The sequence below is a fragment of the Flagellimonas zhangzhouensis genome, assembly GCF_900102925.1.
In the GTDB taxonomy this organism is placed as follows: Bacteria; Bacteroidota; Bacteroidia; order Flavobacteriales; family Flavobacteriaceae; genus Flagellimonas; species Flagellimonas zhangzhouensis.
The window spans coordinates 115,344-173,014 of sequence record NZ_FNKI01000002.1 but is presented as its reverse complement, the minus strand read 5'-3'; the positions used below and the strand labels follow the sequence as shown (position 1 = coordinate 173,014).

General features: G+C 40.6%; 46 protein-coding genes (2 of these 46 cut by a window edge). 17 read left to right on the top strand and 29 right to left on the bottom strand.

What is annotated here, in order from left to right; all coding sequences use genetic code 11:
• From BLQ18_RS07525 to BLQ18_RS07515, 3 genes are all read left to right on the top strand, one after another.
• Positions 1-406: the final stretch of a DUF6340 family protein gene (locus tag BLQ18_RS07525; RefSeq protein ID WP_139150373.1), read on the top strand. Its footprint begins 599 nt before the window's first position; only the last 406 of its 1,005 coding nucleotides appear in the window; its start codon lies off the left edge, out of view; the stop codon is at positions 404-406.
• A 94-nt stretch (positions 407-500) separates the two neighbouring features.
• Positions 501-1,625 (top strand): helix-turn-helix domain-containing protein, encoded by a 1,125-nt coding sequence (locus BLQ18_RS07520; protein ID WP_090293848.1) that lies wholly within the window; start codon positions 501-503, stop codon positions 1,623-1,625.
• A gap of 64 nt (positions 1,626-1,689) precedes the next feature.
• Positions 1,690-3,090 carry a S41 family peptidase gene (locus BLQ18_RS07515; RefSeq protein ID WP_090293845.1) on the top strand — a complete coding sequence of 467 codons (1,401 nt, stop codon included), beginning with the start codon at positions 1,690-1,692 and terminating at the stop codon, positions 3,088-3,090.
• Positions 3,091-3,099: 9 nt separating this feature from the next.
• Here BLQ18_RS07515 and BLQ18_RS07510 read toward each other — a convergent pair whose 3' ends face one another.
• The gene (locus tag BLQ18_RS07510; RefSeq protein ID WP_090293843.1) at positions 3,100-3,867 is read right to left on the bottom strand and encodes a 3-keto-disaccharide hydrolase; all 768 of its coding nucleotides are present in this window, start codon (positions 3,865-3,867) and stop codon (positions 3,100-3,102) included.
• Between the two features lie 139 nt (positions 3,868-4,006).
• Between BLQ18_RS07510 and trxA the strand changes: the two genes are divergently transcribed.
• Positions 4,007-4,306, top strand: coding sequence for a thioredoxin (gene trxA, locus BLQ18_RS07505; protein ID WP_090293839.1), 300 nt, complete (start codon positions 4,007-4,009; stop codon positions 4,304-4,306).
• Between the two features lies 1 nt (position 4,307).
• Here trxA and BLQ18_RS07500 read toward each other — a convergent pair whose 3' ends face one another.
• On the bottom strand, positions 4,308-5,168 hold the full coding sequence (locus tag BLQ18_RS07500) for a universal stress protein (RefSeq protein WP_090293836.1): 861 nt from the start codon (positions 5,166-5,168) through the stop codon (positions 4,308-4,310).
• A 4-nt stretch (positions 5,169-5,172) separates the two neighbouring features.
• Positions 5,173-6,018: a universal stress protein gene (locus tag BLQ18_RS07495; RefSeq protein WP_090293833.1), complete on the bottom strand. Its 846-nt coding sequence runs from the start codon at positions 6,016-6,018 to the stop codon at positions 5,173-5,175.
• A gap of 265 nt (positions 6,019-6,283) precedes the next feature.
• On the opposite strand from BLQ18_RS07495, the gene BLQ18_RS07490 reads away from it, so the two are divergent.
• The 3 genes from BLQ18_RS07490 to BLQ18_RS07480 are packed head-to-tail and all read left to right on the top strand — an operon-like array spanning position 6,284 to position 11,755.
• On the top strand, positions 6,284-7,357 hold the full coding sequence (locus tag BLQ18_RS07490; RefSeq protein ID WP_090293830.1) for an efflux RND transporter periplasmic adaptor subunit: 1,074 nt from the start codon (positions 6,284-6,286) through the stop codon (positions 7,355-7,357).
• The gene (locus BLQ18_RS07485; protein WP_090293827.1) at positions 7,357-10,443 is read left to right on the top strand and encodes an efflux RND transporter permease subunit; all 3,087 of its coding nucleotides are present in this window, start codon (positions 7,357-7,359) and stop codon (positions 10,441-10,443) included. Before BLQ18_RS07490 ends, BLQ18_RS07485 begins: the two co-directional genes overlap by 1 nt.
• A gap of 1 nt (position 10,444) precedes the next feature.
• Positions 10,445-11,755 (top strand): TolC family protein, encoded by a 1,311-nt coding sequence (locus BLQ18_RS07480; protein ID WP_090293825.1) that lies wholly within the window; start codon positions 10,445-10,447, stop codon positions 11,753-11,755.
• A 48-nt stretch (positions 11,756-11,803) separates the two neighbouring features.
• Here BLQ18_RS07480 and BLQ18_RS07475 read toward each other — a convergent pair whose 3' ends face one another.
• From BLQ18_RS07475 to BLQ18_RS07395, 17 genes are all read right to left on the bottom strand, one after another.
• Positions 11,804-13,423 (bottom strand): sodium:solute symporter, encoded by a 1,620-nt coding sequence (locus BLQ18_RS07475; protein WP_090293824.1) that lies wholly within the window; start codon positions 13,421-13,423, stop codon positions 11,804-11,806.
• Positions 13,424-13,432: 9 nt separating this feature from the next.
• Positions 13,433-14,626, bottom strand: coding sequence for an aldose epimerase family protein (locus tag BLQ18_RS07470; RefSeq protein WP_090297409.1), 1,194 nt, complete (start codon positions 14,624-14,626; stop codon positions 13,433-13,435).
• A gap of 15 nt (positions 14,627-14,641) precedes the next feature.
• Positions 14,642-16,147, bottom strand: coding sequence for an L-arabinose isomerase (araA, locus tag BLQ18_RS07465; protein WP_090293823.1), 1,506 nt, complete (start codon positions 16,145-16,147; stop codon positions 14,642-14,644).
• 14 nt (positions 16,148-16,161) lie between these two features.
• The gene (locus BLQ18_RS07460) at positions 16,162-16,863 is read right to left on the bottom strand and encodes an L-ribulose-5-phosphate 4-epimerase (RefSeq protein ID WP_090293822.1); all 702 of its coding nucleotides are present in this window, start codon (positions 16,861-16,863) and stop codon (positions 16,162-16,164) included.
• A 3-nt stretch (positions 16,864-16,866) separates the two neighbouring features.
• Entirely contained in the window at positions 16,867-18,543 is a 1,677-nt protein-coding gene (locus tag BLQ18_RS07455) for a ribulokinase (protein ID WP_090293821.1), read from the bottom strand.
• A 20-nt stretch (positions 18,544-18,563) separates the two neighbouring features.
• Complete coding sequence (locus BLQ18_RS07450; RefSeq protein ID WP_090293820.1) at positions 18,564-20,498, bottom strand: glycoside hydrolase family 97 protein; 1,935 nt, start codon at positions 20,496-20,498, stop codon at positions 18,564-18,566.
• Positions 20,499-22,544, bottom strand: a complete 2,046-nt coding sequence (locus tag BLQ18_RS07445) for an alpha-L-arabinofuranosidase C-terminal domain-containing protein (RefSeq protein ID WP_245668085.1) — start codon at positions 22,542-22,544, stop codon at positions 20,499-20,501.
• A 20-nt stretch (positions 22,545-22,564) separates the two neighbouring features.
• Positions 22,565-23,512, bottom strand: a complete 948-nt coding sequence (locus tag BLQ18_RS07440; RefSeq protein ID WP_090293819.1) for a glycoside hydrolase family 43 protein — start codon at positions 23,510-23,512, stop codon at positions 22,565-22,567.
• A gap of 2 nt (positions 23,513-23,514) precedes the next feature.
• A complete protein-coding gene (locus BLQ18_RS07435) occupies positions 23,515-24,858 on the bottom strand; it encodes an MFS transporter (protein ID WP_090293818.1) in 1,344 nt (447 codons plus the stop codon).
• Between the two features lie 34 nt (positions 24,859-24,892).
• The gene (locus tag BLQ18_RS07430; protein ID WP_245668084.1) at positions 24,893-26,869 is read right to left on the bottom strand and encodes a glycoside hydrolase family 127 protein; all 1,977 of its coding nucleotides are present in this window, start codon (positions 26,867-26,869) and stop codon (positions 24,893-24,895) included.
• A gap of 33 nt (positions 26,870-26,902) precedes the next feature.
• On the bottom strand, positions 26,903-28,477 hold the full coding sequence (locus BLQ18_RS07425; RefSeq protein ID WP_090293817.1) for a glycoside hydrolase: 1,575 nt from the start codon (positions 28,475-28,477) through the stop codon (positions 26,903-26,905).
• Between the two features lie 11 nt (positions 28,478-28,488).
• Positions 28,489-29,472 (bottom strand): arabinan endo-1,5-alpha-L-arabinosidase, encoded by a 984-nt coding sequence (locus BLQ18_RS07420; RefSeq protein ID WP_313795020.1) that lies wholly within the window; start codon positions 29,470-29,472, stop codon positions 28,489-28,491.
• Positions 29,473-29,477: 5 nt separating this feature from the next.
• Entirely contained in the window at positions 29,478-30,470 is a 993-nt protein-coding gene (locus BLQ18_RS07415) for a glycoside hydrolase family 43 protein (protein ID WP_090293816.1), read from the bottom strand.
• Between the two features lie 4 nt (positions 30,471-30,474).
• On the bottom strand, positions 30,475-32,070 hold the full coding sequence (locus BLQ18_RS07410) for an arabinan endo-1,5-alpha-L-arabinosidase (RefSeq protein WP_245668083.1): 1,596 nt from the start codon (positions 32,068-32,070) through the stop codon (positions 30,475-30,477).
• A 46-nt stretch (positions 32,071-32,116) separates the two neighbouring features.
• Positions 32,117-33,661, bottom strand: coding sequence for an alpha-N-arabinofuranosidase (locus BLQ18_RS07405; RefSeq protein ID WP_090293814.1), 1,545 nt, complete (start codon positions 33,659-33,661; stop codon positions 32,117-32,119).
• 154 nt (positions 33,662-33,815) lie between these two features.
• Entirely contained in the window at positions 33,816-35,381 is a 1,566-nt protein-coding gene (locus tag BLQ18_RS07400) for a RagB/SusD family nutrient uptake outer membrane protein (protein WP_090293813.1), read from the bottom strand.
• A 20-nt stretch (positions 35,382-35,401) separates the two neighbouring features.
• The gene (locus BLQ18_RS07395; RefSeq protein WP_090293812.1) at positions 35,402-38,449 is read right to left on the bottom strand and encodes a SusC/RagA family TonB-linked outer membrane protein; all 3,048 of its coding nucleotides are present in this window, start codon (positions 38,447-38,449) and stop codon (positions 35,402-35,404) included.
• A gap of 177 nt (positions 38,450-38,626) precedes the next feature.
• Between BLQ18_RS07395 and BLQ18_RS07390 the strand changes: the two genes are divergently transcribed.
• Together BLQ18_RS07390 and BLQ18_RS07385 are read left to right on the top strand one after the other, a co-directional pair.
• Positions 38,627-39,364 carry an NUDIX hydrolase gene (locus BLQ18_RS07390; protein ID WP_417935102.1) on the top strand — a complete coding sequence of 246 codons (738 nt, stop codon included), beginning with the start codon at positions 38,627-38,629 and terminating at the stop codon, positions 39,362-39,364.
• A 101-nt stretch (positions 39,365-39,465) separates the two neighbouring features.
• The gene (locus BLQ18_RS07385) at positions 39,466-40,842 is read left to right on the top strand and encodes an exonuclease domain-containing protein (protein ID WP_090297393.1); all 1,377 of its coding nucleotides are present in this window, start codon (positions 39,466-39,468) and stop codon (positions 40,840-40,842) included.
• A gap of 52 nt (positions 40,843-40,894) precedes the next feature.
• Here BLQ18_RS07385 and aceA read toward each other — a convergent pair whose 3' ends face one another.
• A complete protein-coding gene (gene aceA, locus BLQ18_RS07380; protein WP_417935101.1) occupies positions 40,895-42,175 on the bottom strand; it encodes an isocitrate lyase in 1,281 nt (426 codons plus the stop codon).
• Between the two features lie 85 nt (positions 42,176-42,260).
• A complete protein-coding gene (gene aceB, locus BLQ18_RS07375) occupies positions 42,261-43,859 on the bottom strand; it encodes a malate synthase A (protein ID WP_090293810.1) in 1,599 nt (532 codons plus the stop codon).
• A 126-nt stretch (positions 43,860-43,985) separates the two neighbouring features.
• Between aceB and BLQ18_RS07370 the strand changes: the two genes are divergently transcribed.
• Together BLQ18_RS07370 and BLQ18_RS07365 are read left to right on the top strand one after the other, a co-directional pair.
• Complete coding sequence (locus BLQ18_RS07370) at positions 43,986-45,461, top strand: helix-turn-helix domain-containing protein (protein ID WP_090297390.1); 1,476 nt, start codon at positions 43,986-43,988, stop codon at positions 45,459-45,461.
• Positions 45,462-45,541: 80 nt separating this feature from the next.
• Positions 45,542-46,096: a hypothetical protein gene (locus BLQ18_RS07365; protein ID WP_090293809.1), complete on the top strand. Its 555-nt coding sequence runs from the start codon at positions 45,542-45,544 to the stop codon at positions 46,094-46,096.
• A 47-nt stretch (positions 46,097-46,143) separates the two neighbouring features.
• Here the strand turns inward: BLQ18_RS07365 and BLQ18_RS07360 are convergent, their stop codons facing one another.
• The 3 genes from BLQ18_RS07360 to BLQ18_RS07350 are packed head-to-tail and all read right to left on the bottom strand — an operon-like array spanning position 46,144 to position 49,518.
• Entirely contained in the window at positions 46,144-46,923 is a 780-nt protein-coding gene (locus BLQ18_RS07360; RefSeq protein ID WP_090293808.1) for an aldose 1-epimerase, read from the bottom strand.
• On the bottom strand, positions 46,923-48,221 hold the full coding sequence (locus BLQ18_RS07355; RefSeq protein WP_090293807.1) for a M20/M25/M40 family metallo-hydrolase: 1,299 nt from the start codon (positions 48,219-48,221) through the stop codon (positions 46,923-46,925). Before BLQ18_RS07355 ends, BLQ18_RS07360 begins: the two co-directional genes overlap by 1 nt.
• 55 nt (positions 48,222-48,276) lie before the next feature.
• Entirely contained in the window at positions 48,277-49,518 is a 1,242-nt protein-coding gene (locus BLQ18_RS07350) for an ABC transporter permease (protein WP_090293806.1), read from the bottom strand.
• 3 nt (positions 49,519-49,521) lie between these two features.
• Here BLQ18_RS07350 and BLQ18_RS07345 point away from each other — a divergent pair, with 3 nt between their 5' ends.
• Positions 49,522-50,742 (top strand): exo-beta-N-acetylmuramidase NamZ family protein, encoded by a 1,221-nt coding sequence (locus tag BLQ18_RS07345; protein ID WP_090293805.1) that lies wholly within the window; start codon positions 49,522-49,524, stop codon positions 50,740-50,742.
• 131 nt (positions 50,743-50,873) lie between these two features.
• Here BLQ18_RS07345 and BLQ18_RS07340 read toward each other — a convergent pair whose 3' ends face one another.
• Positions 50,874-51,704 (bottom strand): sterol desaturase family protein, encoded by an 831-nt coding sequence (locus BLQ18_RS07340; protein WP_090293804.1) that lies wholly within the window; start codon positions 51,702-51,704, stop codon positions 50,874-50,876.
• A gap of 22 nt (positions 51,705-51,726) precedes the next feature.
• Positions 51,727-52,221 carry a YkgJ family cysteine cluster protein gene (locus tag BLQ18_RS07335; RefSeq protein ID WP_090293803.1) on the bottom strand — a complete coding sequence of 165 codons (495 nt, stop codon included), beginning with the start codon at positions 52,219-52,221 and terminating at the stop codon, positions 51,727-51,729.
• 74 nt (positions 52,222-52,295) lie between these two features.
• Between BLQ18_RS07335 and BLQ18_RS07330 the strand changes: the two genes are divergently transcribed.
• Both BLQ18_RS07330 and BLQ18_RS07325 read left to right on the top strand, forming a co-directional pair.
• Positions 52,296-53,009, top strand: a complete 714-nt coding sequence (locus BLQ18_RS07330) for a class I SAM-dependent methyltransferase (protein ID WP_090293802.1) — start codon at positions 52,296-52,298, stop codon at positions 53,007-53,009.
• Positions 53,010-53,046: 37 nt separating this feature from the next.
• Positions 53,047-53,850 carry a hypothetical protein gene (locus BLQ18_RS07325; RefSeq protein WP_090293801.1) on the top strand — a complete coding sequence of 268 codons (804 nt, stop codon included), beginning with the start codon at positions 53,047-53,049 and terminating at the stop codon, positions 53,848-53,850.
• Between the two features lie 10 nt (positions 53,851-53,860).
• Here BLQ18_RS07325 and BLQ18_RS07320 read toward each other — a convergent pair whose 3' ends face one another.
• Positions 53,861-54,493, bottom strand: a complete 633-nt coding sequence (locus BLQ18_RS07320) for a 7-carboxy-7-deazaguanine synthase QueE (RefSeq protein WP_090293800.1) — start codon at positions 54,491-54,493, stop codon at positions 53,861-53,863.
• Between the two features lie 34 nt (positions 54,494-54,527).
• Positions 54,528-54,980 (bottom strand): Rid family detoxifying hydrolase, encoded by a 453-nt coding sequence (locus tag BLQ18_RS07315; protein WP_090293799.1) that lies wholly within the window; start codon positions 54,978-54,980, stop codon positions 54,528-54,530.
• A 56-nt stretch (positions 54,981-55,036) separates the two neighbouring features.
• Here BLQ18_RS07315 and BLQ18_RS07310 point away from each other — a divergent pair, with 56 nt between their 5' ends.
• The 3 genes in view from BLQ18_RS07310 to BLQ18_RS07300 are tightly spaced (at most 27 nt apart) and all read left to right on the top strand, a layout consistent with a single transcriptional unit that may run on beyond the window.
• Positions 55,037-56,548 carry a helicase HerA-like domain-containing protein gene (locus tag BLQ18_RS07310; RefSeq protein WP_090293798.1) on the top strand — a complete coding sequence of 504 codons (1,512 nt, stop codon included), beginning with the start codon at positions 55,037-55,039 and terminating at the stop codon, positions 56,546-56,548.
• A 7-nt stretch (positions 56,549-56,555) separates the two neighbouring features.
• Complete coding sequence (locus BLQ18_RS07305; RefSeq protein ID WP_090293797.1) at positions 56,556-57,086, top strand: hypothetical protein; 531 nt, start codon at positions 56,556-56,558, stop codon at positions 57,084-57,086.
• Between the two features lie 27 nt (positions 57,087-57,113).
• A protein-coding gene (locus BLQ18_RS07300) for an alpha/beta hydrolase (protein ID WP_090293796.1) crosses the window boundary here: on the top strand, positions 57,114-57,671 show its 5' portion. The gene runs 285 nt beyond the window's last position; only the first 558 of its 843 coding nucleotides appear in the window; it begins with the start codon at positions 57,114-57,116; the stop codon falls past the right edge of the window.

Sequence of the window (57,671 nt, the reverse complement as noted above, 5' to 3'; positions counted from 1 at the left end):
CGAAATAGATGTGCTTAGCAGTGCCATTCCTTTTTCCTCACTTTCAGAAGTTGCCTATTCATCAGGAATGGACTATGCCAGTAGATTTCTTCCAAGTTATTACAGAGTGCGTCGGGATATGTACAAAAAAGGAAAAGGACGGGATAAAAATGCATTTGATGCTGGTTGGAGACGCACCGAAGTGGCCAATTGGGATGATGCCATAGCTATTTGGACCGATATTGCGAATGACCGCTCCAGTAAGTCTGCAGGAAGGGCTGCGTACAATATTGCTGTTGCCCACGAAGTTTTAGGAGATACAGATATGGCCCTGCAATGGGCAAGAAAGTCTTACGAAGATTATGGCGACAAAATGGCTAGGGATTATGCCAAAGTTCTATTGAATCGCCAGCGTTTGGAATATTAATTGTTCCATCTCTTTTTCGAGAACACCTTTAACGAGTAGCCAAAATTTCTAAAGTAATCAACTTGCTTTGGAAATTGGCTAACTTCGTGTTTAAATGACTTCACCAAATCCGATTTTAACGACCATTATTTTCGTATTTGCAATCCAGGCAATCGTTTTGGGTATTTTGTTGTTCGTAAAAAAACCACGAAGTCAATCCAACATATTCTTGTCCCTCTTGATCTTCTTTTTTGCTTTGATGGCATTTAACATTGCACTCGTAAACGTGCTCAAGAGCTACGAAATGATGGATACCTTTAGGTACGTGCAGTTGGAACTGCTTTATGGGATTGGTCCTACTCTTTATTTTTATACCAAAAGCGTTACTGATAAAAACTTCGACTTTTCAAGAAAGAATTTACTCCATTTTTTACCTGTGCTGTTGGAGTTTCTTTTTTACCGCACTGCATTTTACAGGTTGGGCGCAGATGGTATGTACAAAACTCCTGTTCATCCCTACACAAAATTCTATTTGATAGAACAGTGGCTTGGCATTATATCAATCACCATCTATACAATTTTGGCATTACGGATTTTAATCAAATATCAAATTTGGTTGAAAGAGCACTATTCCAACATCGAATACAAAACATTACAATGGTTAAAAATACCGATCATTGTGTTCTCTGGATTTTGGATTGGCTGGAACCTATTGACTGAAATCGACCGATTTTTGTTTGATAAGAGTTTGAAGGAATCTTATTTTCTTCCCGCATTTGTAGGCTTGGCCGTGACAACTTACTGGATAGGATTTAAAAGCTATATGAATGCACAAACGGAAACCTCGGGCTATGCTACTAAAAGTTTAAAAACAGAAGAAAAACCACCTCAGCCTGAACTTGCCCAAAAAGTTAGGGCAGTTATGGAAGCTCAAAAGCCTTATTTGGACCCCGACCTCGATTTAACCAAACTTGCCGAACTCTTGGAGATGAATCCAAAACAACTTTCCCAAATCATTAACCGAAGCTTTTCAAAAAACTTTTACGAGTTTGTGAACGATTATCGAATTGAGGCTTTCAAAAAACGTTTGGTAGCACCCGAAAGTGAAAAACTAACCCTGCTTGGACAGGCTTTTGAATGTGGGTTCAAGTCAAAGTCAACCTTCAACGACGTATTTAAAAAATCGACAGGAAAAACACCCAGTGCCTACCTAAAGCAAATGAAAAATAGGTCCGAATAGACGCATTCGGTCGCCTCTAATTACCCTGAAACATAGTTTTGCAGCAAATTAAAATTGCTTTACTATGACCTCTAAAATTCAAAGGTTACCACAGTTTCTGTTCCTGTTTCTTTTTTCAATCACAGGGATATTTGCCCAAAATCAATTTTCAAAAAAGGAAGTACTGGATGATTTTTCATATTTAAAAAATGCACTCGAAGAAGCCCATTACAACCTTTATTTCTATACACCAAAATCCGAATTTGAATCCAATTATAACGCCGTTCGCAATCAAATTCAAAAAGACAGTTTTAACCTCTTAGAGACAATCACGCTTTTTCAAAAAGTAATTACAAAGGTAGATAACGGACATACTTTTATACCATTTCCTGGAAATTCTTATGGAAAATATGCCTATGCTGGTGGAACTCTTTTCCCCTTGGAAATAGCTTTTGAAAATGGAAAATCCTTGGTTCGAAAAAATTGGTCGAACAACCCAAGAATCAACCAAGGAAGTGAAATTATAAGCATCAACAATAATCCAATTGAAGAAATTCTGGAAAAAATGTACCCTCTTATTTCCGCCGAGCGAACTTATTTTAAAAAGGCTAAAATAGAGTTGACTTCGTTCCCTAGATTGTACTGGCAGGTATTTGGAGAGCAACAACAATTTGGTGTCGACATAAAGGAGAATGACAGTACCACATCATATACGCTATCCGCCATTAATTTGATTGATGATTATGAAATGAAGCGTGAGGAGGTTATTCAATCCCAAATGGAACTCAAAATAATAAATGATGTAGCGTACCTCAAACCTGGAGCATTTGGTGGGGATGAATCCAAGTTTCGTAAATTCATAGATTCTTCATTTGCCGTTATTAAAAATAAGCAGTTTAAAAACCTCATCATAGATTTAAGAAACAATCCAGGTGGGGATGACTCTTTTAGCGATTACTTGGTCTCTTATATTGCCGATAAACCTTTTAAATGGAACGCTAGTTTCAATCTAAAAACCAGTAAAATCCTGAAGGATCACGTTCGTAAACGGTACGACACCACACAGGTTTTTTGGAAGGAGGTACTATCACACAAAGACGGTGATATTTACGAATACCCCTTCGAAAACTATCAACCACAAAAAGAAAACCAAAGGTTTAACGGAAAAGTTTATGTGTTGGTCAATCGTCAATCTCATTCTCAGGCGACTTTAACAGCGGCACAAATTCAAGATTATGGATTTGGAACCATAGTTGGAGAAGAAACTGGGGAGTATGCATCGTTAATCGCCTCCATTTTCCAAATTGAATTACCCAACACCAAAATACCCGTTTATATTTCGAAAGGCCGCATAATAAGAGTTAACGGTAATGCAGAACCCAAGGGTGTTATTCCTGATATTTTGATCCAAGATCATTTATTGGATGAAAAAGATGAGATTATGGAAGGGCTTTTACAACGGCTGAACCGCAATCTGGAGCCCTAATAGGTTAATTTATAATTCCCTGATTTTAATATCCCTAAACCAAGTTTCAAAATACCAATATTGCAAAGCGATTTTACCTTCGGTCGCTTTTCCAAATTCGGGATATTTTTCAAAATGGGTCGCAGCAATTTGTTGTTTCCATTCTGGAGAATTAAAATCTTGCTCAGCCGTTAAAACCCCGTTCAAATAGAACTCCACTTTTCCATCTACCTGCTTAATTCTAGTTCGGTTCCATTCGCCACGTTTCATTTCTGCAGGGTTGGCTTGGGACTGAAAAACATACAAACACCCTGGATTTTTCTCCGCCACATTGATGTCCATATGGTCGGCATCCAAAATTTGATATTCTGGACCTGTCTGCCAAGCTGTCGGCACATCTTCCCGCTCTTGAACATTCATAAAAATACCGCTATTGCCTCGTGATGCAATTTTCCATTCCAAGGTCAATTCATAATTTTCATAGGGTTTATCAGTTAAAAGATCGCCAGCGGTCAAGGATTCATCATCGGCCACCGAATGGAGTTCTCCATTCTTCACTTCCCAGACCGATTCTCCATCTGGATTATTGTATACATGCCACCCATTCAAGGTTTCACCGTCAAAAAGAAGTTCCCACCCCTGTTCTTTCTCTACCTCCAACAATTGGTTATGAGTTTCATTGGCTACAGCTTCTTTCTTGGTGCGCCAAGTTTCCTCATTCTCTTTTTCTGATTTGTTTTTACAGGAAGTGACCAAAATTAGGGCACCCAATACTAGAACGAAAGTCTTTTTAAGCATGGAATGTAGTTGTTTTTATGTGCAGCGAATAAAGATAGGAAAAAGACATTGGTCGATACCCATTTCAAAATTCTATTGTAACTTTAATTACCAAGATTGCCCCACCTATTTTTTAACTTGCAGCATAAATTTTAGAATCATGAAAGGTAGTTTTTCTTCTTTAATCAATTCCGAACAATTGGTACTCGTAGATTTTTCTGCTGAATGGTGCGGGCCCTGTAAAATGTTGGCTCCCATTTTAAAACAGGTGAAAGATGAAATGGGCGAAGACTTGAAAATTGTAAAGATTGACGTTGATAAAAATCAGTCACTTGCCAATACCTTCCAAGTTAGAGGTGTGCCCACCTTAATGTTTTTTAAAGAAGGTAAACAGCTTTGGCGACAATCGGGCGTACTTCAAAAAGCCGAATTGGTGCAATTGGCTAAATCTTACCTATAATTTATTTAAAAAGGTCGATAACCAGAAACGGTACCTGTGAATTGAAAGATACTTTTTTGATGACAGGCTCGCGGGTCAACCGTTCAAAAAATCCTCTTCCGTGGTTGATCATAACCAATAAATCAATATCATGATCCCCTTCCACCATTTTCTGAATGGAATGAGTCACCGTTGAATCTTTATCAATATCCACGATTTCAAAATCAACATCCGATAAAAGATTTTTTAAAGCTTCTTGGGAAGCCTGTTGCTCTGGCGACAACCCTTCAACATCACCGACATGGGTGATATATAATTTAGAGGTAAAATGTTTCGCCAAATTTAAAATGGGCTGTAATTCGTAAGCTTCAAATAAATGGTCGTAGCCTGTCGCCAATAAAATGGATTTGATGCCATTTTCCATTTTAAAATCTGCTGGCACGGCAATAACTGGACAAAAATCAATCTCTTTAATAATTTTATAGGTGTTACTGCCCATAAATACCTCTTTAAGACCAGAGGCGCCTGTGGTGCCAATAATCACATAGTCCACCTCTTCTCGATACACCACTTTGCCAATGGCATTTACCAAACTATCAGCAATGGAAAGTGTTTTAAAAGTATGTTCAGGGTTGGTATCCAATTCTTGAACTTTCTTCAAAATAGCAGCCAATTCCCGCTCGGATTCCTCCTTTATCAAGTTGTACAACCGAGTACTATTGGCACCTGCCATTTTTGTTGATAAGCCCGAAGCACCTATTTGATAGGAGTTTAAAATAAAGAAATCACAGGATGTATCTTTAAAAATTGTCAGGGCATATTCCACGGCATTCCATGCATTCTTTGAAAAATCCGTGGGCAATATGACCCGTATCTTTTTCATGATTTTAGCGTTTTAAATTCTGCATGACCAAAAATGGCACTTTCACCTTCAAGCCCAATAAATCAACGGTGGACCTGTACAACATATCTTCAAAAAATGAATGTCTGGAATTCACCATGACCAACATGCCTGCATCCTTATCCTCTAAATGCTCCAAAATGGCTTCGGCCTTGTTTTTAACCGAAGTAGTTTCAAAATGAACAAAAGGACGCGACAAAGTTTGCTCCAAAAAGAGCCTGTTATCCTCTTGTCTTAGGCTCAAATCCTCAAAATCTGTGATATACAAACAATGGATGTTGGACTTAAACTTACCCGCCATATCACCCAACAGTTTCAATTCCCTGCGTTTGTAGGGCAACATATAATCTGTTGGAAATAAAATGGACTTAGGTTGCCTGTAATCGAAATCTTCAGGTACTGCCAACACTGGACATTTTACATATTTAAAAATTTCGATGGTATAGCTCCCAAAGGTGGTTTTATGGTCACTTGTTTCCCCTTTGGTTCCCATAATCACCAAATCAATATTCATCTCGTCCACAAAATCGTTTACACTATCAACGAGATTATCAAAACTGGCAATGGTTTCAAAGGTGTGCAATGGATTGGGCGGGGTTCCAACAACGCCATCCAACAAATCATCCAATTTTTTCTGAACTTCTTGTCGCTTTTCTTCCTTATACTTCTCAATATCATTTTGTGAAGCATTATGAAATTCCCCGTAAACATCCTCTGCATAAGCATTCAAAATAAAAAAGCAGGCCCGTTCACATTTAAAAAGCTCTTGGGCATATTGAATCGCATGCAAAGCATTCTTTGAAAAATCCGTAGGTATAAGTACTGTTCTCATAACGACTTCACTTTAATCAAAGTTAACTTCTGAACAATCCAAAAAAAATGACTTTGGTCAGACTATAAATTACTAAAATTTAACAAATTAAACCAGTCTTTTTTGATGTTTACCCCCGTTTATATGGTGTTAGCCCCAACGATAAGGCCGTTTAGGGGATTGCGGTGTTAAATATCATCGGGGCAATGGATTAACACAAGCGTTAATTTTATCTTTGAGGCAGTACTATATTTTATAGTAAAGTACCACCATCCACCAAACCAAAATGAAAGTAAAATACATTGTCTACACCCTATTGGCCGTTGGAATAGGAGCCCTTGTCATCTATCGGATAAATTCCAATGCCGAAGTTGGAAAATCAAATAATTCTGGTCCCAACATCGCCACAGTTTCAGGTATGGTCTTAAAGACCCAAACCTTTGACGACAACATTGCCATTTCGGGTACCCTAGAAGCCGATGAGGAAATTGATATTCGAAGCGAAGTTTCAGGGATTATCGAAAGCATTAATTTTAAAGAAGGAACCAAAGTTGCCGAAGGTCAAATCTTGGTTCAAGTGAATGATATTGAACTGCGTGCCCAACTATCCAAGGCGCTTACCGCAAAAAAATTGGCTTCCGAGAACGAAAGAAGAGCAAAATTACTTTTGGAGAAGCAAGCCATTAGCCAAGAAGAATACGATATTGCCAGTGCAGATTTTCAATCAGCAAATGCAGAAGCCGAACTTATTGATGCCCAAATATCCAAAACCAAGGTTAGAGCTCCTTTCGCTGGAACCATTGGTTTACGTACCATTTCCAAAGGAACTTATGTAACGCCTTCTACCGTAATTGCCAAGTTGGTAAATACGGATGAATTGAAAATTACATTCGCCATTCCTGAAAAATATGCCTCCAAAGTTCATGTGGGAACTGTACTGAACTTTACCACTTCGGATAGCAAAGAAGAATACGAAGCGAATATTTATGCAATTGATCCACAAGTGGACATCGCCACCCGTACCTTGCGGATGAGAGCCATTATGGACAATCATGAAAATAAATTGTACCCTGGCGCTTTTGCCAACATCAAATTACCGCTCGAAACTGTAAACAATGCAATTTTGGTGCCTACCGAAGCCCTTATCCCTGTACAAAACGGAAAAAGGATTTTTGTGGCCCAAAATGGGGTTGCCAAGGAAATTGATGTTGAAATTGGATCCAGAACAGGAAGCTCGGTTCGTGTGCTTTCTGGTTTGCATGAAGGGGATACCATTGTTACCTACGGAGTTATGGCTCTGCAAAATGGAACACCCATCAAAGTGAAGCTTGAAGATTCCAAACCTGCAATTACCGAGTAATGAATTTATCTACCATCAGTATAAAACGGCCTGTTCTTGCAATTGTAATGAACATCGCCATTGTCATATTTGGGGCCATTGGCTATACCTATCTCGGTATTCGGGAATTTCCATCCATTGAGCCTGCAGTGGTTTCGGTAAGAACCAACTATTCTGGCGCAAATGCCGATATTATTGAATCCCAAATAACGGAACCCCTCGAAAAAGCCATCAACTCCATTGATGGTATTCGAAATATTACCTCCTCCAGTGTTCAAGGATCCAGTTCCATAAGTATAGAGTTTAATTTGGACAAGAATTTGGAAGAGGCTGCAAACGATGTTCGTGACAAAGTTTCCCAAGCCGTTCGAAGACTGCCTGATGATTTGGATGCTCCACCAGTAGTGTCAAAATCGGATACCAATGCAGAGCGAATTCTGTCCATGACCATTCAAAGTGATACCAAAAACATTTTGGAACTTTCCGATTTTGCCGAAAATGTGGTGGCACAACGATTAGAGACCATACCTGGTGTAAGTAGTATTCAAATTTGGGGACAGCGCCGTTATGCCATGCGTTTGTGGATAGACCCAATTAAGTTGGCCGCATACGGACTTACTGTTGCTGATGTTCGCAGTGCATTGCTTTCTCAAAATATTGAATTGCCATCTGGAAAATTGACGGGTGACAATACGGAACTTACGGTTAGAACCATCGGTAACCTGAACACTGAAGAGCAGTTCAACAACATCGTAATTAAAAACGATGGAGAAAAATTGGTGCATTTAAGTGACATCGGGCGAGCTACTTTGGAAGCCGAGAACATGGAGACCAAAATGACCAATTTAGGTCAGTTGATGACGGCAACAGCCATTATTGCACAACCTGGAACTAATTACTTAGAGATTGCCGATGCTTTTTACGAAGAATACGAGCAACTTAAAAAAGATCTTCCAGACGACATTAAATTGAATATTGTTGTGGATGACACCGTTTTTGTTCGAAGAGCGGTGACCGAGGTAGCAGAAACCCTACTCATCTCCATTGTTTTGGTAATCTTGGTGATTTATTTCTTCTTCAGGAACTGGTCCATGGCCGTAAGACCATTGATCGATATTCCAGTATCCTTGATTGCCACATTCTTCATTATGTGGATGTTCGGATTCTCAATCAACGTATTAACCTTATTAGCCATTGTTTTGGCAACAGGCTTGGTGGTGGATGACGGAATCGTGGTTACTGAAAACATTTACAAAAAGGTTGAAGAGGGCATGTCACCCATTGAAGCTGCTATAAAAGGTTCACAAGAAATATTCTTTGCTGTAATTTCCATTTCGGTGACGCTGGCAGCGGTGTTTTTACCTGTTATCTTTTTGGAAGGTTTCGTTGGACGACTGTTTCGAGAATTTGGAGTAGTACTCAGTTCGGCGGTACTGGTCTCGGCTTTTGTTTCGTTGACCTTGACTCCGATGCTTAATGCATATCTGATAAAACCAGGAAAGCAAAACCAATCTAAATTTTATCAGGTTACGGAGAAGTTTTTCGTGCGGATGAATGAGTCTTATGAAAAATCATTAAAACAATTCATTGGTAAAAAATGGATCAGTTTTCCCATACTTTTTGCCTGCATTGGAGTAATTGTACTCTTCTACAACCTCTTGAAAAAAGAAACGGCTCCATACGATGATAGAAGTTATGTAAGACTTGTGGTAAAGGCTCCAGAGGGTTCATCGTATGATTACATGGAAAAATACATGAATGACATCACCGATTTGGTGATAGATTCCATTCCAGAAGCCAAAGTAGGACTTATCATGACATCTCCAGGGTTTGGCGCCCAGTCTGTAAATAGTGGTCGTGCTAGTATAATTTTGGTGGAACCCAATGAACGTGAACGCTCCCAAGCAGAAATAGCAGACAGTTTTAGTAAATGGGCAAAATCTTACGTTGGAGGAAAATCGAGTGTCTTCCAAAAACCGACGATTTCGGTGAACAAACGTGGAGGGGCTCCTTTGCAATTTATTATTCAAGCCAAAAACTTTGAAAAACTGGAAGAAAAAATTCCAGAGTTTATGGCCGAGGCTGAAAAAGACCCAACTTTTTCTTTTGTGGATGTGAACCTAAAATTCAACAAGCCCGAAATTTATGTGACAATCGATCGGGAAAAAGCGGAGAGTTTAGGAGTTTCTGTTCGCGATGTGGCACAAACACTTCAATTATCGCTCAGTGGGCAACGATTTGGGTATTTCTTAATGAACGGCAAGCAATATCAAGTTATTGGACAATTCGATAGACAAGATAGAAACGAACCCATGGATTTAACGTCCATTTTTGTAAAAAACGAACAAGGGCAATTGATTCAATTGGACAACTTGGTGAATATATCAGAACATAGTAGTCCACCTCAATTGTACCATAACAACCGATACATGTCGGCCACCGTTTCGGCCAACTTGGCCCCAGGAAAAAGTATGGGTGATGGTATAGACGCGATGGAAGCTATAAAAGAACGCATTTTAGACGATACTTTCACTACAGACCTTGGTGGTGAGTCGAGAGACTTTGTGGAAAGTAGTTCCAACACAGCATTTGCATTTGGATTGGCCTTTGTGTTGATATTCTTGATTTTGGCTGCACAGTTTGAAAGTTTTATCGATCCATTCATTATTATTCTTACTGTACCAATGGCGGTAGCTGGAGCAATGTTCTCACTTTGGTTGTTCGGTGAAAGTTGGAACATCTTTAGTCAGATCGGTACTATCATGTTGATTGGTCTGGTGACCAAAAACGGAATTCTTATTGTGGAATTTGCCAATCAGCTTCAAGAAGAAGATGAAAGTCTATCAAAAATGGATGCCATTATGAAAGCCTCCGTATCTCGACTACGCCCTATTTTAATGACAAGTTTAACTGTAGCTTTGGGTGCACTCCCCATCGCTTTGTCCTTGGGTGCTGCATCACAAAGTAGAACAGGTATGGGAGTTGTAATTATAGGAGGAACTATGTTCTCATTGGCATTGACATTATTCATAATACCCGCATTGTATTTAATGTGGTCTCGCAAAAAAGTGCAAAGACCTGAATTCAAAGCCCTAGAAACTACCTAGTATGGCCTTAAAAAAATCAACCAACCTTCTTTTTTTAATTCTTGGCGGTATCCTTTGTGGTTTTTCACAAGAGGTACTCGATGTGGAAGAGGCAATTAAAATTGCCTTGGAAAATAACTACCAAATTAAAACAGCCCGTAACGACCTTAAAATTGACTCATTGGGCTCTACTGCTGGACAAGCAGGCATGTTGCCGCAGGTTTCGGCTAGTGTGGCAGACGATAGAAGTACGCAAAACATTACGCAAGTTCGGTCCAATGGCGATGAAATCGTGATGGACAATGCCGAAAACAAGAGCTTAACTTATGGGGTTGCCTTGGAGTGGACTGTTTTTGATGGACTGCGGATGTTTGCCAATCGTGAACAGCTTAAGGAAAATGAAAAATTAGGTGCTGCAGAACTGAAACAAACCATTTTGGACAAAGTTGGCGAAGTGATGACCACCTATTACGACTTGGTACAGCAACAACAACAGTTATCAGCTCTAGACAGTACACTTACCATTTCGGAGCAACGGGTTGAATTGGCCCAAAACCGATTTACCATAGGTAAAGCTTCTAAATTAGAAGTTTTGAACGCTCAAGTGGACCTAAACACGGACCGCACTTTGATGCAGCGTCAGATGGAAACCTATACCAACACTAAAATTTTGTTGAACGAGCAATTGGCCCGTGACATCAAAATTGATTTTAAGGTGATTCCAGAGATTTTTGTGGACCAAAACCTCAACTTGGATGAATTGGAAGTTAAGGTTGCAGAAGAAAATCCCATTCTGGAAGCTGAAAAAATCAACAAGCGCATTAGTGAGTTACAATTAAAACAAACTAAGGCTGCCAGATACCCTACTGTTTATGTGGTTTCGGGATACAATGTTCGAAATACGGAGAACAGTGTGGGATTTACCACTAGTTCAGAATCGCAAGGTTTTAGTTATGGCTTTGGTGCCCGATTAAATCTATTTGATGGTTTTAACCAAAATAGAAATGAGAAAATGGGCAAGGTTGCCCTTGAAAATGCACAGATTTCCATTGCACAACAGGAGCAAGCTTTGGCGTCTTTGGTAAACACCACTTATCAAACCTATTTAACCAATATTAGTTTGATGGAGTTGGAAGCCACCAATGAGGAAATTGCGCGGGAAAACCTTGAAATCACAGTAGAAAAATATCGCATTGGTATTATTCCTACCATTGAATTTAGAACGGCACAGTTGAATTACATAAATGCCAGTGTTCGTCTCAGTAACGCAAAATACCAAGCAAAGGTTTCAGAGATTCTTTTGAAACAACTCGCAGGAAACTTAGAGATATAAAAAAAGCCCCAACTTAAGTTGGGGCTTTTTTAGTAATAAACTATCCGATTATTTACCATTAAACCATACCATTACATACACCACAATGGCGATGATAACGAGTGAAATGGTAATGTCTTTCCAGTTGTAACTGTTTTTGTTTTTCTTCTTTTCTTCTGGGTCGATGGTTGCCATCGTGAGATTTTTCAATTGCTCTTCGGATGGTGCTTTGGTAGCATAACTCACTGCCAAAATCAAAATCACACAGAACAGGAAGAACCATGATGCGAATGACAAGAAATTCATATCTCCCATCAAATACCAGAAACCATCAGGGTTCAAGGAATCTTTCACCAACTCCAATACGATTCGTACCGCACCTACCACAAAACCTGTGATCATGGTCACAAAGGCACCTTGGGCATTGATTCGCTTGTGGAATATACCTAATAAGAATACCGCCGTAATCGGAGGTGCAATGTACGATTGTACACTTTGTAGGTATTCGTAAAGTACTCCAGAAATATTGGCCATGATCGGAATCCAAATGATACCAATGATCACCACAATAATAGTCGCTATCTGTCCTGTACGCACCAATTTTTTCTCAGGCGTATTGGGCCTTAGTTTTTTATAGATATCAACCGTGAACAAGGTAGAACAAGAATTGAATACAGAAGCCAAAGAGCTCATCAATGCTGCTAAAAGTCCTGCTGCTACCAATCCACGCAATCCAGATGGCAATAAATTACTCATCAAAACAGGGAATGCTTGGTCTGGTGAATCCCACTCCAATTCTCCTCTCATTTTCAAGGTCAAGGCAATCACACCTGGAATCAAAAACAAGAATACGGGTAACAACTTCAACAAAGCACCAAAAATAGTACCTCTCCTACCCTCTTTAATATTCTTTGCTGTTAAGGCACGCTGCACAATATATTGGTCGGTACACCAATACCAAATACCTGTAATGGTACTCGCTATCAACAGGGGCGGCCATGGAAAATCAGGGTCAGATGCCGCTCTCCACATATTTAAATATTCTGGAGTCACGGTTTCTTTCATACTTTCCCAACCCCCTACGTGATCAAGACCAATAATGGTCAATGCGGCAGCACCGATCACCAAAATCACAGCTTGTAGTGTTTCAGTATACACCACAGCTCGCATTCCTCCCAGCACCGTATAAATACCCGTTAAAACCACAGTGGCGATGGCTCCTGTCCAGAAATCAATGCCAAGAAGAGCGGAAACTACTACCCCGCCCGCATAAATGGTCACAGAAATTTTGGTAAGCACATAAGCAACGATGGAGAATACGGATAAAATCCATCTAGCTCTGGCATCAAAACGTTTTTCCAAGAACTCAGGCATAGTGAATACCCCTGCTCGCGCATAAAACGGGAGGAACACCCAACCTAAAATCAATACGACCCAAGCTTGAATTTCATAGATCAACATGGGCAAACGGTTACCCGCTCCTGCTCCTGCAAGACCTACTACGTGTTCTGATCCGATATTGGAAGCAAAAATAGATGCACCGACCACAAACCAGCCAACGTTTCTACCTGCCAAAAAATAATCTTCTGTATTGTTCTCCTTTTTTCGGATAACCCAAAGGGCAATGCCCAATAGGACCAAAAAGTAGATGGATATGGTGATCCAATCAAAAGTATCCAGTGTTTTCATTAAAGTTGGTTATTTGGTTGATAGTTTGTACATGGTTCTGGTCGAATATTTTTCGCCCGGGTTTAACTGAACTGATGGAAATCCTTCTTGGTTAGGGGTATCTGGATAATGCTGGGTCTCCAAACAAAATCCTGAGCGTTTTCCGTAGGTTCCTCCAACTTTGGCCGGTAATGTGCCATCCAAAAAGTTTCCACTATAAAATTGAATACCAGGCTCATCCGTATACACCTCCATGTACCTTCCAGTTTTACCATGATAGGCAGAACCTACCAAACGGAAACCATCTTCTGCATTATTCAATACCCAACAATGATCGTAACCACCACCAAGTTTTAATTGCTCGTTTTCGGCTTCAATTTCCTTACCTATCAACTTTCCTTTGGTAAAATCAAATGGGGTGCCTGCTACTGGTTGTAATTCCCCTGTCGGAATCAATCCACCATCCACAGGAAGAAAAGCATCAGCATCCAAAACCAATTCGTGATCTAAGACCGGCTTAGTCAACATTCCTGATAGGTTGAAATAAGTGTGCTGCGTAAGGTTTACAATAGTTGGCTTGTCGGTTACTGCTTCATATTGAATATCCAATGCATTATCAGCAGTTAAGGTATAGGTAACGGTCACATCCAATTTCCCAGGGTAACCTTCCTCGCCATCTGGACTCGTGTATGTCAATACCAATTGAGCTCCATCAGCTGTTTTTTCAGCTTTGGCATCCCAAAGTACTTTATCAAACCCTTTTTCACCCCCATGTAAATGGTTTGCACCATCATTGGTTGCCAATGTATATTCCTTGCCATCCAAAGTAAACTTTCCTTTGGCAATTCGGTTTCCATATCTTCCGATCAAAGCACCAAAAAATGGATTGGGTTCAAGATATTGTTCCAAACTATCAAAGCCAATTACCACATCATCGTAAAACCCATTTTTATCTGGAGCGGTCCAACGGGTGATAATGCCTCCTAATGTGATCACATCGACCTCCATACCTGCTTCATTGGACATAGCGATTTTTTTTACCTCACGTCCATCAGGTAAAGTTCCGAAGACACTTTCCTCGATTTCAAAATTTGATTGTTCAGTTTTCACGGTTTCCATTTCTTCTGAATCGCTTTCTTTTTTTGCTTGTTTACATCCAATTACACTTGCCCCCATAATGGCAGCAAGTATAATTATTATTGGCTTGGCTTTTATGATTTTCATGTTGAACATTTTTTGTTACATCCCATGCTGAAATAGATGGTAGTACGCTTCGTTTGCATGCAATTGGTCTTTAAAAGATCTTATTTTAGTGTCTTCATCAATCACTAAAAGTTCAATTCCATAAATATCGGCAAAATCTTCTAAGTATTCTGTGGTCAAAGCTTGGGTATATACGGTATGGTGTGCCCCTCCTGCATGAATCCAAGCAGTTGCAGCGATATCCAAATTAGGTTTGGCATCCCAAAGGACACGGGCCACTGGTAATTTTGGCAAGTTGGCCATAGGCTCAACAGCTTCCACTTCGTTTACGATCAATCGGAATCTATTTCCCATATCAATCAACGAAGCATTCAATGCATCACCTGCGGGCGAATCAAAAACCAAACGAACTGGATCTTCTTTACCTCCGATACCTAAAGGATGTACTTCACAAGATGGTTTTGCACTCGCTATGGATGGACAAATTTCCAACATGTGCGATCCCAAAACGTAATCTTTTTGTGGGGTAAAGTGATAAGTGTAATCTTCCATAAATGAAGTTCCACCTTCCAAACCTTCGGCCATTACTTTCATGGTTCTGGTCAAGGCTGAAGTTTTCCAATCCCCTTCTCCTCCAAAACCATAACCATCGGCCATTAAACGCTGAACTGCCAAACCTGGCAATTGCTTTAAAGCTCCAAGGTTTTCAAAAGTATCAGTAAAGGCTTTGAATCCTCCCTCTTCTAAAAAGCTTCTTAGCGCAAGCTCGATTTTTGCTGAATCTACCAACGATTGACGTTGTGCCCCTCCCTTTTGAAGTGAAGCTGATAAGGTATAGCTGGCTTCGTATTCCTCCAACATTTGGTCAATCGCCTTTTGGTCCAAAGTATCAATAATATTAGTGATATCTGATGAATCATAACCGTTTACGGCAACACCAAATCGCATTTGAGCAGCCACTTTATCACCTTCGGTAACAGCTACTTCACGCATGTTGTCCCCAAAACGGGCCACTTTCATGTTTTTAAGCTCATCAACACCCAAAGCAACTCTTGACCAAATGGCCAATTTATTTTGAACGCGCTCATCTTTCCAGTGTCCTACAACCACTTTGCGCTTTTTACGCATTCTGGACATCATAAAACCAAACTCACGGTCACCGTGTGCAGATTGGTTCAAGTTCATGAAATCCATATCGATGGAATCCCAAGGAATTTCAGCATTGAACTGTGTATGTAAATGACAAAGCGGCTTGCTCAAAACGGTTAGTCCTGCAATCCACATTTTTGCTGGTGAAAAGGTATGCATCCAAGCCACGATTCCGATACAGTTGGGGTCGTTACTTGCTTCACGACACAAGGCAGTAATTTCTTGTGGGGTGGTTACAATGGGTTTAAAAACGAGGTTTAAAGGTAGTTTTCCTGCTCCATTTAAGCCGTCGACAATACTCTTGGAGTTGTCGGCCACTTGTTTCAACGTTTCTGGTCCATATAAATGTTGACTACCTGTTACAAACCAGATTTCTTTTGATGAAATTTTCATTGCTATTGAATTAATTATTGACCGTAGTAGGCATTTTTACCGTGCTTACGCTCGTAGTGTTTTTTTATTAGTGAATCTTTTAATCTTGGTGCTTGTGGATTTATCTGAAGCGTCAAATAGGCCATTTGGGCCACTGTTTCCAAAACTTTTGTATTGTAAACCGCTTTGGCGGCATTTTTTCCCCATGCGAATGGACCGTGGTTTCCAATCAAAACCATTTCCACTTCGTTGTAATCCAAATTTCGTTCTTTAAAACAGTCCAAAATCTGGATTCCTGTGTTGTGTTCGTAATTTCCTTCAATCAATTCATCGGCCATAGGTGGTGCACAAGGAATGTCTTGGGTAAGATGGTCGGCATGTGTAGTTCCAAAAATTGGAATATCCAGCTGTGCTTGCGCCCAAGAAACAGAATACATGGCATGGGTATGAGCCACGCCTCCAATATTGTCCCAATTTTTATAGAGATAGCTATGCGTTTTGGTGTCTGATGACGGTCGAAGTGAACCTTCAACAATGTTATTATCGTAATCCAAAATCACAATATCCTCAGGCTTCAATGTTTCGTAAGGCACACCACTGGGCTTGATGCCGAAAACCGCATTATCACGATCTACGGCACTTACATTTCCAAAAGTGTAAATCACAAGACCAAGGGCATTGAGTTCCATATTGGCCTCGTAGCACTCCTCTTTTAAAGATTTATATTTTGAACTCATTTCTTAGTTATTTTTATTGGTTTGATCCTCCACAAAACTTCCCAAATCTTTGTACTCCTGTAATAATTTGGCGTACACTTCAAGTTGGGATGCCTGTGGGAAATATTCCGCTTCAAAATCGCTGCCCATTACCTTACTGGCGTCGATTACATTTTCATAAATTCCTGATGCGACCGCAGCATAAATGGCCGCTCCCAAAGCTGGAGCTTGGTCAGATTCGGCTACTTTAATAGGCATGTTCAGGACATTGGCCAAGGTTTGCATAATAAAAGGGGATTTACGTGCAACCCCTCCAATTCCTATTACCGTTTCGATTTTTACACCCTCTTCCTCAAAACGATCTACAATCATTTTGGCGCCAAAACAAATGGCATTCACCAACGATTTGAAAATATGGGGAGCTTTTGTTCCCAAAGAAATACCTGAAATGGCACTCTTCAATTCTTGGTTGGCATCTGGGGTTCTACGTCCGTTTACCCAATCCAAGGCAACAGGAACAGTTTCAGCCAATGGAATGGATTCCGCCTGAACCGCCAATTCACGGATGAATTTGGATTCCACCTCAGCTTTTAATTCCTCTTTTTGCGCATCGGACAATACTTTGGAATTCAAAACCAAGTTATCTATAGGCCATTGCAATACATTTTTGAACCAAGCCAACACATCTCCAAAAGCAGACTGACCTGCTTCCAAACCAACCATACCCGGGATTACAGAACCATCAACCTGTCCACAAATACCTTTTACAGTTTTTTCACCTACTGCTTCGTTGGAAGACACCATAATATCACATGTGGAGGTTCCCATTACTCGAACAAGCGCATGATGGTCCACTTTGGCACCCACAGCACCTGCGTGGGCATCAAAAGTTCCTACTGCAATCACCGTTTTAGTGGTCAAGCCCAATTTAGCGGCCCATTCTTCATTCAAATGACCTGCAATTTCGTTGGAAGTAAAAGTTTCATCGTAAAGATTGTCTTTTAAATCTGCTAAATAAGGGTCCAGCTGTGATAAAAATTCCTTGCTTGGCAAACCTCCCCAGCTTTCGTGCCACATGGCTTTGTGACCAGCTGCACATCGACTTCTTTTAAAAGTTTTTAAATCCTTATTGTCAGCCAATAAATAGGTGATAAAATCGCAATGCTCCATCCAAGTATGCGTGGCATCAATAACTGGCTTATCTTGACGTGCAATGTGCAAAATTTTGGCCCAGAACCATTCGGAAGAATAAATTCCACCTTCGAACATGGTATAATCCACGCCGCCCCAACTTCTGGCCAAAGTGTTAATTTCGTTTGCTTCTTTTACTGAGGTGTGGTCTTTCCACAATACCATCATGGCATTTGGATTCTCCTCAAATCCCTCAACTAAAGCCAAAGGCGTTCCATCTGCAGCAATCGGCATGGGCGATGACCCCGTGGTATCGATGCAAATTCCCAAAACGGATTCGGGTGCCACGGCACTTTCCTCTACCACCGATTTAATGGTATGTTCCAACCCTTCAATATGGTCCAAAGGATGCTGTCTAAACTGGTTGATTCCAGGTTTACAATACATCTGTTGCTTCCATCGAGGGTACCAAAATACCTCGGAAGCCAGCTCAGCTCCATTCTGTGAATCAATCATTACAGCTCTAACCGAGTCCGAACCATAATCCAATCCTATTACATACTTTTTCATTGCTTATGCTATCTCTATTCTTAAATCTTTATTACAAATCCTCCGTTGGGATCTACTTTTATGTCCTTAATGGTATTCTCAATGTTTTCTATTCCCGGAACTTTTGTTCCATTGTCGTAGAAAAGAATTCCACTTTTGTTTGCAGTGAAAGACAAATCCAAATCCCATATTTTTTCTTGTGCTTCCCCATTGATGCCCACGATATACCAATCATTTCCTTTGCGTCTTGCCAAAATGATTTCCTTACCTGGATAACCATCTAAAAATTTCACCTCGTCCCATTGTGTTGGAATCCCTTGAAGCAGCTCAATGATGGAGTCTGGCATTTTTTCGATCCCCTCTGGAATTTCGGCGATATGCTGAATCCCAGAAGTGAATAAAATGGGTAATGCCAATTCGAAAGTCGTGGTAGTTCTTCTATTGATATTTGGAATGCTATCCAATACCATCGGAGTGAAATCCATAGGGTCGTAAACATTTCTGGTAAATGGAATCACGGCAGAATGACTCGGTTGCAAGTCTGCTATTGGCTGTTCAAAAGTGATGAACTCTTGTCCTTTTATAGACTCCATAGTCATTAAATGTGGGTAGGTTCGTTGCCAACCTCTTGGTAGGGTTGCACCATGGAAGTTGATCAATAATCCAAATTCCGCAGCATCTTTCAATATATCGTGGTAATAGGCAATCATGGATTGTCCATCACCGCCAAAAAAGTCGATTTTAAGTCCACCAACCCCCATTTTTTGAAGCCGTTCAAATTCTGCTCTACGCCCCTCTTTGGTTAATAATTTGCTTTTTGGCGTGTAGGGTGTACTATTCCAATCTCCAGAAGAATTGTACCAAAGAATCACCTTAACGTTTTTGGAAGCCGCATAATCGATAAGTTCCTGCATGCGCTCAAACCCAATTTTTTGGTCCCAGTTCACATCAATTAAGGTATAGGGCCAGTTCATAGAAGCGGCATAATCAATAAATTGATGCGAAGTTTCGTAGTCAATTCTGTCGTCTTTCAACAAAACCCAGCTCCAAGTGGCCAATCCTCCTTGTACAAATGAAGTGTCCATATCAATGGCTGGAGCGGCCAAATCGGTTCCCAATGTGCTTTCAACAATGTCGTTTAGCCCACCAACGGCAACAGTTCTCCATGGGGTACGGATTGAGGTTTGCCCTTTGGGCAACAAGCCTCCACCCGGGAAAATTTCTTCTTTTTGGGGAAAGGTGACTTGTAAGCCTTCTAGATTCTCATCATATTTTAATCGTGTTCCAGCATAGTTTTCATGCAAATCAGATTCGCTGACCAACAACCACGTGTCATTGGTATTAAATAAGGCTGGATACACATATCCCTCTCCAATTGGTGGTGATGTATTCACTGGAATTTCCATCAAATAATGCTCTTCGTAGGACGGATTGGTTTCACTCCAACCTGTTTTGGCCTTGGACATGGGTTGCATCCATGCCTTTGTCTTTTCTGGAAATCCATAGCTTGATGCTTCTTCAGAAATTGCTATAGATTGATTTTCATCTCCTGAAATAAGGTAACGATAGGCAAATCCGTTTTCAGACAAATCAAATTGACACTCCAAAGTCTGTCCGGTTTCGGTATTGAATATCACAGAGTATCGGTCCGCATTGTATATGATGTCCTTTTGCTTTCCGTGAAACAATTGATAGCTATCGGATATTTTTTGAACCGGTTTTACCTCTGAAAATTTTAGATTTTTGGATAAATCCATTCCCTCAAGTTTCAACCCCAAATAAGAGGTGTCCAACACCAATTCATTTTGATGATAAAGCAGATAGTACGGTTGCCCATTACCATCTAAATTCAATTCAGCGCGGATAGTACCTGCTACATTGGACATGGACACACCTTTGGTAAACGGTTTTTCACATCCCAAAATCAGCGATGCCATGAAAAAGATTGTAGTAATATGTCGGATGCCGAATTTCATTTACATTTTAATTTTATAGATGGTAATAGATTGTCCTGAGATTTCAGCTTCCAACAGTTCACCATCCAATTTGATTTCACTTTCCTGTGGACTAACCTTGGTAGGTTCTTCGAATGAGTTGATGGCATAAAGGTCTTCCATCGCCATACTCACTGCAACACCTTCAGTTTGAACCTTTCCTCCTTGAATTTTCACCTTGATATTTCTCGATACGTTAGAGGTATTCACTACTTTCAATATCAATTCGTTTAAATTGGTATCTTTTACTGCAGAAGCATATAAAGCCTGTTCACCGATTAAAGGTTTGCCGTCTTGTGTGATACTCAACAAATCGGTCCCAGAATTGTTGGCAAACAACTTTTGCACTTGATAATTTGTAGTTCCGTAGGATTGAAGATTATCGAACCAAATAAGATCGGGTGCCCATTGCCAACCCCCGGCATGTGCCATCAGTGGCGCATAGGATGTCATAAGGACCACATCTGCATTTCGTTCCAAACCTGTCATAAAAGCAGCTTCGGATAGTGCGGCCATCCAGTTGTTTTCTAGAGGCCCATCTTCCACGCCTGGTGTGTGGGCTGCATATTCCCCAGCGAACACTTTTGGTCCATTGCGATCATAACTATCATAACGATCGGCGTTATCCAAAAACCATTGCGGGCTTTTGTAATAATGCTCATCGGCCAATTTCACATTGAGTTTCTTCATTTGTTCCCATCCAAACTCAAACATATCACCGTCTGAAAATGGACCTGGTGTTGAAACCAAAATAATTTCGGGATATTTCTCACCTATGATCTCGGCAAAGATTTCGTAGCGCTGAAAATATTCTGGTCCCCATTGCTCGTTTCCGATACCCAAATATTTTAGATTGAAAGGTTCGGGATGCCCCATATCCTTTCTCACTTTTCCCCAAGGAGTGTTTACATCTCCATTGGCAAATTCGATAAGATCTAAGGCTTCTTGCACATATGGGTCGAGATTTTCTAAAGGAACCAATTCCCCTGTATTGAACTGACATGCCATTCCACAACCCAAAATAGGCACCGGTAATGCCCCTAAATCTTCGGAAAGTAGGAAGTATTCAAAAAATCCAAGACCAAAGCTTTGGAAATAATCGGGAGCAGGTTTGTGCGCAAATTCATCGTTCCAACGATTGATCAACAATTCCCTTTCAATAATAGGACCTACGGTGTTTTGCCATTGATAACGCTGAGCCAAGGTTCTTCCTTCAACGATACAGCCTCCAGGAAAACGTAGAAATCCGGGGTTCAACCCATCCAAAAGCTCAACCAAATCTTTTCGCAAACCATTTTTTCTGCCTTTCCAAGTATCTTTTGGAAATAGTGAAATCATGTCCATATCAATGGTTCCATTTCCTTTAAAAGTGATTTTTAATCGGGCTTTGGCCTCTGTTTTGTTTGACACAAAAACTGCTTCGTAGGTTTTCCAATCTTTTGCATCTGGAAAAATTTCGGTTGAAGCCAAGACAGTTCCAAGGGTATCGACCAAGGCAACATTCAATTGCTCGATGCCATCTGCATTGGCCAATAACAAGGATAAATTGTATTGCGCATCTTTCTTAACACCGATTCCTCGGAAGCCATTGTTGAACAGTTCATATGTTTCATCGTTATGAACAACTGTATGACTGTATCTTCTGTTCCCACCCTGGGGATCAACATAGTTGGTGATCTTGGAAAATCCTGAACCCTCGTTCAAGGAATAGCGAACACTATGCGGTTCTTCCCATCCCATTTTTGGGAGCGGAAATTCAAAGGAGCGGTTTTTGATCAACTCGGCATACAGACCTCCATCAGCTGCAAAATTGATATCCTCATAAAAAATACCGTACATAGTCGGCTGAATTTTGATTCCAGTATCGGCAAGGTCAACCACTAAATTGGAATTGGTACCATCTTCAATTTCAGCAACGGTAAAAACAGATTCATTGGATTCCGAATTGACAGTTTCCACCTGAGTCGCATCTTTACAACCAAGCACCATCAAGGCAAAAACCGAAAATGTAAGTACCGTATTTTTCATGTTATTCTGTTTTTTTCTTTTTAAAGTTTGAAGACGGGTCTTCCCTCCGCATCAAATTCCACTTTCATCATTCTGGCATGTCGATTGGAATCGTATAATGGGTCGCCTTCTATTTTCTCATAATCCCTCGCATGGTAAATACATAAGGGAGTCTCTCCATCTTCAGCAATGGTAAAACTGTTGTGTCCTGGGCCATAAATCCCCTTTTCATAATCAGTTTCCAACACTGGGTATCTTGATTTTTTCCAAGAATTTCTGTCCAACAAATCAGAATCTTCCTCAGCCTCCATCAAGCCCATGCAATAGCAAGCTCCTGTAGCACTTGCTGAAAAAGTGATATAGATTTTACCATCATTTTTAATCACTGCAGGACCTTCGTTCACCCAAAAATCCACGCGTTCCCAATCGTAATCGGGAGTGGTAAGCATAAATTGGGTAGTCTTTAGTTTGATGGGCGATTCCATTTCCGCCAAATACAAGTTAGAGGCAGCGAACTGACCGCCTGTTTTTTCTGCCCAGCAGAAATATCTTTTTCCATTGTGATCAAACACGGTTCCATCCAATGAGAAATCAATAAAAGATTTATTGTCTCCATCAGTTGCCCGCATTTGTCCCAACTCAATCCACTCATCATTCAATGGGTCTTGTCCTGTACATTTAATTACATAGGGTCTCAATTTCCAAATGTCATCCACTTCGCTCGCTGCAAAATAGACGTACCATTCTCCATCCAAATAATGAATTTCGGGCGCCCAAATATGTTGACTCATGGGACCTGATTCATGCTTGAACCATACATTGAACGCTTCTGCCTCGGCTAAACCATCTATAGTTTTTGCTCGTCTTAGTTCAATTGAATCATAAGACGGCACCGATCCTGTGAAGTAATAGTACCCATCTGTGTGTTTATAGATAAAAGGGTCTGCCCGTTGCTCTACTATTGGTGCATATGATTTTGAATCACCCATGATTATATTCCCAATTTGGCTTTTATAGTTTCGTAATATTCGTCTGTTATTTTATAGCGGAACATCATGGCTCCCATGATGGTGTGAAATACGCCTGGAATCACTGTCAACATTAATGCAATTCCATAAAGTGCGAACTCGCTTTGCTCCACAGCATTCGGTACGTATTCAAAATAATCAAGTAAGTATCCAACCGCTGCTCCAGCGATTCCCATTCCCATTTTTTGAGCTAATGAAATTCCTCCAAAAGAAAGCCCAGAAACACGTTGTCCACTTTCAGCATGTCCATAATCAACGGCCTCGGCGATGGCGGACCAGAAAATCGGTGCATGTAAATCCACCACAAAAGAGAGGATGAAATAAAGCACATAGGCTACCATCACATCGCCTGGTTTTACCACCAAAAGCATGATCAAACTGATGACACCCACAGCAATTTGGGTCCATTTGAATAATTTAACCTTGCAGTATTTTTTGGTAATCAAGGTGGAAGCTGGCATGGCCAAAATGGCTGCCACAACTCCTGTTGCCAAAAAGGTGGATTGCATACCTGCATCTCCTCCCAAGAAATATTTGGCGTAGAAAATCGCTACGGAGTTACGGATTACATATCCTACGGTTCCGAAGAAACAAACACCCAACAAAAGCGTCCACTGACCATTTTTGAGCAACAATTTGAATTGTTGAAGCAACGGTTTTTCATCAACGACATGCTCTACACGTTCTTTGGTGGTAAAAAATGAGAACAGCAACAAACCTGTTCCTACCAAGGCCATAATCCCCATAGCCAATTGGTAACCTCTGGAAATGCTACCTCCACCCAATTTATCGGCCAAGATGGGCACCACAATGGATACCATAAATGCGGCTATTTTGGCAAAAAATAAGCGATAACCATTTGCCGAAAGTCGTTCTTGCGGATCACTGGTCAAAACACTGATCAATGAAATGTATGGAATGGTCACCGAGGTGAACATGATGGTCACAAAAATGTAGGTGATATAGGCGTAGACCAATTTCCCTGCATAATCAAAGCCTGGGGTGGTAAAGGTCAAGAAAACCGAAATTCCAAATGGAACGGAAAGGAACAAAAAGTAAGGACGATACCGACCCCATTTTGTTTTGACCCTATCGGTTATTATACCCATCAAAGGGTCGGTAATCGCATCGATAAACCGTACCAACAAGAAAAGTAGGGCCATGTCCGTGGGTTTTAATCCAAAGACATCGGTGTAGAAAAAAGTAATGATCAAAAACATGGAGGAGATCACTACGTTTACCGCAGCATCGCCAGATCCATATCCTACTTTTTCAAGTATGCTTAATTTTTGGTTTTCAGTTTTCATTCAATCAATTCAATGTATTTTGACTAAAATGTTCTTAGTCCATATGTTCAATTGGCAACCATACTTTCATTTTTCCTATACCTCGATTGGACCAAGCATAGTATGGAATTGCCGTTAAATTTTCATTTGAAATCGTGTTTACGCCACCCAATAATTCAGGTTGCATTTCAACTTTGAAAGCATCATTATTTGATACATGGATGTTATCAAAGCTTCCTTTATTGTCCACTTCCTCCACAGCATACACCAATGGCCCATATTCCAAGGACATTTTGCCCTTGTCTTCTTCTACTAATGGATTGGCTTCCACTTTTCTAACAGACATTGGGAATTCCAAAGCGATTTCATCTCCATCATTCCAGTTTCTAGTGATGGTGTAATAGCCATTTTCGGCCCTTACATCCATTTTTTCACCATTAACCATTATAAGGTTTTGGTCATCAGTTTTGGTTGCATAGTGATATAGGTCTCCAGGCAACACTTCATTTCTTGCCCACCCAGGCACTCTTAATTTGATAGCAAATTCGCCCTCTTTTTCTGGACTAACAGCCATCTTCACTTTGCCATCCCATGGGTATGAAGTGCTTTGTGACACCAACACAGCTTGATCTTTAAGTTTGACCATTGCCTCGTTGGAAGCATACAGATTTACATATAATTCGTTATCTGATTTGGAGTAAATCAACCCTGGTAAAGCTGGAATAAATCGAATTACGTTGGTTGGACAACAAGAACAATCGAACCAAGATTGACGCGTACATTCCCCTCGGTTGAATTTGTACACCCCATCAGATTCCAATGCATTCGGATAGAAAAATTCTTGACCACTCAAGGACAGCCCCGAAATCAATCCGTTGTAAAGGGTTCTTTCGATTACATCAAAATATTTTACATCTCCAGTAAGGTTGTGCAATCTGTGGTTCCAGTACACATCACCAATTGAGGCACAGGTTTCGTTGTAAGCGGTAAGGTTTGGGAGCTCGTAGTTGTCTCCAAACTGCTCTCCATCATGTTTGGCACCAATTCCTCCTGTGATATACATTTTTTTGTTCACCATATTGTCCCACAGTGCATTAACGGCCTTTAAGTAGGCAGTATCTTGTTGCATGGCAGCAATATCCGTCATGGCAGCGTACATGTAAACAGCTCTCACCGAGTGACCTACCACCTCTTCTTGATCCACTACGGGAATGTGATCTTGGGAATAAGGACCGAAAAGTTCATGGTTTTCTGGATTTCCACGATTGTCCAAGAAGTATTTCGCCAATTTGATGTAATCTTCCTTTCCTGTTATTTGATACAATTTGATCAATCCTGTTTCTATGATCTGATGCCCAGGAACGGCATCAATTTTGCCTTCGCCCTCACCAAAAGTTTTCACCATTAGGTCTGCATTCTTGATTGCGATGTCCAGAAAATTTCTTTTTCCAGTAGCTTTGAAATGTACCGCAGCTGCTTCATACAAATGTCCTGCATTGTACAACTCATGACTCATGAACAGTCCGTCCCATCGTACAGGTTCTTTAACTTCAACCCAAGGTGCTGGTGGTTTCGCAGGGTTTATGGTTCTCCATGTGGTCAGATAACCATCTTCCTCTTGCCCTACTTTAATGATGGACACCAAGGAATCCACTAATTTTTCCAATTTTGGATTTGGCGCACTGATTAGAGAGTTGGAAGCTCCCTCAATAATTTTGTAAACATCGGTATCATCAAAAGGCATAGCACCTTTTACTTCACCTGTCAATTGTCCACCAGCAATCAAAAAGTTATCGAATCTACCTTCTTCCTCACATTTGGCAATGGCATATTCGATGGTTTTTTCCTGAACCCTTTTAATGATCGGCAACCAAAATTCATCGGTCACTTTCACATTTTGAATATCTACAGGTTCTAATTTATATCCCGTTTTTGGTTCTTGGTTTTCTGCTACTTCTTGCTTGGTTTCATTCTTACAGCCCAAGAACAATCCAAGAGAAATAAAAAACAGTATATACTTTACTGAACTCACTTTATTTGATTTATATATTTTTTTCAAACTGTTTTAACTTTTATGCAATACCACAGTGGAAATTGATTTACTAGACAACCTTAATTGGCTTGGAACACTGCCTTCAAACACCTTTTTCATGTTCATTTTTTCATTTTCGGTGGTTTGATAGTGTTCATAGGTGCCATAATCGGCTATTTTTGCTTTTTTGAATTCCAATTCCAGTTCTTCATCCCCATAATTGACCAATACCAACACCAATTCGTCATTTTTTGGATTTTTATACGCTGAGGCCATGAATTTTTGGGCTGCACTCTCTGATGTCAAACCAGTATTTAATTGTACCCGTTGCATTCCCGGTTTAATGAAATAGCTGTAGTGTCCCATAGCCCAAAGCGTTTTGGCTGGATAAAAATTTCCATCCGTATGTTGCTCGTTGGGTTCCAAGGCGATAAAATAATAGCGCGTATCAAAATCTGGGCTGCCAGGTTCCAAGGAATTCCAAAATTGCCAAGCACTTGCATTAGCTTCGGTCAAATCAAAATGTATAACCTTGGAAAGGAAAAGTGCGCAATCCATGGCACTGATTTTTCCTTCTTTCCCCTCGCGAAAACCATCGGCCAACATGGAGTATTCGGATTGCCAAAAATCGACATTGTACTTTTCCACTTCTTTCTTCACGTTTCGACGAATGTTGACAAGTGAAGTATCGGGCGTATCGGTAAAATAACTGTGACCCGCAATCAAGGGTTTCACATGCTTCAAATCCCCAACATAGTTGGGACTAGTTGGAGAAAATAAGGCTTCTGTCTGTTTTCTGGAGGTGGTATTCCCATCATAAAGAAAGGTCAACATTGCTGATTCTGACACTAAAATTTCGGTGTCGAGTTTTTGACGAGTAAGTTCACTATCCAACAAACGGGTCAATTTTGCAATATCTTGGTTGCTCCAAGGTGACCCCTCTTGTTTTGCCCTACCCACTTCGCCAAACCAGTCCCATTGGGGTTCGTTCACAGGGCTGATGTAGTCGAAAACCAAACCTTCTTCTTGAAAATGCTGAATGACTGTTGCTAAAAAGTCGGCAAACTCATCAAATTTATCTTCCTTTAAATTGGTTTGATAATCCTTTTCGGTCTTAAAACCATAACCGTTTTTAGTGAACTGTACCGGTGGTGAATTGGAAAAAGCAATGAGATTTTCCACCCCATATTCTTTCGCTTTTTTGGTTAACCAGAGATAGCCTTCCTGTTTGGTCCAATTGTAACTTCCATCTGGGTTTTGAAAAGACTCCACTCGTTTTCTAAAGTCACTGATACCACTTTCTTCGCCTTGTTCTTGTGTACCTGCACCAATATTGAATCTCCAAGCTGATAATCCGATTCCTTCTGGATTCCCTGAGGCATCTTTATTCTTACTGAACAATAATTTGGCTATTTCTTCTTTCTTTTCGGAAGGCCAATATTTACCGATACCTTCACCGAACCAACAAGCTGCTGCACCAAAATTATCAATTGTCTGATAGCTGATATCTGTGTCAATATCCAAAACATACTTTTCCTGTGCAGCCAGTTGTGCCACCATGAAAATCATGGTCAGGAATATCGAATATGTTGTTTTGGCAGCTTTCATCAAACTTTATATCAATTCATGGGAGCAACAACGGGCCAACCGTCTTCCCAGCTTACTTCTTTTACAATGAGTTTAGGCAGACCATTGTCACTAGCATCATACCCATGCATGAAATTGTAGTCTTTTCCATCAAAAGTGAACACGCTGTTGTGCCCCACTCCATACCAATTTTTATTGCCTTCAATCACCATAGAGCCTCCACCTTCATCCAATCGCTTTCCTTCCTTATCTAAATAGGGTCCTGTGACCGATTTTGAACGACCGACCATTAATTTATAGGTGCTTTCCTCACCTCTACAGCAAAAATCCCATGACAAAAATTGATAATAGTAGTCCCCTTTTTTAAAGATGAAGGGACCTTCCAATGCAGCATTACCAGGATCATCATCGGCCAAACCAGCATCTCTATCCCTTCTAGCAATAGTATGCCATTCTTCGGGCTGGGCCACTTCTTTGAGATTGGCATTCATTTTCACCATTTTAAGCCCACTCCAAAAAGAACCAAAGGCCATCCAAGGTGTTCCATTCTCATCAAATATTAAATTGGGGTCGATGGCATTCCATAAATCGCGGTTGGGCACGGATTGAATCACAATTCCTTGATCTTCCCACTTATAATTATCATCATCTGGATTTAAGGTTGCATTGGTAACCAATCCAATGGCAGAGGTATTTTTTCCAAATGCAGAAATGGAATAGTACAAATAATAAGTTCCATTGTACAACGTAATATCTGGAGCCCAAATATGTCCATTGAATCCCGGAGCGACTTCCAAGGCCCACTCAGGACTTTCAGGAAAAACAGGATCTTGTTGCGTCCAGTTTTTAAGGTCTTTGGAGGTAAAGCTTGTAATTCCTGGTCCAGTGCAGAACAAATAGTAGGTATCCCCTTGTTTTGCCACCACGGGGTCATGGGTAATGGGTCTTTTTTGGGCACAAGACCCGAAAGACACCATTAAAGCCAACATTACCAATATACTTGTACTCTTTCCCATTGCTCTTATTTTTGAATTCCTTCGGAGGTCATGATCACGCGTTTTAATGTTCCGTCCTCGTTGTAATGCAATCGATCGATGCTTACCGACCTTCTAAAACTTCCACCATTGGGTTGGATTCCCCCAGTATGGTAAATGAAGTAATCCAACCCTTTATACTCTAATATAGCTTGATGGTTGGTGTTGCTGTTTCCAGCCAATTCGTTTAAAATTCCTTTGTATTCCCACGGTCCCTCTATGGACTTGCTCATTGCATAAGCAGTCTTTTCTGGAAATTGGTAGGCATAAGACAGGTAATACCAATCGCCTTTTTTATGGATCCATGGAGCTTCGGTAAAATTGGGCAGGTCGATGGTTTTAATCTCTCCATCCAATTCCACCATATTATCTTTGAGTTTGGCGTAGTAGCAAGCTGTATTTCCCCAGAACAGGTACGCCTGACCATCATCGATAATCACCGACGGATCAATATCGTCCCAAGAAATATCTGCAGCCTTGGTCATATCGTTGGTGACCAAAGCTTTTCCCAACGCATCTTTAAAGGGTCCTGTTGGACTATCTGCAACAGCTACTCCAATGGATTTTCCTGGAATTGTGCCATGTTCTACGGTTACATACCAATAAAATTTGCCATTGCGTTCGATAACCTGAGCAGCCCAAGCATCGGCTTTCGCCCATTCAAAATCGGTTACCTTTAAGGGAACAGGGTGCGAAGTCCAATCTACCATGTTGGTGGATGAAAAGACCAACCACTCGTCCATTTTATAAAAATTGAAATCGTTAGGAGCTTCATCATGACCAGCATACAAATAAACAGTGTCGTTGTGAACGATGGCCGCTGGATCCGCAGTAAAAACATCCGTAATTATAGGATTATTGATGGATAATTCCTTGGTTTCGGTCAAAGATTTTGGTTCTTCAACTTGAATTGACGTTTCCTTTTCTTGCTTGCAAGAAAAAAGTAGGATTCCAGATAATATGATTAAACTTTTTTTCATTTCATCAATTCTTTTTGGCCCAAACGGGTCTGCCCAAATCGGTTAAACCTGAATAGGACAATGTCACTTTTCGAGTTGAGGCTTCCCAATCCCAAGCATCTAGCAACTTGCATTCTATACCGTTGACCATTAATGTTTTGGTCGCACTTTCCAAAGACCATGATCCGCTCATTGCACCTCCCAAAGTTCCATCAGCGTTGAACGTAACATTTTGTGCCGTTTGTTGCACCTGATATTGGTATTCCATGGTTATTTGCTGCCAAGACCCAACAATATCGGCCTCGGTAATTTCTGTTTCTGGTACTGCGGCATAGCGCTCTGGAGCTACAACGGGCCATCCATCGGAGGTCCATTCCAATTCACGAACATGCCCCATCATCACTGCGTTTGACACATTGATTCCTGGCACACCTTCGGGCAATCTTGCCTGTGATGCATAATACCATTTTCCCGATAGATCATCCTTAAAGATAGCGCAATGTGAAAAGCCCACCCAACCTGTGTGATCCTTAAATGCATAAGGGTGTGTGAGCATGGGCCAACACTCGGCTCCTTGAGAAACATTGGCGCCATTTATCCCAACATATGGCCCCAAAATGGAAGTAGATCTTGCAACTCTTGTGTTATATGCTTTTGATAATTCGTCATAAGCCAAGAAGAGGTAATAATATCCCGTGTCTTCGTTGTAAATGACCTCTGCACCCTCCAAAGCTTGCCAACGATTCACAGCAGGTGAACCACGACCCGCAATTCGGATTCCATAATCTTGTTCTGTTTCCAACTGAAATGGTTTACCTGTGGTCGGATCCAATTGAACGGCTGCGATTCCTGTCATCCAAGACCCATAAATCAGCCATTGTTCACCTTCAGGTGTTTCTATAAAACTGGGGTCTATTCCGTTGAATTTGTAATAGGAACTCCAGTCCCCGCAATCATCACGGTAATAATCTTCCACTCCATCGGGAATTGCAGTGACCACCATTCCTTTGTCTTCCCAAACATTGGAGGCCAAATCGGTCGTTTCCATCATTCCGATATAAGGCCTTTCACCCCATGAGGTGCAATCGTCATCTCCTTCAATCAACTCGTGCACCACTAGGCTGTAATACATGCGGTAAACGCCACCTACTTGTCTTACACAGGGTGCCCAATAGCCATAGCTAGGATTTTCAATCTCGGGAAGACCCATTTTTACTCGATTCGTGTTCAAGGAACCTTTTACCCAAGTTGGTGCGTTTTGCATTGTGGCACCCAAATATTCCCAATTGACCAAGTCTTTAGATCTTCTTCCGTGAAAATGCCCATTTCCTTCGTGTGCATTACCGTAGGAAGCATCAGTTTGGTACATGTAGTAGTAATTGCCTTGTTTTACTACTGTTGGATCGTGAACATTGGCCAAGTTCCATGAATCTCTGTTAGACCAAGCAGCCAATGGTGTATAATCATCCGCATAGGTTGGGCCATCAAAAGTTTCTTCTTCCTCTTCGGGTTCCGTGGGAGTTGGGTCAATAACTTCTGGTTCGGGATCAGGTGCACTTGGTTCGTCTTTGGAGCAACTTTGCATTCCTAAAACCAATAGGAGTCCAAATGCCCAAAGCAAAGCTTTACAATTTATACTATGTGAACCTGTTGTGCTCAATCTTATTTTATTCAGCCTTTAATACCAATACTGAAAATGGAGGTAATTCAATTTCCACCACTCCCTTTTTAACCTTGATGGATTTCAATTCTTTAGGAGCAATCATTTCTGGTGACTCGAATGAATTGTGATCTTGTAAATCTTTTGAAGAAAGTATTGTTCCTGTTAGGTTTTTGGCACCAAATTGCTCAACCGAAAGATTTACGGTATGACTTTTATGTGCATCAATATTAACCAAGGAAACATGCACTTCTCCATCTTTGTTTTTTGATGCTGATGCGGAAATTGCAGGCAAGCTCTCTCCTTCAAATTCGTAAGTTGGGCCATCAAAAGAAACGGGCAACAAGGTTGCATCTTGATGCACATTGTACATTTTCATTACGTGGTAGGTAGGTGTCAAGAGCATTTTTTCACCTTCTGTCAATACTACAGCTTGTAGCACGTTTACGGTCTGGGCCAAGTTGGCCATTTTTACACGATCTGCATGATTGTTGAAAATGTTCAAAGTTGTTCCTGCAATCATTGCATCGCGCATGGTGTTTTGTTGGTATAGGAAACCTGGATTGGTTCCTTCCATCACTTCGTACCATCCACCCCATTCATCAACTACCAAAGCAATTTCGTTTTCTGGATCGTATTTGTCCATGATCGCGGTGTGATTCACAATCAACTCATCCATCATCAAAGCAGTTTTCATGGTAGAAAAGTATTGCTCTTCACTATAATCGACAGAAGAACCTTTTTCATTCCATTCCACAAAAGAATAGGAATGCAAAGCAACTCCTTCAATCAAACTTTTTGGAATATCACGCATCAACACTTCGGTCCAGTGGTAATCATCCACATTGGCACCTGAGGCAATTCTAAACAAACCATCGCTATTGGTCCAATCGGTCATAAAAGTCGCATACTGGCGATATACATTTGCATAGTGCTCAGCGGTCATGTTTCCACCGCAGCCCCACATTTCGTTTCCAACTCCCCAATATTTAACGGCCCAAGGTTTTTCACGGCCATGCTCTTTGCGCCATTCTGCCATTGGACTTCCTCCTTTGTGCAATACGTACTCCACATATTCGGTAAATTCTTGAACTGAACTACTTCCCACATTGGCGGCCAAATAAGGTTCGGCACCCAAGGTTTCACATAAGTTTAAAAAGTCGTGGGTTCCAAAGCTGTTGTCTTCGGTTACCCCTCCCCACCAACGGTTCACCATGGTAGGTCTATCTTCTCTTGGTCCTACTCCATCTTTCCAGTGGTAGGTATCGGCGAAACATCCGCCTGGCCAACGAAGGTTAGGAATTTTTAGGTCGATAAGAGCATCGATAATATCGGAACGCACCCCATCTTGATTGGGAATTGCACTTTCTTGGCCTACATAAAGTCCATCATAGATACAACGTCCCAAATGTTCAGAAAAATGACCGTAAATATGTTTGCTGATGATTACTTCATCTTCGGGTTCTGAAATTTTCACCGTGGTCTGTGCTCCCACAAACATTGGAAAAGTTAAAAGTAGACCCGCTATTACTATTGATTTAATTTGTCTCATCGCTTTTTATTATTTCAATCAGATTTTGAACATTTTTTATTTAAAAATTATATCTCATCCCGTACATTTTCATTTGGGTAGATAAATGTTCCGCGCCTAGGAAGGGCGCGGAACTCTTAATTAACTAAACTAACCCATATGAGTATGCACTATTTTAATATCCTGGGTTTTGTTCCATGCCAGGGTTGTTATCCACTTCAGATTGTGGTATGGGAAAATATTCTCTTCCTGCAACGTAGGTGTCGAACTCTGCATCACGTGATTGCAACCAAGCTAATTTGGTAGGATCTTCCAACCAGCCCCAACGTCTGATATCGTCGAACCTATGACCTTCCAATGCAAACTCCAAGAATCTTTCGTGTGCAATTTGATCACGCATTTCTGCTTGCGACATTCCAGGTTTTACATCTTGAAGGTTAGGAAGGTTTACACGATCTCTCACCATTTGAATATAGGTATACGCTTCTCCTGTTGCTCCTGTTTCATTCAAGGTTTCTGCATACATCAACAAAACATCTGCATAGCGCATCAATCTTTCGTTGATTCCTGAGCGCCAATCGTATTCATCGGCTCTACTTCCATCAGAATTTTGGTATTTGTTGATGAACAAGTCGTTCAAATCAGCTTCGTTGGCAGCATAGAATTCAGAAAATTCATGCCCGTAAAGTTGATACCCATCAGGATCGTTCCAAGCTATGGTCACATTTAACCTTGGATCTTGCTCGTCATCCACTGTACGTTCTGACATAAAGTCGTTGAACAACGCCCAAGTGGGTTGCGCATCCGTCCAACCAAAATTACGTGGTGCATAGGTAATGGCACGTGCAGTAGTTCTACTCCAGCTCGCTACAGGAACACTACCCCAACTTAAGTCAACTCCACCAGCATCTCTGCTAAATTGAATTTCGAAAATGGATTCACTGTTATTTTCATTGGCAGTGGTAAAATTGTCCGCGTAGTTTGGAACCAAAGCGTAAATACCTAAATCGATTACTTGTTTGAAGGTATCTCTTGCAGCGCTAAAATCTTGATTGAACAATTGGGCTTTGCCTAAATATGCCAAGGCAGCGCCCCTAGTTGCACGACCAGTATCTCCTTGGTCTGGACCACTAACATTATCATATGAAACAGGCAATAAATCTGCAGCAGCCTGAAGATCGGCTATAACTTGTGCCCAGCCTTCTTCTTGCGTTTTTTGTTCGTGCACCAAGGTTTCATTGCTCAAAGGAACGGGAACATTTCTAAAGAAATTCACCATATGGAACATATACAAGCCTCTTAAAAAATGTGCTTGACCCAAAATTCTATTCTTTAGGGCTCCATCCTCGAACTCGATACCTTCTATATTGTCAAAAACCTGATTGGCCCTAAAAATGCCTTGATAGAAATCACGATACGTCCAACCGTAAATGGCCTCATCGGCAATACTGGAGTTGAATTTACCAACATTGGCCATAGCAGCCCATGGACTGTTACTTCGTGTTCCGTCGTCTTTAAGATCCAAAAGCATCTGTGTGCTTCGCATATAGGTTCCATCGATCATCATGCTGCTATAAATGGCATTTACACCTTTTAGCGCATCTTCATCGGTTTCCCAAAACGACTCTTCTGATTGTTCGTTAGGGTTTACCTGAACCAAGTCTTCTTCTTTCACACAGCTGGTCATCAACAGACCTGAAACTGCGATCAATCCTAGTTGTTTAAATATTTTTGTGTACATGTTTGCTTAATTTCAGATGATTAAAATTTCACTTCCATTCCTAAGGACAATGTTCTTGGATTTGGAAAAGAACCAAATTCGAATCCTCTTCTGAACAATCCGTCACTGGCAAAGTCTGGATCATAACCTCTATAATTGGTTATGGTAAGAAGGTTTTGTGCAGAAACATAAACCCTCATATGGTTAAGGAAAGCGATTTTTTCCGTTGGAATCACATAACCCAATTGAATGGTCTGTAAACGGATGTAATCTCCTTTTTCAACAAATCTATCGGAAGACCTTGCATTGGCATTGGCCTCTGTTACATCTGGTCTTGGAATGTTGGTATCGGTATTGGTAGGCGTCCAGTAATCCAACATATCTGTGTGATGGTTCAACAACCCGCCAATCATTAAAGCATTGTAGGTACCATTGTAAATTTTGTTACCCCCTTGACCTTGCCAGAACATGGAGAAATCAAAGTTTTTGTAATCGGCGCTAAAGTTTAGACCGTAGCTGTATTTTGGAATGGTAACCCCTTGGAAGCTTCTATCCTCATCATTGATAAATCCATCGTTGTTCAAATCCTTGAATTTTACATCCCCAGGCTGTGCACCAGGTTGTGATGCATGTGCATCAATTTCTTCTTGACTTTGGAACAACCCGTCAGTTTCATAAGCATAGATTTCTCCAATGGAACGACCTACTTCTGTGCGGTGTTCCCCTACTGAAATTGGGTTGTCGTTTTCACCGATTCGCAATACTTCGTTTTTCAGCGTACCTAAGTTCGCTGAAATATTGTATTTGAATTCGTGATCTTGGTTGTTGTATGACATGGTAAATTCCATACCATTGTTTTTTACATCGGCAGCATTTTTACGAACCACTACACCCCATGCAGAGTTAATGGAACCTGATGATAATGGAAGTGGAACATCTGCCAAAATATCGGTGGATTTCTTCTCAAAGTATTCTGCAGAAAACTGAAGTTTGTTATTGAACATTCCCACTTCGATGGCTGCATTCACCGTTTTTGTATCCTCCCATTTCAAGTTCGGATCGGTTGCCGTAACAACTGTGGTACCATTAACCAATTCGTTGTTAAAAACGTAATTTGCAAATGCATTTACTGTTGGTGAATAGGCATATGGCGCTACGGTATTGTTACCCAACACTCCATAACCTCCTCTAACTTTTAAAGTTTCCCACCAATCTGGAAGGTTCACCCAGCTTTCATTGTGCACTTTCCATGCTCCAGAGAAGGAATAGTAATCACCAGTATTTAATTCTTCACGGAACAAAGAGGTTTTATCCCTTCTAAAGTTGGCCGTTACCAAATACTTGTCATCATAACCATAATTTAAACGACTAATGTATGACACAGCTGTTTGTGTGGTTTGAAATTCAGCAGCACTTTGTGAAGCACCATAGTTCAATTGTGGAATGGTTTCTACATCATACCCAACGGCGCGTGAAGTGTGTCTGTAAAAATCGTCTCTTTGTTGGATCCAACCCAAAAGCGCGCTAATGTTATGTTTTCCCAAATCCACATCGTAGGCCAAAAGGTTATCTACAACGGTACGGGTTCTGTTTCCCGTGTTCACGTTCAAAGCAGCTTCATCAGGAGTGGTAATGTAATACCAACCCAAATCACTTGGCGGGTTAAAGTATCTATCATGCCAATCCAATCGGTCATAACTGGCTCTCAATGTATATTTCAAGCCTTTGATAATTTCATATTCTCCCCAAATGTTACCTGCGAAACGATTTCTCAAGTTTTCATTGGTGATCAAATTGTTGTACCCAATAACGTTCAAAGTAATGGCTCTTTGTGTTAGGTTATCGGCACCACCATATCCTCCCAAACGATTTTCATCATAAACTGGCATAGTTGGAATGGCTTGCAATAAGTTGATGATGGAAGATGTCCCTGCCAAATACTCATTGAAGTTTTCCTTATCGGAACGCGTATAGCTCAATCTAGAACCATAAGAGAATTTTCCTTTTGCACCACCAAGATTCAAAACAGTGGAATAACGCTCATAAGCCTGAGGCGTTCTCAAATAACCTGTATTTTTAAAGTAATCCACGTTCAAGTTGTAGTTGATCAAAGATGAACCTCCCGTAAATGTCAATGAATGATTCTCCAAAACTCCAGTACGATAGGCTTCATCTTGCCAATTTGTGCTCACATTATCGATGAACAATGGATTGGTTGAGTCGTTCCCTGGCAAAATTGCCTGACCTGAATTTACATAAGCCGCATTGGTTATGTTTTGATATCCCACACGGTCAGTCAATGGAATGGTTTTGGTTACATTCTGAAAACCAATGGAACTTTTATAGGTAATATCCAGTTTGCCCTCAGATCCTTTTTTGGTAGTGATGATAATTACCCCATTGGCACCCCTTACCCCATAAATGGCAGCTGAAGATGCATCTTTTAAAACCTGAATGGATTCGATTTCACCAGTAGCAAAATCAAAAGGATCATCCACCAACATACCGTCAACCACAAAAAGCGGGTTGTTGTTACTAAAAGAACTGATACCTCTAATTTTAATGTTCACAAAACCTCCAGGCTCACCTGAAGATTGTACGGTAACCCCAGGCGCCTGTCCTTGAATCATTTTGGCAACATCGTGGGTCACCAATTTTTTGGCATCCTCGGTATCAACCACGGCAACAGAACCGGTCAAATCCGATTTTTTCTGAGAACCGTAACCAATAATTACGACTTCATCCAATTCGTTGGTATCTTCAACCATCCCTACATCGATTGCGGAACTGGAACCAACAACAATTTCTTGTGATTCAAACCCTACATAAGAAAAGATAAGCACATCTCCTGTAGCAGCTTTAATAGCATAATTACCATCAAAATCGGTAACCACACCATTGGTAGTACCCTTAACTAAAATGTTGACCCCTGGAATTGGCGTACCTGTGGCAGCTTCCGATACTACCCCAGTGATAGTCAAATCTTGCGCTTGCCCTTGCAAACCAAGAAAAAGGAAGAAAATTGGGAGTAGCCAAATACGACTTAAAATACCCAACTTCTTCTTCAGTAGTTGTGTGTTTGTTAGCATGTTGTTTAGTTTACTTATTTATTAAGTGTGCATTTTACACATTCAAAATAAGGGAAGAAAAATTAGAAATGCAAACATTTCGTTAAAAAAATGTAATTTTAACACTTGTAATCTTATTTTAGACTTTCTGCGCTAGATATTTGTTTAAATATTTTAGTTTTAGGACTTTTAACTTTTATGAAAACGGTTGAAGATTTAGAGGTTAAAGAAAACTTGGGCATGCATCTTAATTATTACCAAAAGGAAGACCAGGTTTTACTGGCAGTTGACTGTATTATTTTTGGGTTTGAAAAAGAACGCCTTAAAATATTGTTGATCAAAAGGAATTTTGAACCAGAAAAAGGCAAATGGTCGCTTATTGGTGGATTCCTCAAGAAGAACGAGGACCTGGACCAAGCTGCCGATCGGGTGCTGGAAACCCTTACTGGTTTAAACGATGTTTATCTGGAGCAACTCCATACATACAGTAAAATTGACAGGGACCCTGGGCAGCGAACTATATCCGTAGCCTATTTTGCCTTGATTGATGTGGACAGCCACCGTTTTGATGGTATTCAAATTGATGCCGCACATTGGTTCGACATCAAAGATGCCCCAGATTTGATATTTGACCACAATGAAATGGTTCGAAAGGCGAAAGCGCGTTTAAGACGTCGTGCCTTGACCAAACCAATCGGATTTGAATTGTTGCCCGAGAAATTCACCATGCGTCAATTGCAAAACTTGTATGAATCCATTCTGGACAAGAAACTGGACAAGCGAAACTTCATCAACAAGATAAATTCTTTGGACATTTTGGTAAAGCTTGATGAAAAAGATATGTCAGTTTCAAGAAAAGGAGCCTACCTCTACATTTTCGACAAAGAGAAATACGAAAAGAAAGTTCAAGAAGACGGTTTTAGTTTTAAGATCTAATTCTTTTACCAACCCCACTTAATTAACCACAACCATTTTAGCATCTTAATTTGGAAGCTGAAAGGTTAATCTATAATTTCAAAACAAAATTATTTTCGGGGTTGTATACCATTATCGACATAGAAACCACTGGCAACGGAATCAAAGGGAACAAGATTACCGAGATTTCCATTTTTAAATATGATGGAAACACTATTGTGGACGAATTCACGAGTTTGGTAAATCCTTTGGCACCAATCCCGTATTTTATTACTGGGTTGACAGGAATTGATGATCAAATGGTGCAAAACGCACCTACTTTTGCTGAAATTTCCCAAAATATTTTAGAGCTCACCGAAAATTGCATTTTTGTCGCCCACTCGGTCAACTTCGATTATGGCGTGATCAAAGAAGAGTTTCGCCAAATTGGGGTGGACTTTACGCGAAAAAAATTGTGTACCGTCCGCTTATCCAGAACTTTGATTCCTGGACTACGTTCCTACAGTTTGGGAAAATTGTGTTCTGCTGTGGATATTCCACTTCAAGATCGTCACCGTGCTCGTGGGGATGCACATGCCACCGTACTTCTTTTTGAAAAATTGTTGAGCTCACCTGATGCCGATACGGTTTTTAAAAAATTCTTGAATGCACGAAGTCAAGAAGCAACACTTCCTCCTCACCTACCGAAATCCGTTTTTGATGCCATTCCCTCCAAATCTGGTATTTATTATTTCAAAAACCAAAAAGGGGAAATCATTTATGTTGGGAAAGCCATCAACCTAAAAAAAAGGGTGTTGGGTCATTTTTACGACAAGAGTAAAAAGGAAATCCAGATGTGCTCGGAAACCACCCATATCGATTTCAAACTTTCAGGAAGCGAATTGGTGGCCTTGCTCATGGAATCCGCTGAAATAAAACGATTGTTCCCGCCCTATAATCGAGCACAAAAACGTACGGTCCGTCAATACGCCATTTTTGAATATGAGGATCGAAATGGAATTTCCCATTTAGCGTTCAACACCCTAAAGGGAATTCCCAGACCACTTAAAATATTTTACAACCAAACCGATTGCAGGGCCTATTTGGAAGAATTGTGCAAGCATTTTTCGCTCTGTCCAAAATATTGCCATTTACAGCAGACGAATACGCCCTGTTCTCATCATTCCATTACCACTTGCGAGGGTATTTGCAGGGGTGAAGAATCGGTAGACGATTACAACGAAAAGGTTAGCCAAGCTGTCGAACATATGAAATTATTGGCTTCGGATGTAAAAGTAATCAAGGAAAAAGGTAGGGATGCAACAGAAAGTGCTGTTGTCCTCATTGCTGATGGATTGTACAAAGGCTATGGCTTTATTGAAAATGATGTTGATATTTCTAACCTAGAGGATATTGAAGCTTTTATAACACCCCAAAAAAACACCATTGAAACTGATGGGATTTTGGCCGCTTACCTATTGAAGCATTCCGAAAGCACCGTTATGACTTCCATAAAATAGAAATGCCCCAAAAACGGGGCATCTCTTCAGAACAAATAACTACAGGTACATATTAGGTAAATTGTGCCGTTTCGGTACTACCTTTCATGGCCATAGTACTCGCCTTACCGGCCGTTACCACATTTTGAACCAAATCAAAATAGGAAGTACCCACGAATCCTTGGTGTTTTACTGCCTTGAAGCCGTCTTTTTGCAGCGCAAATTCCCGCTCTTGCAAAGCAGAATAGCCTGCCATTCCTCTTTCTTTATATGATTTTGACAACTCAAACATGCTGGTATTGAGCGCGTGGAATCCAGCCAAGGTGATAAATTGGAATTTATAGCCAAGCGCCGCCAACTCTTCACGGAACGTTTCCATTTCCTTTTTGCTCAATTTTGCCGCCCAGTTAAAAGATGGGGAGCAATTGTAGGCCAACATTTTGTCTGGATACTTGCTGTGAATACCTTCGGCAAACTTTTTGGCCTGTTGCAAGTCAGGGGTCGAAGTCTCCAACCAAATCAAATCTGCAAAGGGAGCATAGCTCAGTCCACGGTCAATGCCCTGCTCCAATCCATTTTTCACATAAAAAAACCCTTCTGTTGAACGTTCCCCAGTTAAAAACTTATGGTCCCTTGGATCTATATCACTGGTGAGCAAATTCGCGGCGTCAGCATCAGTACGGGCAATAATCACCGTGGGAACGCCCATTACATCGCTGGCCAAACGGGCAGCAATCAATTTATTGATAGCCTCTTGGGTGGGAACCAAAACTTTACCTCCCAAATGCCCACACTTTTTAGCCGAACTCAATTGATCTTCAAAATGTACTCCAGAAGCTCCATTTTCAATCATGGATTTCATAAGCTCAAAGGCATTTAGATTCCCACCGAATCCTGCTTCGGCATCGGCCACAATCGGCACCAGATAATCCTTTTTATCTTGAATTCCATTCACGGTCTGAATTTGATCAGCGCGTAAAAGTGCATTGTTGATACGTTTTACCACCAAGGGAACACTATTGGCTGGATATAGCGACTGGTCAGGATACATTTCCCCCGCCAGATTCGCATCAGCGGCCACTTGCCATCCACTCAAGTAAATGGCATCCAAACCTGCTTCCACTTCTTGAATGGCTTGATTTCCAGTCAAAGCGCCCAGTCCCGCAACGAACTCTTGATCATTGAGCTTGTCCCACAATTTTTCAGCACCCATACGGGCAATGGAATGGTCGATTTCATAAGAACCACGAAGTTTAATCACTTCTTCGGCCGTGTATGGACGTTCTACACCCTTCCATCTAGAATTTACCGTCCAATCGGTAAACAACGCTTGAATTTTTTCCTTTTTTTCCATAATTTTATAATTCGAAATTTGACTTAAATCCCCTTATAATGTTCGCGCATTTAGGGGATTTTCTTATTGTTGTTTTTTCACTCGTTTAAATCTCATCGTAAGCTTTTAAGGTGAGGAATTCCTCAAAGTCTTCAGCCTTGACCAATTGGTCGAACAAAGCGATGGCCTCTTCAAATTTGGTGTTGTGCAAATTGCCCTCGCCTACCAAATGTCTGATCTTGGCCACTTCCTCATCCAAAATAGACTGATAGAGTTCACTGGTCAATTTTCGACCATCATCCAACATGGCATTGAATTTTAGCCATTGCCAAACCTGAGTTCGAGAAATTTCAGCAGTCGCTGCATCTTCCATTAAATTATTGATAGCCACACAACCGTTACCACGAAGCCAAGATTCGAGATACATGATGCCCACGGAAATATTTTTACGCACCCCTTTCTCAGTGATTTCACCCTTGGGCACTGCAATTAAATCAGCAGCAGAAATCCGATCATCTTCCCGAAGCACCACCACCTGATTGGCACTGGGCATATATTTATTGAAAGTTTCCATCGCAATGGGCACCAATCCAGGATGAGCCACCCAAGTGCCATCGTGACCATTCTTAGCTTCTCTTTCCTTATCCAATCGCACCTTTTCCAAAGCGGCTTCATTGGCAACAGGATCATTATTGATCGGAATTTGGGCCGCCATACCTCCAATGGCCAAAATCCCTCTTTTATGGCATCGTTGAATCACCAATTTGGAATAGGCATCCATAAAAGGCACCGTCATGGTCACCTGATCACGGTCGGGCAAAATATATTCTGGATGGTTTCTGAATTTTTTGATGTATGAAAAAATGTAATCCCATCGACCACAGTTCAGCCCAACAATATGGTTTTTGAGCTCATATATGATCTCATCCAATTGAAAACTCGCAGTAATGGTCTCGATCAAAACAGTTGCTTTGAAAGTTCCATCGGAAACATCCAACAATTCCTCAGCAAAGCTGAACACCTCGTTCCACCAACGCGCCTCGGTATAATGTTCCAATTTGGGCAAGTAGAAATACGGGGCTGATTTCCTTTCTTTCAAAATCTTAGTGTTATGAAAAACATAGAGTCCAAAATCTACCAAACTACCCGAAGCTTGCTCTCCATTAATCAGGAGATGTCTTTCATTTAAATGCAATCCCCTTGGACGCACCAAGAGCACAGCAACTTCCTTATTCAACTCGTAGTTTTTTCCCTTTTTGGAATCGAAATAGGTAATGCTACGATTATTGGCGTCGATCAGGTTTTGCTGTCCTTGCATGCAATTGTACCATGTTGGCGCATTGCTATCCTCAAAATCGGCCATAAACGTTTTGGCACCTGAATTCAAGGCGTTGATTACCATTTTCCGTTCCACAGGACCTGTAATCTCGACTCTACGGTCGCGTAAATCTTCTGGAATGTTCTTTACCTTCCATTGTGCGGTTCGTGTGTAGACCGTTTCTTCAGGAAAGTTTGGGGCAATACCCAAGTCGAACTGAGCTTGCCTTTTAGTTCTTTCTTCCAACAATTGCAGTCTAGACTTGTTGAATTTTTGATGTAATGAAACTAAAAATTCAATGGCCTCATCGGTAAGCAATTCTGGATAATAATTTGATACATCCTTTGCAAATTGCAATTCTGTACTGGTGATAACTATTTCTTCCATACCATTTTACATTTTGTTGAACAAGGTTAACGCAAACGTTTGAGAAAAACAAGCGAACGTTCGCTATTTTTATTTATTTCGCTTTTTTTATCAAATTCGCAGAAAAAACTATCTTTGGTTGAGAATATGGAAGAAGAGTACATCAAATTAATATTCGGACTCAAGCTTAAACAGCTGAGAACCAATAAAAAGCTATCCTTATTTGGGCTTTCCAAGCTTTCAGGGCTTTCCAAATCGTATTTAAACGAGATTGAAAAGGGTAAAAAATACCCTAAAACGGACAAGATTGCGCTACTGGCCGAAAAATTGGAAGTCCCTTATGACAGTATGGTATCCCTTAAACTGGATAAAAACTTGGCTCCAGTGGGCGAATTGTTACAATCCAAAGTACTCAAGGAACTACCTTTAGAGTTGTTTGGTATAAAAGAGAGCGATCTTATCGACATTGTTGCGAACGCACCCACCAAGGTGAATGCCTTTATCGCTACCATTATAGAAATTGCCAAACATTACAATTTTGGCAAGGAGAGCTTTTATTTAGCTTCCCTCCGTTCCTTTCAAGAAGCAAGCAATAACTTTTTTCCAGAACTGGAGGAAGCAGTACAAAACTTCAGCAAGGCCTATCAAGTACATTTGAAAAAGTCGCTCAGTTCCAAAGAGCTGGAAGAAATTCTAGTTGAAGAATACGGATACACCATCAACAATGAGGAATTGGGAAAATACTCTGAATTGGACAATCTGCGTTCCATTTTTATTCCCAAAACCAAAACCTTATTGATTGCCGACCATATTGACGAGGCACAACGCACCTTTATATATGCCAAAGAAATTGGGTACAATTACTTAAAAATTGAAGAGCGGCTCTACACTTTTACTTGGATAAAATTCAACAATTTTGATCAGGTACTGAATAATTTCTACGCCTCCTATTTTGCAGGTGCATTGGTAATTCCAAGAGATTTGATTACAAAAGATATTGAGGCATTTTTGGCCAAACCAACTTTTGACAAAACCTTTCTGGCCAATATAAAGAAAAGTTACAATGCTTCTCCTGAATCCATTTACCAACGCTTGACGAATATATTGCCCAACGATTACCAATTGGAGAACCTGTTCTTTTTACGGTTGAGCCACAAGGGCAGCAGCAATCGGTTTGAGATTACCAAAGAGCTCCATTTAACGCACCAACATTCCCCTCACGGAAATGAAACCAACGAAAAATACTGTAGGCGATGGGTGTCCATTCGGGTGTTGCAAGACATTGCCAAAAGCTCGGAGGAACATTTAATGGATGTTCAGATTTCCCATTACCCTTCCGATGGGCTTTCCTATTTGATTTTTTCAAGCGCTACGGCCGACCCTTTTAAAAAGGATATGTACCGAAGTGTAAGTCTTGGGTTGTTGATCAACAATGAGCTTAAAAAGAAAGTGAAATTCTTGGACGACCCTGCCATAAAAACCTATGATGTTGGGGTGACCTGTGAACGCTGTGCCATTCCCGATTGTGCGGTTAGGCAATCTGCACCAACGATCCTGGAGCGACAGAAAAAATACGCAACTACGGAGGATGTGGTTGCTAAATTGCAGGAGAAATTAAGTTAACCCGTGTCCATTATATCGATTTTTTTCTTGGTTTGAATTGAAGCTGTTTATCTTTCAAGATATAAATAATCAGACCACCTATGAAAAAACGACTATCTATTATAATACCAATTATTGCATTAAATATTTCATGTAACCAATCAGTATCAACAAACCCCGAAAAACAACAAAATAAGTCAAAAGTTGAAATACAGAAAGAATCTGAATCTCTCAACAAAATTAAGAATGAACAATTTATTCAAAATGATAGTTTGGCTTATGCATTTGAAGCAGAATTAGAAGTTTTAGCTACAACTAGTCCAAAATTTAGCTTAAAAGTGAGACCCTATCAGAATCATCATGATGAAAATGTGATTGACACTATTAAAACTTATAAATTCGATAAAACTGAATTGGAATTTTACAAAGCATCAAATTGGGAACATATCATTGGTGGAGTTATCAAGAATTCAGAAATTTATCTTGGAGATTCTATTAAAGTTGGAATTACAAAAGCGACTCTTGGAAAGAAATTAAATATCAGTATAAATTCAGATATAGTGCAACTTGGCAACCTTGAACAAACTTCATTGTTCATCTTTGAATTTAATAACGATGTTTTAAATACAATTAAATTCGAGGGCTACTTTGATTAATCAATATTTGATTTATAACTCGAAACAAGGAATTGTCAAAGTTCCAATCATAAAACCTGTGGCATTAACTTTACTTTAAAAACTGACTCCTCTCCTACTTCTTGAAATCCTTGATCTAAGTTCACTTGTTCCACTGCATAAGGGTAAAATGAAATAGGCTCGATACAGACCATATTCCGCACCGCGGTCCAACACATAAAATTCCCAAAACCTTCAGTAGTGATGGTAATTTCCTTTTCATCCTTTAGGGTAATGGAAGTGCAATCTGGCACTTGCAAGGCACGACTTCCTACCGCCAACACCTCATCCAAGGTAATTTCTTTATTGTTAGCTACGATAATTGGTGATTCCGAATACAATTTAAATGCAGGATGATAGCCCAACATAAAGGGCATATCGGTTTCTTCTGTGATTTTAAAAGTCACTTCCAGTCCAGTTTCGGTCAAATGGTATGATTTTTCAAATTGAAAATCATACGGCCAAGACATCAAAGGTTCAGTTGACTTTTCGGGATATTTTGAATTCTTGATTTCGGTACCTGCTTTGTAGTTTTTTTGAAAAACGGCTGTCGTTTCACTTTGTGAAATCAATTTGTAATCAAATTGGCGCAATAAACCATGTTGATCTTGAATGGCATCACCTTTAGGCGTACTCACCCTAAAATTCGCTTGATCTACAGGACCAATTATGGGAAACATTTCCGTGTCGGAACTTCCCCAACCTGGACTTCCCTTTTGGTGGATGAACTCATGACCGTCCACTACATAACCTACCAATTCGCCTTTATCGATGCTAACGCTGGCTTGTTTGTTTTTTAATTCAACCATTATTTGGAGTTGATTAAACGATAGATCATAATGGCCGTACGTTTGGTCAAAGCCTCAATCGTATTAAGATTTACAGTTTCTTGAGGCGTGTGTGCACCAGATCCCATGGTTCCCAAGCCATCTAATCCATCTACATATTCAGCTACAAAAGACAAATCGGCAGCGCCACGTCTTCCTGGGTCGTAGGCCAAAACTTCTCCCTGGTCCAAATCCAAACTTACTTGGTTGAATTGACTTAATAGCGCCAAATTCCCCTCAGTTGGGCCCATCGCTGGGTAGCTATCTGTAAAGCTTACAGTTGCTGAAGTCTGTGGTAAATTATTGGCCACAATTTCCCTCATTTTAGCTCTAGCACGTTCTTTTTGTTCTTCAGAAATAAATCGAAGTCCACCTTTTACAACAGCTTTTTGGGCCACCACATTGGTTTTCCCAAAGGCATCACCCTTGCTGGTCAACTCATCATAATTCACAAAAGTACCACCCAACATCACGCCAGGGTTAAAGGTCAACAAGTCTTCACCTTTTACTTCGGTATAAAATTGGTGCAGGATTCTGGACATTTCGAAAATGGCTCCCGCTCCTGTATTTTCACTAAAAATTCCCGAAGAGTGGGCACGTTTTCCCTCTACCTCAACAGACCATCCTGAAGCGCCTCTTCTGGCCACTGTGGCATAATTAAATCCAGTGGAGCTCTCAAAACCTAGGGCAATATCACTACGCTTGGCCGCGTCAATCAAATCTTTCCTACTGATTGACAACGGCTTTCCAGTACTTTCTTCATCCCCTGTGTAAGCCACAATAATTTGTGCATCTTTCAAAAGTCCATTTTCCTCAAGGGCCTTTAAGGCATACAACATGATCACATCGCCACCTTTCATATCATTACCTCCAGGCGCATGGGCGGTGCTATCGTTCACCATTTCAAAAGTTTGAAACGGACTATCTTCCTCAAAAACAGTATCCAAATGACCAATAAGCAAAAGCTTCTTTCCTTTGGTTCCTTTAGTTTCTGCAAACAAATGCCCTCCACGGTGCATTTCGGCAGGCATTTCAATCCAAGTGGTTTCAAATCCAATATTATCAAAAGCATCCTTGAACACCATTCCCACTTCTTTAACACCTTTGGCGTTTAAAGTCCCACTGTTGATGTTGACCACTTTTTCCAAAAATCCAACGGCCTCTCCACTGTTTTTCTCAATGGTGGAAACAATCTTTTTTTCGGTTCTACTTAGTTTTTGGGCTGAAACGGTTACGGCTAGCAATAGCGCGAATAGGGTTGAAATCTTCTGAAAAGTCATGTTGGTTATTTTGCTGCCCAAGTTATCAATTTATGCAGTAAATACCTCGTGGATGCTATTCAAATTGGATGGCTTTAACAGGCGTAATTTTGGTAATGATGTAGGATGGAACCAAAAGCATGAGTAAACAGAGCAGCATTACTCCAATATTCAATAAAAGGACGGTCATCACATCCATGTGCACGGGAATGTACTCGATGTAATATTCCTCAGGATTGGGAAATTTGAACATTCGGAATTTTTCCTGAAGAAAAATGAAGCCCAAACCAATAAGATTGCCCCAAAACAATCCTTTGGCGATCAGATAGGCTGCATTGTACAAAAACACTTTTCGAATACTCCAATTGGCAGAACCAAGGGCTTTTAAAATCCCGATCATTTGGGTTCGCTCCAAAATAAGAACCAGTAAAGCTGTGATCATATTGATTCCTCCCACAATGATCATGATCCCTATGATCAAGGCAATATTAAAATCAAAAAGTCCTATCCACTCAAAAATGCGGAAATATTTGTTTTTGATGTTTTGCGAATCCAAATCGGATGGAGTGTTATTGTAGATTTCATTGCTTTTCGCATCCAATTGGTCAAAATCGTCCAAAAAGACCTCAAAATTTCCAATTTCATCTTCTTCCCACTTGTTCATGCGTTGAATATGGCGAATATCCACAAACACATAGGTCTCATCAAATTCCTCGAAACCGCTATCGTAAATCCCAACAATCGTAAAACGACGATTGTTCGGCACTTGGGAGGCATCCCCATCTTTCAAGAAAAAAGAAAAGAAATCATTCTCAACCTTCAATTGCAAACGATTGGCCATGATGCTCGAAATCAAAACTTCCTCGTTCAATTTTCCAGAATAATCGGGCAATCGACCATCAACCAAATATTCTTCAAAAGTGCTCCAGTCGTAATCGGTGCCCACTCCTTTGGCGAGCATTCCCTCAAATGTATCTTCGGTGCGGATAATACCACCTTTGGTGGCCACGGCCTGCACATGGCGAACTCCCTCTACATTTTTGAACTCTGGATAAAAATCTTGGTGGATGGATATGGGCATCACCGACACCTCAGAAGTATTGTTGTCGAAACTGGAAATTTGAATATGCCCGTTGAACGCGGAGACTTTTTCCCGCACTTTGATTTTAAGGCCCACACCCGTAGCAATGGCGATGAGCATCATTACCACACCAATGGCAATTGCCGCAACCGCAATTTTTATAATAGGGGCGGAAATGCTAATTTTATGTTCCTTCCCTGTGATCAGGCGTTTGGCAATAAATAACTCTAAATTCAACGAATGCCCATTTTATCTGTTTTCAAAAGTACAGTTTTATTGTTGTTTTTGATATTTTCTTCCTGCAAAGGCCAAGAAAAGGAAGACACCTCAGCCGAATTGAATTCGAAACCTGTTCCTGAAATTAAAGTTGCCGCCAACCGAACGGAGGCTTATCTACCATTGTTGAAAGATAAAAAAGTGGGCATTGTGGCCAATCCTACCAGTGTGATTTTTAAAGAAGCGGGATATACCCATTTGGTGGATTCACTTTTGTCATTGAATGTTACGATTCAAAAAGTGTTCTCACCAGAACATGGATTTCGAGGTACTGCAGATGCTGGGGAGCATGTGAAAGATGGGGTTGATTCCCAAACAGGATTGCCCATTATTTCGCTGTATGGTAAAAACAGAAAACCATCTTCCGAACAATTGGCCGACCTCGATGTGATGGTTTTTGACATTCAAGATGTAGGAGTTCGTTTTTACACCTTTATTGCCAGTTTGCAATTAGTGATGGAAGCCTGTGCCGAGGCAGATTTACCCATTATTGTTTTGGACCGACCCAACCCAAACGGACATTACGTAGATGGACCAACCATGATGGAGGAACACACCAGTTATTTGGGCATGAATCCCATTCCTTTGGTATATGGGATGACCATTGGGGAATATGCAAATCTTTTGAACGGTGAAGGTTGGTTGGAAAATGGCATCAAAGCTAATCTGACCGTCATTGAATTAGAAAACTACACCCATGAATCATCATATCATTTACCGATAAGACCATCCCCGAATTTACCCAATGATATTTCCATAACCCTATACCCCAGTTTAGGACTTTTTGAGGGCACCAATGTGAATGCAGGACGAGGAACGGAATTTCAGTTTCAACGGTATGGTGCTTCTTTTTTGGATAGTACCCAATATGATTTCAGTTATGTTCCCGAGCCTAATTTCGGTTCAAAATATCCAAAAGAGGAGGGCAAAACCTGTTATGGAAAGGATTTATCACAAACGGAACGCATGAACGAAGTAACCATGGAATGGGTGATAGATGCCTACCAAAACTCCGTTGATAAATCGAAATTCTTTTTAACCAGCGGATTTACCAAGCATGCGGGTACGCCTTTGCTGCAACAACAAATTGAACAGGGCATGACCAATGAAGAAATCAAAGCTACGTGGCAAGACGATTTGAACAACTTCAAAAAAATACGCGCGAAGTATTTGATCTACGATTAGTTAATCATTTTCTTGACTCGAATTGCTCGAATTCAATCGAATGTTCAAGTTGTCACATCGAGCGCAGTCGAGATGTCCTAGAAAATGAAGATTTCTCAATCGAAGCAAAGCTTCTTATATCGAAATGACAGTTATCCCTCAGTGGTTGGTCTTCGGTATTTATGAAAAGGTTGCTTCAACAATCCCTTGATACTGCTATTTTCCTTTTCATCGGGGAAAGTGTCCACCCCATAAACAATGTCCTTAACATCTAAATACATGTAGGTACCAAAAAGTCTATCCCAAATGGAGAAAATATTTCCATAATTGGAATCCGTGTAGGGCAATTGGTAATGATGATGCACTTTGTGCATATCTGGGCTCACGATGAACCAACTGATGGCATTGTCCACCTTTTTGGGTAATCGAATATTGGCATGGTTAAACTGAGAAAACACCACCGAAAGACTCTGGTACAACATGATTATTCCAATAGGCGCTCCAACTAGCAAAACTCCAGTTAACGTAAAAATATAACGGATTAAGCTTTCCAAAGGATGATGTCTGTTTGCCGTTGTAGTGTCTACATTATGATCGGAATGATGCACCAAATGCACCATCCAAAGCGGTTTCACCTTATGTTCCACCCAATGCGCTGCATAGGCACCAACCAAATCGAGCAACATTACACCCAGCAAAACATATAACCATAAAGGCATTTCAGGCAACCAATTAATGATCCCAAACTGATTTTCCACCGCCCAATCGGAAGATTTCAACAGCAAAAATGCCAACGGAAAATTGACAACAATCGTAGTCATTGTAAAAAAGAAATTGGGAACGGAATGCCGCCATTTTTTATAGGGCACATTAAAAAGGGGCACTATGCCCTCCAAAATCCAAAAAAAGGTGATGCCCCCAACCAGAATAAGGCTTCGGTGCCAAGATGGGATGGTCTCGAAATAAGAAATAAGCTGTTCCATGCCCTCAAAATATGAAAAAACCTCAAATCTTGATGGATTTTTTCATCGCCTCCACAATATTGAAAGCGGCTGGACAAATGGCCACATTTTTTAAAGTGAGGTTACTGATCTGTTGGAATTTTTTACGATCCGTATGCGGAAACTCACGACAGGCTTTGGGTCGCACTTCATAAATGGAGCAGTAATTATCGGCTCCCAAAAAAGTACAGGGCACACTTTGCAACACATAATCATTTTCTTCATCGACCCGCAAATAGGTGTCGATAAATTGGGAGGGTTTCATTCTAAAATGTTTGGCGATTCGCTCCACATCGGCATTGGTAAAAAGAGGTCCTGTGGTTTTACAGCAATTGGCACATTCCAAACAATCCGTGCGCTCAAACTCCTCATGGTGCAATTCCTGCATCACATAATCCAAGTTTTTGGGCGGCTTCTTCTTCAATTTGCTGAAGAACTTTTTATTCTCCGCATGCTTCTCTTTTGCCTTATTGGGCAATTCCCTTAAAATATCCTCCATAACAGGACAAACTTATCCATTTTAAACCTTTCAAAGCAATTAAAGTCCCACCTTTGCAAAAAACAACGTCGACCATGCCAGATGTTTTTGGAAAAGCCTTGCTGGATTTTCAAGAAGGCAACTATACAGAAGATATCACCACATATTCATCTTTAGATGAAGAAGATGTTATTCCTGTTCCTTACCTGTTTAGGGATTTTAAAGACATGCCCAAAATCGAGCAAAAAGCCTTGCAAATGGCCCGAGGAAAAGTGTTGGATATTGGATGTGGTGCTGGAAGTCATTCCCTCTACTTACAAAAGAAAGGATTGGCCGTTACCGCTTTGGACAATTCTGAGGGAGCTATTAAAGTTTCCAAAGAAAGAGGGGTGAATTCTACCGTTCAATGTGATATTATGGAGTATTCCGAGGAGCAGTTCGACACCTTGCTTTTACTGATGAACGGAATCGGTTTAGCGGGCAAATTGAAGAACTTAACCTCATTTTTGACACATTTGGCCTCATTATTGATGCCCAATGGTCAAATATTGCTAGATTCCAGCGATATTATTTACATGTTCGAGGAAGATGAAGATGGAGGCTATTGGATTCCGAATGATGGGAATTATTATGGTGAAGTAGAATTCACAATGGCCTATAAAGGTTTGCAAAGCGAACCTTTTGACTGGGTCTATGTGGATTACAATACCCTACAAAATGCGGCATTCGCCAACGGATTGGATTGTGAACTGATTGTTGAGGGAGAACATTACGACTATTTGGCTATACTAACATTGAAAAAACAATAGATTCCTCTTTGGAACGTTGTATTTTATATTTGCTACAATGAAAAAGAAAATTGCTTTCACCTTACTATCAGGACTTTTGATGCTGTTCTCCTGCTCAAAAGATTCTGAAGTTACTCCGTCAGGCTCGAATGCCACTATTGATAAATCGGGCAACCGATTATCCACTGGCGCTTCCGCAAGAGATTTGTTATCCAATGCCGATTACGATAAATTGTTGATAGAAATCGATTACGTTACAGGTTTTGCACCCACTGCAGAAGCCATTGCCAACTTTGAAGAATTTTTATTGGCTCGCACATTCAAACAAACTATCGAATTCAAATACACCTCTCTTGCCTCTCCAAATGAGGAAACATTGACTTTGGAAGAGATTGTTGATTTGGAAACTGAAAACAGAGATGAGTTCAATGATGGAACTACCTTGGCCATACATTTATATTTTGCCGATGCCCCAGCCGATAGCGACAATGATGAAGAAGGCTTGGTTACTTTGGGTGCGGTTTATAGAAACACTTCCATGGTGATTTACGAATCTACCGTGCAACAAATGGGAAATAATAGCTCTGCGGTAACTGTGTCCGATGTGGAAACTGCAACTTTATTGCACGAATTTGGACACTTGTTCGGTTTAGTAAATTTGAGCACCACATCAGTGAACGAGCATGAGGACCCCGACGCTGAAAATCATTGTAATGTTGAAGGATGCTTAATGCGTGCCGAGCTGCAGTTTGGAACTTCTTTGCTCAAACAAATGGAATCACGTGCCTCCAAAGGGTTGGCTTCCATCCCTGATTTTGATGCAGAATGCCTATTGGATCTTCAGAAATACGGTGGGCGTTAATCTTTTTAGCTTAAGGAATATTCAAATATTTATGGGTCTGCAGGGATACTTTCCATTTGGGATTTTCCATTACGTAATCCACAATCATAGGAACCATTTTATCGCGAACACTCCATTCGGGTTGTAAATATAAAATGCAGTTCTCACCCACTTGGGCAGCTTGCTCTTCAGCAAAAATAAAATCGTGCTTGTTGTAAACAATGACCTTTAGCTCATCCGCTTTTTCATAAATCTCGCCAACAGGAAGTTTGTTCTTTTTGGGCGATAAACAAATCCAATCCCAAACCCCAGTTAACGGATAGGCACCAGAAGTTTCAATATGGGTCTTCATGTTTTTGGCCTTTAGACCTTCTGTTAACGGCCCCATATCCCAAGTCAAGGGTTCTCCACCCGTGATCACAATGGTATCGGAATATTTTTCGGCATTGGAAATAATGCTCTCGATAGCTGTCGGAGGATGCGTTTCCGCATTCCAGCTTTCCTTCACATCACACCAATGGCAACCCACATCGCAACCGCCCACTCTTATAAAATAAGCAGCCGTTCCTTTGTGATAGCCTTCTCCTTGAATGGTGTAAAATTCTTCCATCAAGGGCAGCATTACTCCCTTATTAACCAATTCCATCACGTTTTCTTCAACCATGATGCAAAGATAGTTGTCTTCCTTGGTTTGATGGTTATTTCACCGCAATAACATCAATCTCAATTTTGCCATTGGCCGCTACTCCAGCTGCCGCATACGTAGTTCGGGCAGGTTTTTTGGTGAAATATTTGGTATAAATCGAATTGAAAGCGGCAAAATCTTCAATATCACTCAAGATAACCGTGCACTTGACCACATTGTCCAAGGTCATCCCATGGTGCTTTAAAACATCCGCAATATTCTTGATGGTCTGCTCAGTTTCAGCTTCAATTCCCCCTTCTACCAATGTTCTGGTCTTTTGGTTCATACCCAACTGACCCGCCAAATAAAATGTATTGCCCGCTTGAACAATATCGCTATACGGTGCATTTTGTTTTGCAGGCTCATGCGATTTATGAAAAATAATGTCCGTGCTTTCTTGGGCATAGGTCGTAGCCATAATACCACTCATAAAAATGGACAAAAGGGCATAGTGAAAAGGTTTCATATACTGGTTTTTAGTTTTGCTTAAAATTACCCTATTTTTATCGGAAATTGAACGTGATGGACAACAAAGAAAAATTCTTTGAGCACATAGAAAAAGGGTACACCATGAAAGGCGACTACATTACCATGGGTGCCGCCATGCTCGAAGGAGAAACCATGACCAACGCCTTTGTAAAAGTTCCTTTGAAAACTTTGAACCGTCACGGATTGATTGCTGGAGCCACTGGCACAGGAAAAACCAAGACCCTTCAGGTGTTGGCCGAAAACCTCTCCGATAAAGGTATTCCTGTATTATTGATGGACCTTAAGGGTGATTTGAGTGGTATTGCCCAACCTAGTCCAGGGCATGCGAAAATTGATGAAAGACATGAAAAAATAGGACTTCCATTTGAAGCCAAGGGATTTCCTGTTGAAATATTATCACTTTCCGAGCAAAATGGGGTTCGACTACGAGCCACGGTTTCCGAATTTGGCCCTGTACTTTTATCACGAATTTTAGATCTTTCCGTTACCCAAGAAGGTATTGTTGCCGTAGTTTTTAAATATTGCGACGATAACAAATTGCCTCTTTTGGATTTGAAGGACTTTAAAAAAGTACTTCAATATGCAACGGGAGAAGGCAAAGAGGAATTTCAGTCAGAATATGGGAGAATTTCGACCAGCTCCACAGGTACTATTTTGCGTAAGATCATTGAGTTGGAGCAACAAGGTGCCGACCTTTTCTTTGGTGAAAAATCGTTCGATGTGGATGATTTGGTCCGAATTGATGAAAATGGTCGTGGGTATGTGAACATTATTCGCCTGACCGATATTCAGGACAAACCCAAGTTGTTCTCCACGTTTATGTTGAGCTTGTTGGCTGAAATTTATTCCACATTTCCAGAACAAGGGGATACTGAACGTCCAGAATTGGTACTTTTTATAGATGAAGCTCATTTGATTTTCGACAATGCCTCCAAAGCTTTGTTAGATCAAATAGAAAGTATTGTTAAATTGATTCGTTCCAAAGGAATAGGACTGTATTTTGTGACCCAAAACCCAACCGATGTGCCAGACGATGTACTGGCGCAATTGGGATTGAAAGTGCAGCACGCTTTGCGTGCATTTACGGCTAAGGATAGAAAAGCCATTAAATTGACGGCACAAAACTATCCCATTTCTGATTTTTATGATACAGCAGAAATATTGACTTCATTAGGAACTGGAGAAGCCTTAATTTCGGCCCTTGATGAAAAAGGAAGACCAACACCTTTGGCCGCGACTATGATGCGAGCTCCGATGAGTCGAATGGATATTTTGTCTGATTCGGAAATCAAGGATGTGCTGGATGCGTCCAAATTGATTAAAAAATACAATGAGGAAATCGATAGGGAAAGTGCCTACGAAATCCTGAATGAAAAAATTGAAAAGGCTGAAAAAGAGGCCGAGAAAGAAAAAGAAACAAAGCAACCATCCCGCAGGTCAACTTCAACGCGAAGAAGTACTCGAATGAATCCTGTTGTAAAGGTATTGACCAGCGCAACGTTTATTCGAGGCGTGTTGGGTGTTCTTAAAAAAGTGATTCGATAAAAAATCTATGAGAAAAATAATTCAAACTACTGCCCTTACATTGGGCCTAATTTTAACCCAATCTTGTCAATCAGATACCACTTTTGTAATAGCTGAGGACAGTGTGGGACCATTAAAACAATCCACCCCAGTTACCGATTTGGAAACGGTTTTCGCCCAAGATTCCATTGTTAGGGAAAGTGAGACAGCAAAAAAAATTGAGATTTTTGAAAAGGGAGGCAAACATCTATTGAGCCTTACTGCCAATACTGACAGTATTCCGACCATAGAAAATGTTCGAATTATGGATGCTCGTTACAAGTCAGAAAAAGGAATAAACTTATTGAGCACTTTTAAGGATATTGAAGATAAATACGGTATCAAAAAAATTGTGACCACTTTGAATAGCATTGTGGTTTTCCCAAAGGGAAGCAATCTTTATTTTACGATTGATAAAGCAGAATTGCCAGACAATTTACGATATAGTACTTCGACCATTGAAGCGGTTCAAGTTCCCGATAGTGCCGAATTGAAGTATTTAATGCTCGGCTGGGAATAATTTCGTTTCCAACATAAATTAGCTTCCATGAAAAAGCTTCTCACCAAGATAATGCCATTGGCTTATGGGCAATACTTCAATGTATATAGCTTGGTTGCGCCAAAAAAAATGGCTGATAAAGCGTTTCATGTGTTTTGTACCGTTCGAAAAGGCCGTGTAAAACCAGAGCAATCCGAATATTTGGATGGTGCAAAACTCACTGTGGAAGAAGTTGCTGGCCATAAGATTCAATCCTACCATTGGCCTGGAAATAAAGAAACCGTTTTGTTGGTCCACGGTTGGGAAAGCAATACCTATCGTTGGCGAAACCTCATCAAAAAATTAAGGGAAGCTGATTTTAACATCATTGCATTTGATGCACCGTCACACGGATATTCTTCAGGAAAACATTTATATGTTCCACTTTATGAAGAAGCTGTGAACCATATGGTGAAGAAGTACAATCCCCAACACCTCATTGGGCATTCTGTGGGTGGAATGACAATTATGTACAACCAGTACAAAAATCCGAGCGACCATGTACAAAAAATGGTCACCATCGGCTCACCTTCCGAATTCCATGAAATTATTCAAACGTATCAAGAT

What these genes read in the sequence shown, in the direction of transcription:
- BLQ18_RS07305 (WP_090293797.1), top strand. Translation starts at nt 56,556, where the DNA reads ATGAGAAAAATAATTCAAACTACTGCCCTTACATTGGGCCTAATTTTA.
- BLQ18_RS07415 (WP_090293816.1), bottom strand. Translation starts at nt 30,470, where the DNA reads ATGAAAAAAAGTTTAATCATATTATCTGGAATCCTACTTTTTTCTTGC.
- BLQ18_RS07475 (WP_090293824.1), bottom strand. Translation starts at nt 13,423, where the DNA reads ATGAAAACACTGGATACTTTTGATTGGATCACCATATCCATCTACTTT.
- BLQ18_RS07520 (WP_090293848.1), top strand. Translation starts at nt 501, where the DNA reads ATGACTTCACCAAATCCGATTTTAACGACCATTATTTTCGTATTTGCA.
- BLQ18_RS07340 (WP_090293804.1), bottom strand. Translation starts at nt 51,704, where the DNA reads ATGGAACAGCTTATTTCTTATTTCGAGACCATCCCATCTTGGCACCGA.
- BLQ18_RS07310 (WP_090293798.1), top strand. Translation starts at nt 55,037, where the DNA reads ATGGACAACAAAGAAAAATTCTTTGAGCACATAGAAAAAGGGTACACC.
- BLQ18_RS07450 (WP_090293820.1), bottom strand. Translation starts at nt 20,498, where the DNA reads ATGAAATTCGGCATCCGACATATTACTACAATCTTTTTCATGGCATCG.
- BLQ18_RS07420 (WP_313795020.1), bottom strand. Translation starts at nt 29,472, where the DNA reads ATGGGAAAGAGTACAAGTATATTGGTAATGTTGGCTTTAATGGTGTCT.
- BLQ18_RS07335 (WP_090293803.1), bottom strand. Translation starts at nt 52,221, where the DNA reads ATGGAGGATATTTTAAGGGAATTGCCCAATAAGGCAAAAGAGAAGCAT.
- BLQ18_RS07510 (WP_090293843.1), bottom strand. Translation starts at nt 3,867, where the DNA reads ATGCTTAAAAAGACTTTCGTTCTAGTATTGGGTGCCCTAATTTTGGTC.
- BLQ18_RS07480 (WP_090293825.1), top strand. Translation starts at nt 10,445, where the DNA reads ATGGCCTTAAAAAAATCAACCAACCTTCTTTTTTTAATTCTTGGCGGT.
- aceB (WP_090293810.1), bottom strand. Translation starts at nt 43,859, where the DNA reads ATGGAAGAAATAGTTATCACCAGTACAGAATTGCAATTTGCAAAGGAT.
- BLQ18_RS07365 (WP_090293809.1), top strand. Translation starts at nt 45,542, where the DNA reads ATGAAAAAACGACTATCTATTATAATACCAATTATTGCATTAAATATT.
- BLQ18_RS07405 (WP_090293814.1), bottom strand. Translation starts at nt 33,661, where the DNA reads ATGAGACAAATTAAATCAATAGTAATAGCGGGTCTACTTTTAACTTTT.
- BLQ18_RS07425 (WP_090293817.1), bottom strand. Translation starts at nt 28,477, where the DNA reads ATGAAAGCTGCCAAAACAACATATTCGATATTCCTGACCATGATTTTC.
- BLQ18_RS07360 (WP_090293808.1), bottom strand. Translation starts at nt 46,923, where the DNA reads ATGGTTGAATTAAAAAACAAACAAGCCAGCGTTAGCATCGATAAAGGC.
- aceA (WP_417935101.1), bottom strand. Translation starts at nt 42,175, where the DNA reads ATGGAAAAAAAGGAAAAAATTCAAGCGTTGTTTACCGATTGGACGGTA.
- BLQ18_RS07490 (WP_090293830.1), top strand. Translation starts at nt 6,284, where the DNA reads ATGAAAGTAAAATACATTGTCTACACCCTATTGGCCGTTGGAATAGGA.
- BLQ18_RS07485 (WP_090293827.1), top strand. Translation starts at nt 7,357, where the DNA reads ATGAATTTATCTACCATCAGTATAAAACGGCCTGTTCTTGCAATTGTA.
- BLQ18_RS07500 (WP_090293836.1), bottom strand. Translation starts at nt 5,168, where the DNA reads ATGAAAAAGATACGGGTCATATTGCCCACGGATTTTTCAAAGAATGCA.
- BLQ18_RS07515 (WP_090293845.1), top strand. Translation starts at nt 1,690, where the DNA reads ATGACCTCTAAAATTCAAAGGTTACCACAGTTTCTGTTCCTGTTTCTT.
- BLQ18_RS07400 (WP_090293813.1), bottom strand. Translation starts at nt 35,381, where the DNA reads ATGTACACAAAAATATTTAAACAACTAGGATTGATCGCAGTTTCAGGT.
- BLQ18_RS07370 (WP_090297390.1), top strand. Translation starts at nt 43,986, where the DNA reads ATGGAAGAAGAGTACATCAAATTAATATTCGGACTCAAGCTTAAACAG.
- araA (WP_090293823.1), bottom strand. Translation starts at nt 16,147, where the DNA reads ATGAAAATTTCATCAAAAGAAATCTGGTTTGTAACAGGTAGTCAACAT.
- BLQ18_RS07470 (WP_090297409.1), bottom strand. Translation starts at nt 14,626, where the DNA reads ATGAAAATCATAAAAGCCAAGCCAATAATAATTATACTTGCTGCCATT.
- BLQ18_RS07460 (WP_090293822.1), bottom strand. Translation starts at nt 16,863, where the DNA reads ATGAGTTCAAAATATAAATCTTTAAAAGAGGAGTGCTACGAGGCCAAT.
- trxA (WP_090293839.1), top strand. Translation starts at nt 4,007, where the DNA reads ATGAAAGGTAGTTTTTCTTCTTTAATCAATTCCGAACAATTGGTACTC.
- BLQ18_RS07355 (WP_090293807.1), bottom strand. Translation starts at nt 48,221, where the DNA reads ATGACTTTTCAGAAGATTTCAACCCTATTCGCGCTATTGCTAGCCGTA.
- BLQ18_RS07445 (WP_245668085.1), bottom strand. Translation starts at nt 22,544, where the DNA reads ATGAAAAATACGGTACTTACATTTTCGGTTTTTGCCTTGATGGTGCTT.
- BLQ18_RS07495 (WP_090293833.1), bottom strand. Translation starts at nt 6,018, where the DNA reads ATGAGAACAGTACTTATACCTACGGATTTTTCAAAGAATGCTTTGCAT.
- BLQ18_RS07320 (WP_090293800.1), bottom strand. Translation starts at nt 54,493, where the DNA reads ATGGTTGAAGAAAACGTGATGGAATTGGTTAATAAGGGAGTAATGCTG.
- BLQ18_RS07395 (WP_090293812.1), bottom strand. Translation starts at nt 38,449, where the DNA reads ATGCTAACAAACACACAACTACTGAAGAAGAAGTTGGGTATTTTAAGT.
- BLQ18_RS07440 (WP_090293819.1), bottom strand. Translation starts at nt 23,512, where the DNA reads ATGGGTGATTCAAAATCATATGCACCAATAGTAGAGCAACGGGCAGAC.
- BLQ18_RS07325 (WP_090293801.1), top strand. Translation starts at nt 53,047, where the DNA reads ATGAAAAAGAAAATTGCTTTCACCTTACTATCAGGACTTTTGATGCTG.
- BLQ18_RS07315 (WP_090293799.1), bottom strand. Translation starts at nt 54,980, where the DNA reads ATGAAACCTTTTCACTATGCCCTTTTGTCCATTTTTATGAGTGGTATT.
- BLQ18_RS07330 (WP_090293802.1), top strand. Translation starts at nt 52,296, where the DNA reads ATGCCAGATGTTTTTGGAAAAGCCTTGCTGGATTTTCAAGAAGGCAAC.
- BLQ18_RS07345 (WP_090293805.1), top strand. Translation starts at nt 49,522, where the DNA reads ATGCCCATTTTATCTGTTTTCAAAAGTACAGTTTTATTGTTGTTTTTG.
- BLQ18_RS07390 (WP_417935102.1), top strand. Translation starts at nt 38,627, where the DNA reads ATGAAAACGGTTGAAGATTTAGAGGTTAAAGAAAACTTGGGCATGCAT.
- BLQ18_RS07435 (WP_090293818.1), bottom strand. Translation starts at nt 24,858, where the DNA reads ATGAAAACTGAAAACCAAAAATTAAGCATACTTGAAAAAGTAGGATAT.
- BLQ18_RS07455 (WP_090293821.1), bottom strand. Translation starts at nt 18,543, where the DNA reads ATGAAAAAGTATGTAATAGGATTGGATTATGGTTCGGACTCGGTTAGA.